At 57.5% G+C, this 57299-nt stretch carries 56 protein-coding genes, 1 tRNA gene and 1 pseudogene (1 of these 58 running past the window's edge); 17 read left to right on the top strand and 41 right to left on the bottom strand.

Going from position 1 to position 57299, the window contains the following annotated elements; translation table 11 throughout:
* Nucleotides 1-541: the 3' portion of a tRNA 5-methoxyuridine(34)/uridine 5-oxyacetic acid(34) synthase CmoB gene (gene cmoB / locus ACZYSM_RS11725; RefSeq protein ID WP_489071651.1), read on the top strand. It extends 416 nt beyond the left edge of the window; the window shows 541 of its 957 coding nt (coding positions 417-957); its start codon lies off the left edge, out of view; the stop codon is at nucleotides 539-541.
* Nucleotides 542-676: 135 nt separating this feature from the next.
* Here cmoB and tadA read toward each other — a convergent pair whose 3' ends face one another.
* The 7 genes from tadA to treP all read right to left on the bottom strand — a co-directional run bounded on the left by tadA (nucleotide 677) and on the right by treP (nucleotide 10250).
* Nucleotides 677-1174: a tRNA adenosine(34) deaminase TadA gene (gene tadA / locus ACZYSM_RS11720; protein ID WP_489071650.1), complete on the bottom strand. Its 498-nt coding sequence runs from the start codon at nucleotides 1172-1174 to the stop codon at nucleotides 677-679.
* A complete protein-coding gene (locus ACZYSM_RS11715; protein WP_489071649.1) occupies nucleotides 1174-2550 on the bottom strand; it encodes a multicopper oxidase family protein in 1377 nt (458 codons plus the stop codon). The genes tadA and ACZYSM_RS11715 overlap by 1 nt, the downstream gene beginning before the upstream one ends.
* Before the next feature lie 268 nt (nucleotides 2551-2818).
* The gene (locus ACZYSM_RS11710; protein WP_489071648.1) at nucleotides 2819-3121 is read right to left on the bottom strand and encodes a PTS sugar transporter subunit IIB; all 303 of its coding nucleotides are present in this window, start codon (nucleotides 3119-3121) and stop codon (nucleotides 2819-2821) included.
* Nucleotides 3122-3123: 2 nt separating this feature from the next.
* The gene (gene ptsP, locus ACZYSM_RS11705; RefSeq protein ID WP_489071647.1) at nucleotides 3124-5661 is read right to left on the bottom strand and encodes a phosphoenolpyruvate--protein phosphotransferase; all 2538 of its coding nucleotides are present in this window, start codon (nucleotides 5659-5661) and stop codon (nucleotides 3124-3126) included.
* A gap of 61 nt (nucleotides 5662-5722) precedes the next feature.
* The gene (locus ACZYSM_RS11700; RefSeq protein WP_489071646.1) at nucleotides 5723-6946 is read right to left on the bottom strand and encodes a maltoporin; all 1224 of its coding nucleotides are present in this window, start codon (nucleotides 6944-6946) and stop codon (nucleotides 5723-5725) included.
* Nucleotides 6947-7040: 94 nt separating this feature from the next.
* The gene (gene treC, locus ACZYSM_RS11695; protein ID WP_489071645.1) at nucleotides 7041-8690 is read right to left on the bottom strand and encodes an alpha,alpha-phosphotrehalase; all 1650 of its coding nucleotides are present in this window, start codon (nucleotides 8688-8690) and stop codon (nucleotides 7041-7043) included.
* Between the two features lie 117 nt (nucleotides 8691-8807).
* A complete protein-coding gene (treP, locus tag ACZYSM_RS11690) occupies nucleotides 8808-10250 on the bottom strand; it encodes a PTS system trehalose-specific EIIBC component (RefSeq protein WP_489071644.1) in 1443 nt (480 codons plus the stop codon).
* A 267-nt stretch (nucleotides 10251-10517) separates the two neighbouring features.
* On the opposite strand from treP, the gene treR reads away from it, so the two are divergent.
* Nucleotides 10518-11222: a trehalose operon repressor gene (treR, locus tag ACZYSM_RS11685; protein ID WP_489071643.1), complete on the top strand. Its 705-nt coding sequence runs from the start codon at nucleotides 10518-10520 to the stop codon at nucleotides 11220-11222.
* A gap of 161 nt (nucleotides 11223-11383) precedes the next feature.
* Here the strand turns inward: treR and guaA are convergent, their stop codons facing one another.
* The 4 genes from guaA to ACZYSM_RS11665 form a co-directional block, all read right to left on the bottom strand.
* Nucleotides 11384-12961: a glutamine-hydrolyzing GMP synthase gene (gene guaA, locus ACZYSM_RS11680; RefSeq protein ID WP_489071642.1), complete on the bottom strand. Its 1578-nt coding sequence runs from the start codon at nucleotides 12959-12961 to the stop codon at nucleotides 11384-11386.
* 105 nt (nucleotides 12962-13066) lie between these two features.
* Nucleotides 13067-14536, bottom strand: a complete 1470-nt coding sequence (guaB, locus tag ACZYSM_RS11675; protein WP_489071641.1) for an IMP dehydrogenase — start codon at nucleotides 14534-14536, stop codon at nucleotides 13067-13069.
* Nucleotides 14537-14757: 221 nt separating this feature from the next.
* Entirely contained in the window at nucleotides 14758-15306 is a 549-nt protein-coding gene (locus ACZYSM_RS11670) for a sugar ABC transporter ATPase (RefSeq protein WP_489071640.1), read from the bottom strand.
* A 60-nt stretch (nucleotides 15307-15366) separates the two neighbouring features.
* Nucleotides 15367-16134: a sulfite exporter TauE/SafE family protein gene (locus ACZYSM_RS11665; RefSeq protein ID WP_489071639.1), complete on the bottom strand. Its 768-nt coding sequence runs from the start codon at nucleotides 16132-16134 to the stop codon at nucleotides 15367-15369.
* A 101-nt stretch (nucleotides 16135-16235) separates the two neighbouring features.
* Between ACZYSM_RS11665 and ACZYSM_RS11660 the strand changes: the two genes are divergently transcribed.
* The 5 genes from ACZYSM_RS11660 to leuA all read left to right on the top strand — a co-directional run bounded on the left by ACZYSM_RS11660 (nucleotide 16236) and on the right by leuA (nucleotide 21481).
* Nucleotides 16236-17138: a LysR family transcriptional regulator gene (locus ACZYSM_RS11660; protein WP_489071638.1), complete on the top strand. Its 903-nt coding sequence runs from the start codon at nucleotides 16236-16238 to the stop codon at nucleotides 17136-17138.
* 34 nt (nucleotides 17139-17172) lie between these two features.
* Complete coding sequence (xseA, locus tag ACZYSM_RS11655; RefSeq protein ID WP_489071637.1) at nucleotides 17173-18552, top strand: exodeoxyribonuclease VII large subunit; 1380 nt, start codon at nucleotides 17173-17175, stop codon at nucleotides 18550-18552.
* A 3-nt stretch (nucleotides 18553-18555) separates the two neighbouring features.
* Entirely contained in the window at nucleotides 18556-19377 is an 822-nt protein-coding gene (locus tag ACZYSM_RS11650; protein WP_489071636.1) for a peptidoglycan DD-metalloendopeptidase family protein, read from the top strand.
* A 33-nt stretch (nucleotides 19378-19410) separates the two neighbouring features.
* A complete protein-coding gene (locus tag ACZYSM_RS11645; protein WP_489071635.1) occupies nucleotides 19411-19629 on the top strand; it encodes a hypothetical protein in 219 nt (72 codons plus the stop codon).
* A 178-nt stretch (nucleotides 19630-19807) separates the two neighbouring features.
* Nucleotides 19808-21481 (top strand): 2-isopropylmalate synthase, encoded by a 1674-nt coding sequence (gene leuA / locus ACZYSM_RS11640; RefSeq protein ID WP_489071634.1) that lies wholly within the window; start codon nucleotides 19808-19810, stop codon nucleotides 21479-21481.
* 206 nt (nucleotides 21482-21687) lie between these two features.
* Here leuA and ACZYSM_RS11635 read toward each other — a convergent pair whose 3' ends face one another.
* The 21 genes from ACZYSM_RS11635 to trmJ form a co-directional block, all read right to left on the bottom strand.
* Nucleotides 21688-22479: an amidohydrolase gene (locus tag ACZYSM_RS11635; protein WP_489071633.1), complete on the bottom strand. Its 792-nt coding sequence runs from the start codon at nucleotides 22477-22479 to the stop codon at nucleotides 21688-21690.
* Nucleotides 22467-23615 (bottom strand): pyridoxal phosphate-dependent aminotransferase, encoded by a 1149-nt coding sequence (locus ACZYSM_RS11630; protein WP_489071632.1) that lies wholly within the window; start codon nucleotides 23613-23615, stop codon nucleotides 22467-22469. The genes ACZYSM_RS11635 and ACZYSM_RS11630 overlap by 13 nt, the downstream gene beginning before the upstream one ends.
* A gap of 122 nt (nucleotides 23616-23737) precedes the next feature.
* Complete coding sequence (gene der, locus ACZYSM_RS11625) at nucleotides 23738-25207, bottom strand: ribosome biogenesis GTPase Der (RefSeq protein WP_489071631.1); 1470 nt, start codon at nucleotides 25205-25207, stop codon at nucleotides 23738-23740.
* 232 nt (nucleotides 25208-25439) lie between these two features.
* Nucleotides 25440-26591 carry an outer membrane protein assembly factor BamB gene (gene bamB / locus ACZYSM_RS11620; RefSeq protein ID WP_489071630.1) on the bottom strand — a complete coding sequence of 384 codons (1152 nt, stop codon included), beginning with the start codon at nucleotides 26589-26591 and terminating at the stop codon, nucleotides 25440-25442.
* On the bottom strand, nucleotides 26584-27225 hold the full coding sequence (locus tag ACZYSM_RS11615; protein ID WP_489071629.1) for a tetratricopeptide repeat protein: 642 nt from the start codon (nucleotides 27223-27225) through the stop codon (nucleotides 26584-26586). Before ACZYSM_RS11615 ends, bamB begins: the two co-directional genes overlap by 8 nt.
* A gap of 40 nt (nucleotides 27226-27265) precedes the next feature.
* Entirely contained in the window at nucleotides 27266-28555 is a 1290-nt protein-coding gene (gene hisS, locus ACZYSM_RS11610) for a histidine--tRNA ligase (RefSeq protein ID WP_489071628.1), read from the bottom strand.
* 22 nt (nucleotides 28556-28577) lie between these two features.
* Nucleotides 28578-29687: a flavodoxin-dependent (E)-4-hydroxy-3-methylbut-2-enyl-diphosphate synthase gene (gene ispG, locus ACZYSM_RS11605; protein ID WP_419118416.1), complete on the bottom strand. Its 1110-nt coding sequence runs from the start codon at nucleotides 29685-29687 to the stop codon at nucleotides 28578-28580.
* 3 nt (nucleotides 29688-29690) lie between these two features.
* Nucleotides 29691-30707 (bottom strand): RodZ domain-containing protein, encoded by a 1017-nt coding sequence (locus ACZYSM_RS11600; RefSeq protein ID WP_489071627.1) that lies wholly within the window; start codon nucleotides 30705-30707, stop codon nucleotides 29691-29693.
* Complete coding sequence (gene pilW, locus ACZYSM_RS11595; RefSeq protein WP_489071626.1) at nucleotides 30707-31465, bottom strand: type IV pilus biogenesis/stability protein PilW; 759 nt, start codon at nucleotides 31463-31465, stop codon at nucleotides 30707-30709. Before pilW ends, ACZYSM_RS11600 begins: the two co-directional genes overlap by 1 nt.
* A gap of 12 nt (nucleotides 31466-31477) precedes the next feature.
* Nucleotides 31478-32626, bottom strand: coding sequence for a dual-specificity RNA methyltransferase RlmN (rlmN, locus tag ACZYSM_RS11590; protein ID WP_489071625.1), 1149 nt, complete (start codon nucleotides 32624-32626; stop codon nucleotides 31478-31480).
* A 23-nt stretch (nucleotides 32627-32649) separates the two neighbouring features.
* Entirely contained in the window at nucleotides 32650-33081 is a 432-nt protein-coding gene (gene ndk, locus ACZYSM_RS11585) for a nucleoside-diphosphate kinase (protein ID WP_299828106.1), read from the bottom strand.
* 92 nt (nucleotides 33082-33173) lie between these two features.
* Nucleotides 33174-33374, bottom strand: a complete 201-nt coding sequence (gene iscX, locus ACZYSM_RS11580; protein ID WP_489071624.1) for a Fe-S cluster assembly protein IscX — start codon at nucleotides 33372-33374, stop codon at nucleotides 33174-33176.
* Between the two features lie 14 nt (nucleotides 33375-33388).
* Nucleotides 33389-33730 carry an ISC system 2Fe-2S type ferredoxin gene (gene fdx, locus ACZYSM_RS11575; RefSeq protein ID WP_489071623.1) on the bottom strand — a complete coding sequence of 114 codons (342 nt, stop codon included), beginning with the start codon at nucleotides 33728-33730 and terminating at the stop codon, nucleotides 33389-33391.
* Nucleotides 33731-33733: 3 nt separating this feature from the next.
* The gene (hscA, locus tag ACZYSM_RS11570) at nucleotides 33734-35596 is read right to left on the bottom strand and encodes a Fe-S protein assembly chaperone HscA (RefSeq protein ID WP_489071622.1); all 1863 of its coding nucleotides are present in this window, start codon (nucleotides 35594-35596) and stop codon (nucleotides 33734-33736) included.
* Between the two features lie 51 nt (nucleotides 35597-35647).
* Nucleotides 35648-36169 (bottom strand): co-chaperone HscB, encoded by a 522-nt coding sequence (gene hscB / locus ACZYSM_RS11565; RefSeq protein WP_489071621.1) that lies wholly within the window; start codon nucleotides 36167-36169, stop codon nucleotides 35648-35650.
* A gap of 8 nt (nucleotides 36170-36177) precedes the next feature.
* Nucleotides 36178-36501, bottom strand: coding sequence for an iron-sulfur cluster assembly protein IscA (iscA, locus tag ACZYSM_RS11560; protein WP_145015127.1), 324 nt, complete (start codon nucleotides 36499-36501; stop codon nucleotides 36178-36180).
* 34 nt (nucleotides 36502-36535) lie between these two features.
* Nucleotides 36536-36922 carry a Fe-S cluster assembly scaffold IscU gene (gene iscU, locus ACZYSM_RS11555; RefSeq protein ID WP_261741057.1) on the bottom strand — a complete coding sequence of 129 codons (387 nt, stop codon included), beginning with the start codon at nucleotides 36920-36922 and terminating at the stop codon, nucleotides 36536-36538.
* Nucleotides 36923-37000: 78 nt separating this feature from the next.
* A complete protein-coding gene (locus ACZYSM_RS11550) occupies nucleotides 37001-38215 on the bottom strand; it encodes an IscS subfamily cysteine desulfurase (protein WP_489071620.1) in 1215 nt (404 codons plus the stop codon).
* Between the two features lie 50 nt (nucleotides 38216-38265).
* A complete protein-coding gene (gene iscR, locus ACZYSM_RS11545) occupies nucleotides 38266-38757 on the bottom strand; it encodes a Fe-S cluster assembly transcriptional regulator IscR (protein WP_489071619.1) in 492 nt (163 codons plus the stop codon).
* A 285-nt stretch (nucleotides 38758-39042) separates the two neighbouring features.
* A complete protein-coding gene (gene cysE, locus ACZYSM_RS11540; RefSeq protein ID WP_489071618.1) occupies nucleotides 39043-39819 on the bottom strand; it encodes a serine O-acetyltransferase in 777 nt (258 codons plus the stop codon).
* 2 nt (nucleotides 39820-39821) lie between these two features.
* Complete coding sequence (gene trmJ / locus ACZYSM_RS11535) at nucleotides 39822-40592, bottom strand: tRNA (cytosine(32)/uridine(32)-2'-O)-methyltransferase TrmJ (protein WP_489071617.1); 771 nt, start codon at nucleotides 40590-40592, stop codon at nucleotides 39822-39824.
* A gap of 145 nt (nucleotides 40593-40737) precedes the next feature.
* Between trmJ and suhB the strand changes: the two genes are divergently transcribed.
* Nucleotides 40738-41553, top strand: coding sequence for a type III secretion system regulator SuhB (suhB, locus tag ACZYSM_RS11530; protein WP_489071616.1), 816 nt, complete (start codon nucleotides 40738-40740; stop codon nucleotides 41551-41553).
* Between the two features lie 217 nt (nucleotides 41554-41770).
* Here suhB and ACZYSM_RS11525 read toward each other — a convergent pair whose 3' ends face one another.
* From ACZYSM_RS11525 to queA, 6 genes are all read right to left on the bottom strand, one after another.
* Nucleotides 41771-42319 (bottom strand): glycine zipper 2TM domain-containing protein, encoded by a 549-nt coding sequence (locus ACZYSM_RS11525; protein ID WP_489071615.1) that lies wholly within the window; start codon nucleotides 42317-42319, stop codon nucleotides 41771-41773.
* 122 nt (nucleotides 42320-42441) lie between these two features.
* Entirely contained in the window at nucleotides 42442-43356 is a 915-nt protein-coding gene (secF, locus tag ACZYSM_RS11520; protein WP_489071614.1) for a protein translocase subunit SecF, read from the bottom strand.
* A gap of 9 nt (nucleotides 43357-43365) precedes the next feature.
* A complete protein-coding gene (gene secD / locus ACZYSM_RS11515) occupies nucleotides 43366-45234 on the bottom strand; it encodes a protein translocase subunit SecD (RefSeq protein ID WP_489071613.1) in 1869 nt (622 codons plus the stop codon).
* A gap of 62 nt (nucleotides 45235-45296) precedes the next feature.
* Nucleotides 45297-45635 carry a preprotein translocase subunit YajC gene (gene yajC / locus ACZYSM_RS11510; RefSeq protein WP_419118400.1) on the bottom strand — a complete coding sequence of 113 codons (339 nt, stop codon included), beginning with the start codon at nucleotides 45633-45635 and terminating at the stop codon, nucleotides 45297-45299.
* Nucleotides 45636-45678: 43 nt separating this feature from the next.
* A complete protein-coding gene (tgt, locus tag ACZYSM_RS11505; RefSeq protein ID WP_489071735.1) occupies nucleotides 45679-46794 on the bottom strand; it encodes a tRNA guanosine(34) transglycosylase Tgt in 1116 nt (371 codons plus the stop codon).
* A 5-nt stretch (nucleotides 46795-46799) separates the two neighbouring features.
* Nucleotides 46800-47849: a tRNA preQ1(34) S-adenosylmethionine ribosyltransferase-isomerase QueA gene (queA, locus tag ACZYSM_RS11500; protein WP_489071612.1), complete on the bottom strand. Its 1050-nt coding sequence runs from the start codon at nucleotides 47847-47849 to the stop codon at nucleotides 46800-46802.
* A 108-nt stretch (nucleotides 47850-47957) separates the two neighbouring features.
* Here queA and ACZYSM_RS11495 point away from each other — a divergent pair.
* From ACZYSM_RS11495 to ACZYSM_RS11460, 8 genes are all read left to right on the top strand, one after another.
* Nucleotides 47958-48042, top strand: a tRNA-Leu gene (locus ACZYSM_RS11495).
* Between the two features lie 162 nt (nucleotides 48043-48204).
* Complete coding sequence (locus ACZYSM_RS11490; RefSeq protein WP_489071611.1) at nucleotides 48205-48534, top strand: hypothetical protein; 330 nt, start codon at nucleotides 48205-48207, stop codon at nucleotides 48532-48534.
* A gap of 127 nt (nucleotides 48535-48661) precedes the next feature.
* Entirely contained in the window at nucleotides 48662-48997 is a 336-nt protein-coding gene (locus ACZYSM_RS11485) for a hypothetical protein (protein WP_489071610.1), read from the top strand.
* 317 nt (nucleotides 48998-49314) lie between these two features.
* Complete coding sequence (locus tag ACZYSM_RS11480) at nucleotides 49315-50787, top strand: c-type cytochrome (RefSeq protein ID WP_489071609.1); 1473 nt, start codon at nucleotides 49315-49317, stop codon at nucleotides 50785-50787.
* A 49-nt stretch (nucleotides 50788-50836) separates the two neighbouring features.
* Nucleotides 50837-52612, top strand: coding sequence for a cytochrome c oxidase subunit I (gene ctaD, locus ACZYSM_RS11475; RefSeq protein WP_489071734.1), 1776 nt, complete (start codon nucleotides 50837-50839; stop codon nucleotides 52610-52612).
* Nucleotides 52609-53301, top strand: a complete 693-nt coding sequence (locus ACZYSM_RS11470) for a cytochrome c oxidase subunit 3 (protein ID WP_489071608.1) — start codon at nucleotides 52609-52611, stop codon at nucleotides 53299-53301. Before ctaD ends, ACZYSM_RS11470 begins: the two co-directional genes overlap by 4 nt.
* Nucleotides 53302-53307: 6 nt before the next feature.
* Nucleotides 53308-54021, top strand: coding sequence for a heme-copper oxidase subunit III family protein (locus ACZYSM_RS11465; RefSeq protein WP_489071607.1), 714 nt, complete (start codon nucleotides 53308-53310; stop codon nucleotides 54019-54021).
* An 81-nt stretch (nucleotides 54022-54102) separates the two neighbouring features.
* Nucleotides 54103-54420, top strand: coding sequence for a cytochrome C oxidase subunit IV family protein (locus ACZYSM_RS11460; RefSeq protein WP_489071733.1), 318 nt, complete (start codon nucleotides 54103-54105; stop codon nucleotides 54418-54420).
* A gap of 39 nt (nucleotides 54421-54459) precedes the next feature.
* Here the strand turns inward: ACZYSM_RS11460 and ACZYSM_RS11455 are convergent, their stop codons facing one another.
* Together ACZYSM_RS11455 and ACZYSM_RS11450 are read right to left on the bottom strand one after the other, a co-directional pair.
* Nucleotides 54460-55020, bottom strand: coding sequence for a magnesium transporter (locus ACZYSM_RS11455; protein WP_489071606.1), 561 nt, complete (start codon nucleotides 55018-55020; stop codon nucleotides 54460-54462).
* 607 nt (nucleotides 55021-55627) lie between these two features.
* On the bottom strand, nucleotides 55628-56473 hold the full coding sequence (locus tag ACZYSM_RS11450) for an AraC family transcriptional regulator (RefSeq protein WP_489071605.1): 846 nt from the start codon (nucleotides 56471-56473) through the stop codon (nucleotides 55628-55630).
* 83 nt (nucleotides 56474-56556) lie between these two features.
* On the opposite strand from ACZYSM_RS11450, the gene ACZYSM_RS11445 reads away from it, so the two are divergent.
* Entirely contained in the window at nucleotides 56557-57180 is a 624-nt protein-coding gene (locus tag ACZYSM_RS11445; RefSeq protein WP_489071604.1) for a glutathione S-transferase family protein, read from the top strand.
* Here ACZYSM_RS11445 and ACZYSM_RS11440 read toward each other — a convergent pair.
* A pseudogene (locus ACZYSM_RS11440) lies at nucleotides 57177-57299 on the bottom strand (IS630 family transposase); the annotation flags it as partial. The gene ACZYSM_RS11445 and the pseudogene ACZYSM_RS11440 sit on opposite strands and share 4 nt — an antisense overlap.

Raw genomic sequence — 57299 nt, 5'->3', positions numbered from 1 at the left:
CGGTGCCGACAGCGTGATCGGTGTCGATCCGAACTGGCTGTTCTTCTGTCAATTCCAGGCGGTGCAGCGTTACTTGTCGGAACCGTCGGCGTGGCATCTGCCCTTTCCCTTCGAAGACCTGCCGCCGAACCTGGAAGGCTTCGACATGGTGTTTTCCATGGGCGTGTTCTACCACCGTCGCTCGCCAATCGAGCATTTGCTGGCGCTCAAAGACTGCCTGGTGAAGGGCGGCGAACTGGTGCTGGAGACGTTGGTGGTGGAAGGCGACGTGCATCACGTGCTGGTGCCGGAAGACCGCTACGCACAGATGCGCAACGTCTGGTTCCTGCCGTCGGTGCCGGCACTGATGCTATGGCTGCGCCGCGCCGGGTTCAGCGATGTGCGGTGCGTGGATGTCAGCGTGACCAGCGTCGAGGAACAACGCGCAACTGAGTGGATGAAGTTTCAGTCGCTGAGCGATTACCTTGATCCCGACGATCACAGCAAGACCATTGAAGGTCTGCCAGCGCCGATGCGCGCGGTGATTGTGGCCCGCAAATAACCCCCCGATCCCACACTACCAATAGAGATCCCCTGTGGGAGCGAGCCTGCTCGCGAAAGCGGACTGACATTCAACATCGATGTTGGATGTTATGGCCTCTTCGCGAGCAGGCTCGCTCCCACATTTGTTTGGTGTTTACTCAGTAGGTTTCGCCCTACGCGCCTTGAAAAACTCGCTCAACACCGTTCCACATTCTTCGGCCAGGACTCCGCCTTCGAACAACACCCGGTGGTTGAGAAAGCCCTGACTGAAGAACTGGCCCTGGCTTTGCACGATCCCGGCTTTGGGCTCCAGCGCGCCATACACCACCCGTGCAATCCGCGAATGCACGATCAAACCGGCGCACATGCTGCACGGTTCAAGCGTCACGTACAGCGTGCTGCCCGGCAGACGGTAATTGCTCGCAGCCTGCGCCGCAGCGCGGATCGCGACCATCTCGGCGTGTGCGCTGGGGTCGCTGCCACTGATCGGGCAGTTGAAGCCGCGACCGATGATTTCACCGTCCTGCACCAGCACCGCGCCCACCGGCACTTCGCCCAGAGCGGCGCCTTGGGCGGCCAGGGCCAGGGCTTCGCGCATGAAGTCCTGGTCGCGGCTGCGGTCAATGATGTGCGGTTGACGCATCTGGCGCATCAGGAAACCTCGATGGCGGCCATCAGGCCGGTTTCCATATGGTCGATCACATGGCAGTGGAACATCCACACCCCCGGATTATCCGCCACCAACGCGACGCGAGCGCGCTCGTTTTTACCCAGCAGGTAGGTGTCGGTGAAGTACGGGATGATCTTCTTGCGGTTCGAGGCGATGACCTTGAAGCTCATGCCGTGCAAGTGAACCGGATGCTGGTACTGAGTCATGTTCTTCAATTCGAAAATGTAGCTTTTGCCCTTTTTGAGTGTGGCAATCGGGCGGTCGGCGCAGGTTTTGTCGGTGATATCCCAAGCCTTGCCATTGATCTGCCACAGGCTTGGCGGTTTGCCATTGTCCACGTTCACCGAGACCGAGCCAACCCATTCAAAGTTGAAGTTGAGTTTCTCGGCGTTGGCGATGTCCGGTTCGGAGATCGGGTTGGCCGGCAGCGCCGGTGGCCACTCGGTCGGCGCATCGGTGTTGACCACCGAACGGAAAGTGCCGAGACGTACCGGGCCGTTGCGCAGGGACAGTTCTTCACCGGCTGGCGGTGCCTTGATCGCCAGGCAGATGCGCATGCCAGGACCCAGCCAATATTCCTTGCCCAGTGGACGCGGCGCGATGGGGTTGCCGTCCAACGCGTAGATCTGTGCTTCGACGCCGGGGATGTTGATCCGATAGGTCAGGGTGTTGTCGAGGTTGAGCAAACGCACCCGGGTGATCTGCCCGGCTGGCAGGTCGACCACCGCTTGCGATACGCCGTTGATGGTCGACAGTCGCCCGGCCGTGCCACCGCGAGCGGCTTCACGAGGAATGCTGAACGCCACGAAGGCGCCTTCTTCATCGACGTGCCAACTCTTCAGGCTCAGGGTTTGCTCGTACTTGAAACCAGTGGGCTCGCGTTCTTCGATGATCAGCGGCCCGACCAGCCCGCGACCCAACTCCTCGCTGCTGTTCACATGAGGGTGATACCAGTAGCTGCCGGCGTCCGGCACACGGAATTTGTAGTCAAAATATTCGCCGGGCAAGACCGGCAGTTGCGAAACGTAGGGTACGCCGTCCATTTCCAGCGGCAGGCGAATGCCGTGCCAATGGATGGTGGTGGCGACCGGCAGATGGTTGATGAAGCGCACCCGCAGCCACTCTCCCTGACGCACCCGTAATTCGGTGCCTGGTGCCGAGGGACCAAAAGCCCAGGCCTCGGTTTTGTGCCCGGCTACCAGCTCGACATCCAGGGGGGCGGCAATCAGCTCGTAATCGTGACCTGCGTCAGCGTCGGCCATCTTCCCCAGCCAGTAGCGCGACGCGCCACCCACCCCGACTCCAACCACCACAAGACCGGCCAAACCACCGAGTATTTGTCGACGGGTAAAGGACATTGACTCAACTACCTCACGTATCAGCAGCAGGCCTTGGCCCGCAAAAGGCGAATACGATACACCCGCAGTTGAGAAACAGTAAGCGTGACGCGGCGACTGGCCGCAGAGGGCCCCGTAGCAGCTGCCGAGCCCGCGAGGCTGCGTTCGGCTGCGCAGCAGTCGTAATCCGGCACATGCGGCGCATATGAAAGATCGCAGTGGATGGTCTTGCGACCGCTTCGCGCTCGAACGCAGCCTCGCGGGCTCGGCAGCTGCTGCAGGAGCTTGGTCAATTCGACTGCGGGTTTAGCCCGATCAAATGCACCACCCCACCCGCCAACATCATCACCCCCGGCACACCGGCCGCACGCAAGGCCACCGGGTCCAACTGCGCATCATCGTGCAGTTCCACCCGCACCCGCGTCAGGGCGATGCATTGTTGGGACTTGAGGTTATTCGCACCGCCCAATGCGTCCAGCACTGCTGGCTCCAACGATGAAACACCTTGCGGTTGAACAACCGTTTTGGGCTGATCCACCACCAGATCCGGCGTCAGGGCTTTCCAGAACGCCCGCTGCAATTTCTCGAACATGTTCAGTTCTCCAAAACCAATGAGGCGACGACCGCCGACTGTTGATGCTGGTGCAAGGCTTCACGCACCTGCTCAGCACTTTCCAGGCTCAGAACATGTTGTGCGATGACCTGGCAATCCCTCAGATCCACCTCGCGGATCGTCGCTTTGATCGCCGGAATCAACGGCACGCTGACCGACAGTTCATCCACCCCCAGTCCCAGCAATAGCGGCACCGCCAGGGTCTCGGAAGCCAACGCCCCGCACACGCCGACCCACTTGCCATGGGCATGGGCGGCTTTCACGGTGCTGGCGATCAAACGCAGCACTGCCGGATGGAGGCTGTCAGCCTGGCTGGCTAACCGCGGATGATCACGGTCCATGGCCAGGGTGTATTGGGTCAGGTCGTTGGTGCCAATGGAGAAGAAATCCACTTCGGGGGCGAACAGATCAGCCATCAACGCCGCCGCCGGAACCTCGATCATGATGCCCAGCTTCGGCAATGCCTTGAGTCCCTGTGTCAGCGCTTCCTCTTCGAGCATCTGCCGCGCCTGACGCAGTTCGGACAGCTGCGTGACCATCGGCAGCATGATGTGCAAACGGGTTAACCCGGCGCAGGTCAGAATCGCCCGGAACTGCTCACGCAACAGCTCAGGACGCTCCAGGCACAGGCGAATCCCGCGCATGCCCAGGAATGGATTGGCCTCGCTGTCCATCGGCACATAGGCCAGCGGTTTGTCGCCACCGACGTCCAGGGTGCGCACCACCAGATTGCGCTCAGGCCCCAACACGCGGGCAATGGCACTGTAGGTGGCCGCTTGCTCGTCATGGCTCGGTGCGCTGTTACGCTCCAGATAGAGAAACTCCGAACGCAGCAGACCGACGCCCTCACCACCCAATGTCATCGCCTGCTCGACCTCAGGCAGCGAGGCGACGTTGGCCGTCACCTCGAAGTGATGGCCGTCACGGGTACACGCCGCCAGCGAAGCGTGCTCAAGTTCGCGCTGATGCCGTAGCCGTTGCTGCTGACGTTTGGTCTGCAACTGCTTGATAGCCGACAGGTCCGGGTCGAGGTGTAACTCGCCTTTGTCGGCGTCGAGCAAGACTTGAGTCCCGCTGACCAGTGACAGCACCTGCGCTGGCAGCCCGCACAGCGCCGGCAAGCCAAAGGCCCGGGCGAGAATCGCAACATGACTGGTTGCCCCGCCACCTACTGTGGCAAACCCTACAACTTTGCTCAGGTCCAGGGCGGCCGTTTGTGAAGGAGTGAGTTGATCAGCAATCAGGATCGCTTGCTCCGGCAAGACCCAGGCGCTGTCCTGCACGCCAAGGATCAACTTGAGTACCCGCTGGCCGACGTCTGCCAGGTCCAGCGCACGCTCTGCCAGCAAAGTGCTTCCCAGGTTCTTGATCAGGTCCGAAGTCGCCTCGGTCGAACTGCGCCAGGCGAACGCGGCGCTTTTCCCTTCGGCGATCAAAACCTGAGCCTGTTCCAGCAAGCTCGGGTCTTCCAGCAACTCCTGATGCGCCTTGAAGATCTCGGCCTGTGCATCACCTGTCGCGCTATCACGCAAGCGTTGCAGCGCTAACGCAGCCTGAACCAACGCATGCTCCAGGTGCTTGCGTTCAACCGCTTGATCCGAGCCGAACTCAACCACTTCAAGGGTCTGTTCCGCCACCTGAACTACTTGCCCGAACGCCGAGCCCGGCGAGGCACAGACACCCCGCAACAGTTTCGCCGAAGACAGTTCGACCCGCGCAACCGGCTCACTCACTGCCTCCTTAGCGACGGTTTCACCGCAGCCCGCGGCCAGCAATTCAGTCAGGGTCTTGATCGCCAGCTCGGCGTCCTCGCCCGCCGCGCTGACCTGCAAGGCATCGCCCTGCGCGGTCTGCAATGCCATGATTGCCACCAAGGATTTGGCGTTGGCACTGGCCTGTTGTTTATGCAGACAAATGCTCGCCACAAACCCCTTCGCCGCCTGAGCAAATACCGCCGCAGGACGGGCGTGCAAACCGTTCGGGTTGGGCAAGGTCACCGGTTTGGAAAACAGCGTCTCGCCCTGTTCTTCTACCGCAGCACTTGAAACCTGATCCCCCAGACTCAAACGCAACAACGGCTGGCCGCTTTCCACCAGAGCGCAATCAGGCGTCAGCAGGGTAAAGGGCTCAGCGCTGACCACCAGCATCAAGGTCAACAGGCTGCGGGCATGCAAGGCGATGTAATCGGCGTCGAATTCGATCAGTGCCTGCCCGGCCTCAACCCGCTGGCCCTCTTCCACCAGCCGCTTGAAGCCCTTCCCTGCCAGGTTCACGGTATCCAGCCCAATGTGCATCAACACCTGCACACCGCTGTCGTCGGTGATGCTGACCGCATGGCCACTGTGCTGCAGATTGCTGATCACCCCGGCCAGCGGCGCGCAGAGGGTTTGCGACGTCGGGTCGATGCACAGGCCGTCACCGATCAGACGGCTGGAAAATACCGGATCCGGCACTTGATCAAGCGGCATCAGCACCCCGGACAGGGGCGCTAGCAGTTGCAAATGTTGGGTTGTGGCCATGACGTCACCTGCTGTTTTGTTCTTTGAAGTACTGATGGAGCGCGAGCTCCGACAGCATCGCTTATTTCCACCAATACTCGACCTGCAAACCGACGTTCGAACCATGCAGCGCCGTACCGAAAGCACCGGTATCGGACAACGCCGAACCCGCCGCCAACTCATTCGCCGCACGTTTGGCCGCCTCGTTCCAGCTGGCATAGGTGTAGTACAAACGCACTTCCGGGCGCGCCCAGAAATCCGGGCCCTTGGGCGACCAGGTCGGGGCGAAGGTGAACTTGCTCAGCTTACGCGTGCCACCCGGGGCTTCGACCTGATCGTGACCCAGCTCGGTAACCAGTTTGAATTGTTCAGTGATGGCATACGCCGGACGAATGCCGAGGGAAATCCAGTTCTGATCGTTGCCGTCCGGACGAATGTCTTTCTGATAGACCGCCTCGACCTGGCCACCAAAGCGCGGCGTCACTTGCCAGTCGAAGAACTCCACCAAACGGTAACTTTTGTTGCTGTCGTCGAGGCCGACATCGCCGGTGTAACCCAACCCGGTGCCCGGGCCTTCGCCGTATTGAAAAGCCAGTTTGTTCTTGCCACCCAAAAAGTCTTTTTGCACGTGCTGGGTGGTAATCGCCCAGCCACGATGCGCGTCGCGACTGTCCGGCTTGTCGATGTAGCTCAGGCCGAACTCCAGCTCACCGCCGGGGTTGGTCTTGAACCCGGCGACGTTGAAGTCGTGCCGGGTGATGTAGTCCTTCTGGTACAGATTGTCCTTGCGCGAGAAGGCGTAGCTGTACTTCAGATCACCGATCAGCACGTCTTCGACACCACCGCCAGTAGCGCTCTGGTTCCAGTAGTAGAAGTCGGAAATATGGATGTCGTTACGTTTGTAGTAACGCCGACCGGCCCACAACGAGCCGCCATTGAGGCTCGGCATTTTCGACCACTGCGCGTACAGCTGCGGCATCCGCACAGAGCCGTTGTCGCCCTGGAAGGTCAGGTTGCGGTCGTATTGGTTATACAGCGATGCCATACCGTCGACGCTGAGTACCGAGCCGTCGTCGAGGGTGAACAAGTCCTGACGCAACTCCAGCTCCGCGTACTGCTCACATTCGTTGCCCAAGCGGTATTTCGACTGCGCGCCAGGCAATTGAAAACACGACTGCGAGTTGCTGTTGACCGAGGTCCCCACGCCGCTGCGCATGTAACCGGCGAACTCCAGGGCTTGGGCCGAAAACGGCAATGCCAGGCACACGCACGATGCTGCAAGGCTGCGATTTATTGTTGTTCTCAAGAGCCACCCCATTATTTTTATAGCGTTTACTCTGCAAAAGTGGCGCGCAAAACTCCCCCGCGCAGCACTCTGCGAGTTGTTTTAAACAGTATGTTTAGTGGTCGGTTAGATGCAGAACGAACGACTCGTAAGGCCGCAGGAATAGCTGCTGATTACGGGTTGGACAGTCCCCGTAGTTGCTGATAACCAAGCGTTGCCTCATCGCGTCAGTGATCACCCCTTCTGGCAATTCAACTTCGCAGGCCGCGGCGTAGAAGTTGTTCACCACCAGCAAACACTCACCTTTACCTTCGCGCAGGTAAGCCCAGACTTGCGGGTGTTCGGGCAAAAGCTGGCGATAGACACCGTCCTGAATCAGTGGCTCGCTGCGACGCAAGGCGATCAGTTGGCGGTAGTGATGCAGCACCGAAGCCGGATCGTTGAACTGCTGTTCGACGTTGATCTGCACCGCGTTTTCCGGCACGCCGATCCAGGGTTCGGTGCTACTGAAACCGGCGTGTGCTTGAGCGTTCCATTGCATGGGTGTGCGACCGTTGTCCCGGGACTTCTGCATGATCGCCGCCATGCTTTGAGCCTCGGATTCACCGGCCTCGCGCTTGAGGCGATGGATGTTCAGCGTCTCGACATCGCGGTACTGGTCGATGTGATCGAAGCCCGGATTGGTCATGCCCAGCTCTTCACCCTGGTACACAAAAGGCGTGCCCTGAAGGAAGTGCAGCGCGGTACCGAGCATCTTCGCCGAGACCACTCGGTATTCGCCCTCATCACCGAAGCGCGAAACCACTCGCGGCTGATCGTGGTTACACCAAAACAGCGCATTCCAACCACCGCCAGCCTGCATGCCGGTCTGCCAATCGGAAAGGATGCGCTTGAGGTCGAGGAAGTCGAAATCGGCGCGAATCCATTTCTGCAGGTTTGGGTAATCGACTTTCAGGTGATGAAAGTTGAAGGTCATCGACAACTCTTTCGACTCTGGACGCGAGTAACGAATGCAGTGCTCGAGACGGGTGGAGGACATCTCGCCGACATTGATCAAGTCGTGACCTTCGAAGACTTCGCGGTGCATTTGTTGCAAGTAGTCGTGGACGTTCGGGCCATCGGTATAGAAGCGCCGACCGTCGCTGTTGTCCTCAGGGAAGTCTGCCGGCTTCGAGATCAGGTTGATCACGTCCAGACGGAACCCGCCGACGCCCTTGTCACGCCAGAAGCGCATCATCTTGAAGACTTCGGCGCGCACCTGAGGGTTGTCCCAGTTCAGGTCGGCCTGAGTGTGGTCGAACAAGTGCAGAAAATACTGCCCGGTTTGCGCCTCGTATTCCCAGGCCGATCCGCCGAACTTGGACTCCCAGTTGTTCGGTTGATCGCGCCAGATGTAAAAGTCGCGGTACGGGTTATCAAGACTGCTGCGGGCTTGCTGGAACCACGGGTGTTCGATAGACGTGTGGTTGACCACGATATCGAGCATCAACTTGATACCGCGTTTGCCCGCCTCGGCAATCAACAGTTCGCAGTCGGCCATGGTTCCGTAGCTCGGGTCGATGGCGTAGTAGTCGCTGATGTCGTAACCGTTGTCGCGCTGCGGCGAACGCAGGAACGGCGTGATCCACAGGCAGTCGACGCCCAGCCAGTGCAGGTAATCGAGCTTGGCCACGACACCGAGCAAGTCACCCGTGGCTTTACCTGCATGGCTGTGAAAACTCTTCGGGTAGATCTGGTAGATCACCGAACGCTGCCAGTCTTGCATGACTGAGTTCCTTCAATTGGTTTGGTACTGGCCTAGAGGGCCTCTTCGCGAGCAGGCTCGCTCCTACATTGGAATGCGATCAACTGTGGGAGCGAGCCTGCTCGCGAATGCGATCTGTCAGGCAACTCGATACCCCGGCCGAACAATCTTCATGCTCAACCCACAAGTCAGCACGAACGGCACCACCATCGCGATCACCATGCCGATCACAAACATCGGGATGAATTGCGGAATAATCGAGATGAAACCCGGTAGCCCGCCCACGCCAATCGCCGAGGCCTGGACCTTGTTCAGGGAAAGGAAGATGCAACCCAGCGCCGAACCGATCAGGGCGGCGTAGAACGGAAATTTGTAGCGCAGGTTGACCCCGAACATCGCCGGCTCGGTGATACCGAAGTAGGCGGAAATCGCCGAGGTCGAGGCCATGCTGCGGTCCCGGGCATTGCGACTCATGGTGAACACCGCCAGCGCCGCACTGCCTTGAGCGAGGTTGGACATGACGATCATCGGCCAGATGAAAGTGCCGCCCTGAGTCGAGATCAGCTGCAGGTCCACGGCGAGGAACATGTGGTGCATGCCGGTGATGACCAGCGGCGCGTAGAGCAAACCGAAAATTGCCCCGCCAACCATCGGCGCCAGGTCGAACAGCGTGACCACGCCTTCGGTGATGAGAATCCCCAAATGCCGCGTCACCGGCCCAATCACTGCCAACGCCAACACACCTGTGACCACAATGGTGGTGATCGGCACGACCAGCAGCTGAATAGCGTTCGGCACACGCGCTCGCAGCCATTTTTCGAGGGTGCTCATGACCCAGGCCGCCAGCAGGATCGGCAGGATTTGTCCCTGATAACCGACTTTTTCGATCTGGAACAAACCGAGGATGTCGAAGTACGGCAGGCTCTGGCCATCGAGGCCAGCGACCGCTTTGCCGTAGTTCCAGGCGTTGAGCAAATCAGGGTGAACCAGCATCAGGCCGAGGACAATGCCGAGGATTTCGCTGCCGCCAAAACGCTTGGCCGCCGACCAGCCCACCAGCGCTGGAAGGAACACGAACGAGGTGTTGGCCATCAAATTGATCAGGCTCCACACCCCGTCGAGCGTCGGGTAGGCCTCCAGCAGTGTCTTGTCGGCAATGAACATGCCCTTGGCGCCGATCAGGTTGTTAATGCCCATCAGCAGGCCGGCAATGATCAGCGCTGGCAGGATGGGCATGAACACATCGGAAAACACCCGTACCAAGCGCTGCATGGCGTTGGTTTTGTCAGCACCTTTCTTTTTCACGTCGGCAATGGTCGCCGCGGCCAGGCCTGTCTGTTGGCGCAACGCGGCGTAAACCTTCTCCACTTCACCGGGGCCGATGACGATTTGGAACAGGCCGCCGGTAAAGAACGTCCCTTTGACCAGATCGATCTGGTTCAGCTTCGCGCTGTTGACCAGGCTTGGGTCTCTGAGCGCCAGTCGCAGTCGGGTGACGCAATGGGCCGCTTGCTCGAGGTTGTCTGCACCACCGAGGTTTTGAATAATCTCGCTGGCGATATTCGGATAGTCGTGGCTCATGCTTTTTCTTCCGCTTAAGTTTTTTGTTATTGGCAGCACGCCGAAGCGAAAAGTACTCGTCTGTACGAGTTAAAGCAACAACTCGTACAGACGAGTTACAATTTGTTTATCCTGAACCTGACCAATGGCGCGATTCCCGGCAAAAACCGTCCCCCGCAGCATCTGCCGCCAGGCTGCTACAGGAATGTATTTCAGCGCTAAATGGACAAACCCCACCTCTGCCCTTAAGGTTCCAGACCTTGAGCGCAGCGGCACAGAGCCATCCCCATGAGTAAATACAACCAGATCTACACCGATCTGCTTGCCAGCATCACCACCGAGCGCCTGGAACGTGGCGCCCGGTTGCCTTCCGAAACCGAATTGATGGACAGCTACCAGGCCAGTCGCGGCACCGTGCGCAAAGCCATCGAGCAACTTCAGGAGCGCGGCTTCGCCCAGAAAATCCATGGCAAAGGCACCTTTGTCTTGTCGCCCAACCCGATCGAATTCCAATTAGGCGGGATCGTCAGTTTTCAGGAAACCTACCCGCGGTTGGGCAATGACGTCAGCACCGAAGTGGTCGAATTCAGTCAGTTCCCCCTCGAAGGCGCCCTACTCGAACACATCCAGGCGCAAGAAGGCAGCCTGATCACCCGCATCAAGCGCGTGCGGCGGATCGACGGCAAGCGGGTGATTCTCGACATCAACCATTTCGTCGCAGAGCTGATTCCGGGACTGGATCGCGAAATCGCCGAACACTCGATCTACGCCTTTATCGAGCAGACCCTGCAACTGCAGATCAGCTATGCGCAGCGGACCATCGAAGCCGTACCGCGAAGCAAGGATGACCAGCAACACCTGGACCTTGAAGGCCAGAGTCATGTGATCGTGGTCAGCAACCAGACCTTTCTGCAGGACGGCCGCCAGTTCGAGTACACCGAGTCGCGGCATACGCTGGACAAGTTCTATTTCTCCGATGTGGCGCGGCGCTGACTCAAGGAAAGAGCGCTTTCGCATCACAGACCAGAAAAATGCCGTCCAGCCGGGTCTGTGCGGGAAGGCTTTTATCCGAAACGCAAAAGGCCGTGTGAACTCACGTTCACACGGCCTCTCTTGGTGCTACCGGCGGTCAAGCCATCAAGGCTTGCGCAGGATCACTCCCACTCAATGGTCGCTGGCGGCTTGCTCGACACGTCGTAGGTGACGCGGGAGATACCTTCGATTTCATTGATGATCCGGCCGCTGACGGTTTCCAGCAGCTCGTAAGGCAGGTGTGCCCAACGGGCGGTCATGAAGTCAACGGTTTCCACTGCACGCAGGGCAACAACCCATGCGTAGCGACGGGCATCACCGACCACGCCTACCGATTTCACCGGCTGGAACACCACGAAAGCCTGGCTGACTTTGTGGTACCAATCGGCTTTGCGCAGCTCTTCGATGAAGATATGGTCTGCGCGACGCAGCAGGTCGGCGTATTCCTTCTTCACTTCACCGAGGATCCGCACGCCCAGACCTGGGCCCGGGAACGGGTGACGGTAGACCATGTCGTACGGCAGGCCGAGTTCCAGGCCCAGACGACGGACTTCGTCTTTGAACAGCTCGCGCAGGGGTTCAACCAGCTTGAGGTTCATTTCTTCCGGCAGGCCACCCACGTTGTGGTGGGACTTGATCACGTGAGCCTTGCCGCTTTTGGCGCCAGCCGACTCGATCACATCCGGGTAAATAGTGCCCTGGGCCAGGTACTTGATGTTGTCGAGCTTGCAGGATTCGGCATCGAACACATCGATGAAGGTGCGGCCGATGATCTTGCGCTTCTTCTCAGGGTCCGACTCGCCCGCCAGGTTATCGAGGAACTGGTCGGCAGCGTTGGCGCGAATCACTTTGACGCCCATGTTCTCGGCGAACATGGCCATCACTTGCTCGCCTTCATGCAGACGCAGCAGACCGTTGTCGACGAAGACGCAAGTCAGTTGGTCGCCGATAGCCTTGTGCAGCAGCGCAGCCACTACCGAAGAGTCAACACCGCCGGACAGGCCGAGCAGTACGTTGTCGGTACCCACCTGGGCGCGGACTTGCGCGATGGCGTCTTCAGCGATGTGCGACGGGGTCCACAGGGCTTCGCAGCCGCAGATGTCGAGGATAAAGCGCGAAAGGATGCGACCGCCCTGCTTGGTGTGGGTCACTTCCGGGTGGAACTGCACGCCGTAGTAGCCACGGGTGTCGTCAGCCATGCCGGCAATCGGGCAGCTCGGGGTGCTGGCCAGAATGTGGAAGCCTTTCGGGATTTCGGTGACTTTGTCGCCGTGGCTCATCCACACATCAAGACCGAAGACGCCGTCGGCATCGACATGGTCTTCGATGCCATCGAGTACGCGGCTCTTGCCGACGACGTCGACACGGGCGTAACCGAATTCACGCAGTTCGGAACCCTGGACGCGACCGCCCAGCTGTTCAGCCATGGTCTGCATGCCGTAGCAGATACCGAAGACCGGTACGCCCAGGTCCCAGACTGCTTGCGGAGCGCGTGGGCTGTTGGCTTCGTGCACGGACTCGGGGCCGCCGGCGAGGATGATCCCGCGCGGTGCGAATTCGCGAATCGCTTCGTCGTCCATGTCAAACGGATGCAGTTCGCAGTAGACACCGATTTCACGCACGCGGCGGGCGATCAGCTGGGTGTACTGGGAACCGAAGTCGAGGATCAGGATGCGGTGAGCGTGAATGTCGAGGGCCATGACTCATTCTCGTCTAAATTCAAAAACGACGCGGGGCTGAAGAAAACAGCCCCGGTTACTTGATTCATCAATCACCTTCAGGCCTGAACCTGAAGGTGATCACTATCAACCTACGCGATAGTTTGGAGCTTCTTTGGTGATCTGCACGTCGTGGACGTGAGATTCAGCCATACCGGCGCCAGTGATGCGCACGAATTCAGGCTTGGTGCGCATTTCTTCGATGTCGGCACTGCCGGTGTAACCCATCGAAGAGCGCAAGCCGCCCATCAACTGGTGGATGATGGCGCTCAGGCTGCCCTTGTACGGAACACGACCTTCGATACCTTCCGGCACCAGCTTCTCGGCACCCGCGGAGGAGTCCTGGAAGTAGCGGTCGGAGGAACCTTGAGCCTGGGACATAGCGCCCAGCGAACCCATGCCACGGTAAGCCTTGTACGAACGACCCTGGAACAGTTCGATCTCGCCTGGTGCTTCTTCAGTACCGGCGAACATCGAGCCCATCATCACGCAGGAAGCACCGGCTACGATGGCCTTGGACAGGTCACCGGAGAAACGGATGCCGCCGTCGGCGATCAATGGAACGCCAGTGCCTTCAAGGGCCGCGGCGACGTTGGCGATGGCGCTGATTTGCGGCACACCAACACCGGCAACGATGCGCGTGGTGCAAATCGAGCCAGGACCGATACCGACCTTGACTGCGTCAGCGCCGGCGTCAGCCAGGGCTTTTGCCGCAGCGCCGGTGGCGATGTTGCCGCCGATGACCTGCACTTGCGGGAAGTTCTCTTTGACCCAGCGAACGCGGTCGATCACGCCTTTGGAGTGGCCGTGGGCGGTGTCGACTACAACAACGTCAACGCCGGCAGCAACCAGTGCTGCAACACGATCGCCAGTGTCTTTACCGGTACCGACGGCAGCACCAACGCGCAGACGACCTTGATCATCCTTGCTGGCCAGCGGGTAAGCCTTGGCTTTCTCGATGTCGTTGACGGTCATCATGCCTTTGAGGGCGAACTTGTCGTCGACGATCAACACACGTTCGATGCGGTGTTTGTGCAACAGCTCGCGGACGTCGTTCTTGTCGGCGCCTTCCTTGACCGTGACCAGGCGCTCTTTAGGCGTCATCACTTCACGGACGGTGGCATCCAGCCGATTTTCGAAACGCACATCGCGGGAGGTGACGATGCCGACCAGGTCGCCATCGTGCAGTACCGGAACGCCGGAGATATTGTGCATGCGGGTCAATTCGAACAGTTCACGAACCGTGGCGTCAGCCTCGATGGTGATCGGGTCCTTGACCACGCCAGCCTCATAACGCTTGACCTTACGCACTTCGGCAGCTTGCTGCTCGATGGTCATGTTCTTGTGGATAATGCCGATGCCGCCTTCCTGAGCCATGGCAATTGCCAAACGGGCTTCAGTGACGGTGTCCATGGCAGCGGAAACCAGAGGAATATTCAGCTCGATGCCACGGGTTAGGCGGGTCTTGAGACTGACTTCGTTAGGAAGCACCTCGGAATAACCGGGCACTAGGAGAATGTCGTCGAATGTCAGAGCTTCTTGGCTGATACGCAGCATCGCGGGGGCTCCCGAGCGGGAAAATGGAAGCGCGCCATTATACTCAGACACCCCCTTGGGCTCAATGTAAAACTCTGCCTATTATTGGCGAGGTGATGGGAGGGTAATTTGATAGACCGCAGCGTCTGCATCGCGAGCAAGCTCGCTCCTACAAGAACACAGTCGATCCTGTAGGAACGAAGCTTGCTCGCGATGAACGATAACGCGGTAATCGGGATTATTTAAAGTTCGACCTTGACCCAACTCACCGGCTGATCGAGCCAGTCGGCGAATTCGTCGATAAAGCTCTGTTTGAATCCCGCCTCGAGCCAGTTATTAAAAATAAAACCGAGGTTGGAAAAGCCGCACTCCTGCAAAAACAGAAAGCCGTTGATGTCATCTTCATGGCCGCATTCCGGGCAGATGAAGTTGTCGGTGCGCCCAGGCATCCAGTCTTCCAGGCTGTCAAACAGGGTTTCGCCTACTTCTTTACGGCATTCAGCGCAGCCCGCTTCCTGGAGAAAGCCCTTGGCTGGCGTATAGATACAGCGTTTGGTGATGATCTCCAGACCATTCACCGATTCACCGAAAGGCAACGCCTCAGGGTGCAGCACCACGCTGCGAGCCCCTGGCGCAATGGCATGGGCCATGCGATTGCCCGTACGACCGCAGGTGGTCAGTTCTTCTTCAATGATGTTCTTGCGCACCAACCAACGCACAACCGCCCGCGCCCGGGGTTCGTGCACCGGCAGTGTGGAAATTTTCGGGACGATGATGCTTTGGGAGTTCATGTTGCTGCCTACTGCGACGCTTTAAAGAAGCCCGGCAGCTTAAGCACCCAGCTTCACAGGTCAAGTACTCAGATAACGGGTGATCAAGGCAATACCACTGGCCAGTACCAGCCAGGTTACCAGCCGCACAAAGGCTTCTCGGGACAGCTTCATGGTCAATCGGCGGCCGACCCACAGTCCCAGTGCCATTGCTGGCAGTAAACACAGGGACAGTAACAATAAGGGTAGCTCGGCATACACGCCCGCGAGCGTAAACAGACTCAAACGCACCACCGTGCTGCAACTGATCAGCGCGCTCTGGGTTGCCCGGGCCGCATCTTTCGGCAACCGGCTGTTCAAATAGATTGCATATAAAAAGCCGCCGCTTCCAAACAACGCACCGAACAACCCGCCCACCGTACCCATCGGAATCGCCCAACCCGCCGCTAACTGAGTGGGCCGAACCTTCACCGCCAGGCTGTAGATCGCATAAGCGCTGATAAACAGCCCCATTAATAACAACAGCACATCGGATTTGAGGTTGAGCAGAAAAATCACCCCCAACGTGCAGCCCACCGCCATACACGGCAGCAGCCTCAATAACTCCGGTTTAACCACATCCCGCCGCGATGGCAGCAAATTGCCGAATGCCGCGAGGAAATCCAGCAGCACCAGCAGCGGCACGATCTTCGACAGCGGCATGAACAGAATCAAAATCGGCCCCGCCACCAGCGCCGTGCCAAAGCCAGCGATGCCGAACACGATATAGGCCAGGGCTATGCCCAGCTCGATCACCAGCCAATCCACCGCGCCGAACGGCCATTGGTTTAACAGTGCGACAACACTCATCGGTATGACTTCCTTGATCCTTTCAGAATGACTTTAGTCAGTGACGAGCCTTGCGACTAATATCTTAAAAGCCATCAACCCATCTCGAAAAGGCATGACTCGTGATTTCAACCCGTCAACTGCGTTATTTCGTCGAAATCGCCGAATGTGGCAGCTTCAGTGCCGCTGCCGAGCGTTTGTTCATTGCTCAATCGGCCTTGAGTCGACAAATCAAGGAACTGGAAGTCCAGCTGCAAACCCCGTTGTTCGAACGTACCGCTCGCCATCCACGCCTGACGGCTGCGGGTGAGGCTTTCTATCAGCGAGCCAGAAACCTTTTAAGCGAACTGAACAAGGCCAGTGAAATAGCGACCCAGATAGGCAATGGTCAACTCGGCACCTTGCGTCTGAGCCACTCCAGCACGGTGCCGATGAGCGGCCGCCTGCTGCAAGGTATCAGCAGCTATCTGGAACACTGCCCCGGCGTGTCCATGGACATCGTCAAACTCTCGTCCGACGCGCAACTCGAAGAACTGGCGGAGGGTCGGTTGGACATCGGTCTGTTGCGTCTGCCGGTATTACGCCAGCGAGAAGGGGTGCAGATTGCACCGCTCTATAGCGAGCGCCTGTTGCTCGCCGTACCACCCGACCATCCTTTGGCGATGAATACACCTGAGCACGGCATCGATCTGTCTCAACTCAAGGATCAGGATTTTATCTCCATCCCCCATCCGCAACGTGGCGGGCTCAGCTATTTATCCGCTGAACTGTGCATGCGCCAGGGCTTTTTTCCCAAGGCCGCCCGCGTGGTGTCGCGCAAAACCACGCAGCTGCAATTGATCCAGGCCGGTTTCGGTATTGCCCTGCTACCTGAGTCGATGCAAGACATCGCACCGGCGAATATTCACTTCCTGCCCCTGGCCGACCCGGATTGCCAAAGCACCGTCGCCCTCGCCTATCGACAGAATCCGACGCCGTTGGTAAAACAATTCGTCCAGCACTTCAGCAACGCCTTAGATTCGTAGAGATTGTCGGCCGAATGCCTTTAAACTGCGCCCCATGATTAAAGATCCCTTTGCAAGACTCGGCCTCGACCGCGAAGTCCTGACCGTCAGCCAGCTCAACGGCCGTGCACGGGTGTTGCTGGAAGATGTGTTCAGCAACATTTGGGTCGAAGGCGAAATCTCCAACCTCGCCCGCCCAGCCTCCGGCCATGTGTACTTCACCCTCAAGGACAGCGGCGCCCAAGTGCGTTGCGCACTGTTCCGGCAGAATGCCGCGCGGGTTCGTCAGGCGTTGAAGGACGGCCTTGCAGTGAAAGTGCGCGGCAAGGTGTCGTTGTTCGAAGGCCGTGGCGACTACCAACTGATTCTCGACACCGTAGAGCCTGCCGGTGACGGCGCCCTGCGTCTGGCCTTCGACGCGCTGAAGGAAAAACTCAGCGCCGAAGGTCTGTTCAGCGCCGAACGCAAAGTGCCGCTGCCTGCGCATCCGCAGCGCATCGGTATCATCAGCTCGCCGACCGGCGCGGTGATACGCGACATCATCAGCGTATTCCGCCGCCGAGCCCCCCAAGTCCAACTGACCCTGATCCCGACTGCCGTACAGGGCCGTGAAGCCACCGCGCAGATCGTCCGCGCCCTGAAGCTGGCTGACGCGCGCGGCTTCGATGCGCTGATCCTGGCGCGCGGCGGTGGCTCGCTGGAAGATCTCTGGTGTTTCAACGAAGAAGCCGTCGCCCGTGCGGTGGATGCTTGCGTGACACCGATCGTCAGCGCGGTCGGCCATGAAACCGATGTGTCGATCAGCGACTTCGTGGCCGACGTCCGTGCACCGACGCCCTCCGCAGCCGCCGAATTGCTGGCGCCGGACTCCAGCGATCTGCAACGCCGGATCGAAAGCCTGCACCGTCGTTTGGTGATGCGCATTCGCGACCGCCTGATGCGTGACCGCCTGCGTCTGGAAGGCATGGCTCGTCGCTTGCGTCATCCAGGGGAACGTCTGCGCCAGCAAGCGCAACGCCTGGATGATCTGGACATGCGGATGCGCCGCGCTTTCGAGCGCAGCCTCAATACCCGTCGTGAGCGGTTGATCCGCCTGGAGACCCGACTCGCCGGGCAGCATCCTGGTCGGCAGTTGGCCATGCTGCGTCAACGCCTCGACAGCCTCGCCGAACGCTTGCCACGTGCAATGCGCGAAGGTTTGAAGGCCCGTCGCCTGCAACTGCAAAGCCAGATGCAAACGCTACATGTGGTCAGCCCGCTGGCGACCCTCGGCCGTGGTTACAGCATTCTGCTGGACGAACGCGGCCAGGCCATTCGCAGCGCCGGACAAACCCACACCGGCCAGCGCCTGAAGGCCAAACTCGGCGAAGGCGAATTACAGGTGCGCGTCGAAGACAACCATCTGACGCCTGTCACCCTTTCTTTACTGGATTAATCCATGCCCCGTTTTCTTAGCTCCCTGCTGTTGCTTTGCCTGGCCTTCAACGCCCACGCCGACAGCTACATCACCCGTTTGCTGAACAAACCGGTCCCCGGCGGCGTTGCGGTGGTCGATCTCGGCTCTTCGGCTCAAGCACCCAAGGCCAGCTATCAGGGCAAACCGGTGCTGGTGGTCAAGGAACAGAGCAACTGGCTGGCGATTGTTGGCGTGCCATTGACGGTCAAACCGGGCACCCAGCAGATCAGTGCCGGCGGCCGCAACCTGAGTTTCACCGTCGGCAACAAGCAATACCCGGAACAGCGCATCACCCTGAAAAACCAACGGCAGGTCAACCCGAACCCGGCCGACCTGAAACGCATCGATGGCGAATTGGCCGAACAGATTCGCGCCTACCGCAGCTTCAGTCCAAACACACCGAGCAACCTGCTGCTGGACAAACCGGTCAACGGCCCGCTTTCCAGCAAGTTTGGTGTGCGCCGGTTCTTCAACGGCGAAGAGCGCAACCCTCACGCTGGGCTGGACTTTGCCGTGCCTGCTGGCACACCGATCAAAACCCCGGCCGCCGGCAAAGTAATCCTGATCGGCAACTACTTCTTTAATGGAAATACGGTGTTCGTTGACCACGGCCAGGGATTTATCAGCATGTTCTGCCATATGTCGAAAATCGACGTGAAGGTAGGCCAGCAACTGGCCCGCAGTGATGTGGTCGGCAAAGTCGGCTCCACCGGCCGCGCGACCGGACCGCATATGCACTGGAACGTGAGTTTGAATGACGCCCGCGTTGATCCGGCGATCTTTATCGGCGCCTTCCAGCCCTGAGCGTGGAAACGATCAATTCTGTAGGAGCGAGGCTTGCCCGCGATGAACGAACACTCGGTGTATCTGATGCACCGCGTCACGGCGATCGCGGGCAAGCCTCGCCCCTACAAGGGATTGCGAAGACTCAAAGGTATGCGCAATAAATTCTGCTTTAAACCAACAATCAAAGAATCAAATCTCGATAAGCTGACCTTTTCGAGTATTTATCTCAATTTTTTTCACCTGCTTGCCATCCTTCATCCCAATGGTTAGGGTTGAAGGCATGAAAACCTCTCACACCCTCATTCAGCGTCGCCAACACCGCAGCCTCTGCCTCGTCAGTGCACGACTGCCAGGGTGAATCGCGGTGCCTCGTCCCCTGCTTCACCCCTATAAAATTTGATTCAACGGCAGGCCGCCTCTTTTCGGCCAACACCATAAGGATTTCCTGATGACCATGCTCAAAGACCCGTCGTCGAAGTACCGCGCGTTTCCGACCATCAATTTGCCAGACCGTACCTGGCCGTCGAAAACCATCACTGCCGCGCCGATCTGGTGCAGCTCGGACTTGCGCGACGGCAATCAGTCGCTGATCGAGCCGATGGACGCGGTCAAGAAACTGCGTTTCTGGAAAACCCTGGTCGCCGTTGGCGTGAAGGAAATCGAAGCCTCCTTCCCTGCCGCTTCGCAAACCGATTTCGACTTCGTCCGTACCCTGATCGAAGGTAACCATATCCCGGACGACACCACCATTCAGGTGCTGACCCAGGGCCGTGAAGACTTGATCGAACGCACCTTCGAATCCCTGCGAGGTGCGAAAAAAGCCATCGTTCACTTGTACAACGCCACCAGCCCATCCTTCCGCAAGATTGTTTTCAATCAGGACAAGGCCGGGGTCAAGGCGATTGCCGTGGACGCCGCCAAGCTGTTCGTCAAATTCGCAGCCCAGCAGCCGAATACCGAATGGACATTCGAATACTCGCCTGAGACCTTCAGCGCCACTGAAATGGAATTCGCCAAGGAAGTCTGTGACGCGGTGATCGAGGTCTGGAACCCGACGCCTGAGCACAAGATGATCCTCAACCTCCCGGCCACCGTCGAATGCGCGACGCCGAACATCTATGCCGACCAGATCGAGTGGTTCGGCCGTCACATCAATCGTCGTGACAGCGTGTTGATCAGCCTGCACACCCACAACGACCGTGGCACTGGCGTCGCCGCTACTGAATTGGGTCTGATGGCCGGTGCCGATCGTGTTGAAGGTTGCCTGTTCGGCAACGGTGAGCGCACCGGTAACGTCGACCTGGTGACCGTGGCGTTGAACCTTTACACCCAGGGCGTCGACCCTGAGCTGGACTTCTCCGATATCGACGGCGTGCGCAAGGTCGTTGAAGAGTGCAACCAGATTCCGGTACACCCACGTCACCCGTACGTCGGCGACCTGGTTCACACCGCGTTCTCCGGCTCGCACCAGGACGCCATCCGCAAAGGCTTCGCTCAACAGAAACCAGACGCCTTGTGGGAAGTGCCGTACTTGCCGATCGACCCGGCCGACATCGGTCGCAGCTACGAGGCGGTGATCCGCGTCAACAGCCAGTCGGGCAAAGGCGGTATCGCTTACCTGCTGGAACAGGAATACGGCATCAACTTGCCGCGTCGCATGCAGATCGAGTTCAGCCAGGTGGTACAGCGTGAAACCGACCGCCTGGGCCTGGAAATGACTGCCCAGCAGATCCACGCCTTGCTCCACACCGAGTACTTGCAGGCCAATCTGCCTTACGCGTTGGTCAGCCATCGCTTGCAGGAAGAGAACGGCCACAGCGCGGTCGACGTCGAGGTTCACTGCGACGGCGAAACCCAGCACTGGCGCGGCAAGGGCAATGGCGCCCTGGAAGCCCTGGTGGCCGGTCTGCCGATCGCCGTGGAGATCATGGACTACAACGAACACGCCATCGGCGCGGGCACCAATGCCAAGGCTGCGGCCTACATTGAACTGCGCGTGAACGGCGAACGTGCGGTACACGGCGTAGGTATCGATGAAAACATCACCACCGCCAGCTTCAAGGCGCTGTTCAGTGCGCTGAACCGCTCCCTAAGCCAGACACAAGCCCAAGAAGCGGCGTAACCAGCAGCTGAAATACAAAAGGCCCCGGGGTTAACACCTCGGGGCCTTTTTGTTTGTCTGCGAGTTTTTGTGTTGCCTGTCATGACCTCATCGCGAGCAGGCTCGCTCCCACAATGTATTACCGGTGTACACAAAATCTGTATTCACGCCTAACCACTGTGGGAGCGAGCCTGCTCGTGATAGCGGCCGGCCAGGCAGCAAAGATCTCAGGTGAGCTCGAAGGTATCGGCATCCAGATTAGCCGGGAACCGCGTCCGGTAGGCCGCCAGCTCGGCAGCGTTCAGGCAGACCTGAAACACCCCATCCGCCTCACCGGCGCTCAGCAGGGTTTCGCCCTGGAAATCCAGCACCTGGCTGTCGCCGGTATAGGCAAAGCCCTTGCCATCGGTGCCAACCCGATTCACCGCAGCCACATAGCAGAGGTTTTCGATGGCACGCGCCGGTAGCAGGCGGTTCCAGTGCTGACGTCGTGCGCCAGGCCAGTTGGCGGTATAGAGCAGTAAATCGGTGTCCTGAGCATCGCGGCTCCACACCGGAAAACGCAGGTCGTAGCAAATCAACGGACGAACCCGCCAACCTTTGAGCTCGAACTGCACCTGACGCTCACCCGGCGTGTAGTGGTTATGTTCACCGGCCATGCGAAACAAATGACGCTTGTCGTAATGCCAGACTTCACCGTCGGGTCGTGCCCACAACAGGCGATTGCGATGGCTGCCATCGGCGGCCTGGATGATCACACTGCCGGTGATCACCGCATCCATTTTTTTCGCCTGGCTACGCAGCCACTTGCTGGTGGGGCCATTTTCCACCTCGGCCAGGGTTTCGGACTCCATGGAGAAACCGGTGGTGAACATCTCAGGCAGGATGATCAGGTCCGCGCCTTGAGCTTGTTCGAGCAGTTGCTCGAAATGCTCAAGGTTGGCTTGACGGTCATGCCAGGCCAGCGTCGTCTGAATCAACGCGACGTTCAGATTCGGTAAAGCACTCAGATCACGCATAATTTTTCCGCAGCTTGGCGCAGCGTCTCCTCGCGCTTGGCAAAACACAGTCGTACCAGACGCTGCTCTTGCGGTGGATTCTGGTAGAACACCGAGACCGGAATCGTTGCCACGCCGTGCTCACGCGTCATCCATAGCGCCATGTCGACGTCATTGAGGTCAGGGCGGATCTGCGAATAGTCCACCAACTGAAAATAAGTCCCGGCGACCCGAGTGAAACTGAACCGCGAAGGTGTCAGCAAGTCGCAGAACAGATCACGCTTGGCCTGATAGAAATCCGGCAGTTCTTCAACATGCTCAGGGTGATCGGCCATGTAGTCGGCCAAGGCATATTGCAGCGGCGTAACGCCGCAGAAACTGACGTACTGGTGAACCTTGCGCAACTCAGCAGTCAACGCTGGCGGCGCAACCACGTAGCCGGTTTTCCAGCCTGTGACGTGGTAAGTCTTGCCAAACGAACTGACCACGAAGGCCCGTTGATACAGTTCTTCATGGGCCAGCACGCTGACGTGAGGAACACCATCGAACACCAGGTGCTCATAGACCTCGTCGCTGATCAGGTAGATGTCACGATCGCGGATCAACGTCGCCAGTTGATCCAGCTCGGCGCGAGTAATCAGCGCGCCGCTTGGGTTGTGCGGAGAATTGAGGATGATCATCCGCGTACGCGGGCTCAGCGCTTCGCTGAACTTCTGCCAATCGATGGCGAAGTCATTCAGACCGAGCTGAACATGCACACAGCGACCGCCGGCCAGTTCCACCGACGGTTCATAGCTGTCGTAGCACGGGTCGAAAACGATGACTTCGTCGCCACTGCGGATCACCGCTTGAATGGCACAGAAAATCGCCTGAGTCGCGCCAGGAGTGATGGTCACTTCACTGTCAGCGTCCACCGTGCAGCCATAGCTGCGGGCGATCTTCGCCGCGACTTGCTGGCGCAGCGCTGGCAGACCCGTCATCGGCGAGTATTGGTTGTGGCCGCTGGCGATATGCCGGCCAACAGCATCACGCAGGGCCTGCGGGCCGTCAAAGTCGGGAAAACCCTGGGACAGATTGAGCGCGCCGGTTTCTACCGCGAGCTGTGACATACGAGTGAAGATGGTGGTGCCGACATTCGGCAGCTTACTGGTGATCATGGGTGATTCCCTGCTGAACACCCGGCTCTACGGCGGCACGGGAGAACCCGAGGATAGCCCAAACGGCAAGCATGAAAAAGGGCGCCATTGGCGCCCTCTTCTTTCCACCGAAAAATCGCGAATCAGCGTTTATCTCTACGCTTCTTCTCGGCTTTCTTGTGGTGAGTCATCATACGGCGCTTCTTGTTGACCTGACGGTCGGTAAGCGTGTTCTTGTTACCTTCGTACGGGTTCTCACCACCTTTGAACTCGATCCGAATCGGGGTACCGACCAGTTTCAAGACGCGGCGATAAGTGTTTTCCAGGTAACGGACGTAAGACTTCGGAACCTTCTCGACCTGGTTACCGTGGATCACGATGATCGGCGGGTTGGCACCACCCAAGTGGGCATAACGCAGTTTGATCCGGCGGTTGTTGACCATCGGCGGCGCATGCTCACCGACCGCATCCTCAAGAATCTGGGTCAGGCGGTTGGTCGGCCAGCGAGTCACGGCAGACTTGAACGAGTTCTGCACCGACTGGTAGAGGTTACCCACACCCGTGCCGTGCAAGGCCGAGATGAAGTGGATGTCGGCGAAGTCGACGAAGAACAAACGACGCTGCAGTTCGACCTTCACGTACTCGCGTTCGCTCGGATCCATGCCATCCCACTTGTTCAGTGCGATAACCAAAGCACGACCGGCTTCCAGGACGAAGCCCAGCAGGTTGAGGTCGTGATCGACCACGCCTTCGCGGGCGTCCATGACGAAGACCACCACGTTAGCGTCTTTGATCGCCTGCAGGGTTTTCACCACCGAGAACTTTTCAACTTCCTCGTGGATCTTGCCGCGTTTGCGCACACCTGCGGTGTCGATCAGCGTGTACTTCTCGTCGTTACGCTCGAAGGGAATATAAATGCTGTCGCGCGTAGTGCCGGGTTCGTCATACACGATAACCCGGTCTTCACCGAGCATACGGTTGACCAGGGTCGACTTGCCAACGTTCGGACGACCGATGATGGCGATCTTGATACCGTCTTTTTCGCTCGGACCTGGAATGCGCTTGGCTTCCTGACCTTCGGCGACGATTTCTTCTTCGCCCTCTTCCGGCTCTTCCTCATCTTTCGGGAAATCGCGCAGGCAGATTTCCAGCATCTGAGTGATGCCGCGACCGTGAGCACCAGCGATCGGGATCGCATCGCCCATGCCCAACGGGCTGAACTCGGCGCGGGCCAGCTCAGGGTCGATGTTGTCGACCTTGTTGGCAACCACGTAGGAGCGCTTATTACGTTTGCGCAGGTGCTCGCCAATCATTTGGTCGGCAGCAGTGAAACCTGCACGGGCGTCTACCAGGAACAGAACGACATCGGCTTCTTCAATGGCCAGCAGCGACTGCTCGGCCATTTTTTCGTCCATGCCATGCTCGTCACCGGAAATACCACCAGTGTCGACAAGAATGTAGGAACGCCCTTGCCACTTTGCCTCACCGTATTGGCGATCACGGGTCAGACCGGACAGATCGCCGACAATGGCGTCACGGGTCCTGGTCAGGCGGTTGAACAAGGTGGACTTGCCGACGTTCGGTCGGCCCACCAGGGCGATTACGGGAACCATGCGGCTCTCCACTTCGTTATTTCAGAAAATACAAAAGCCGCTGCTAGGCAGCGGCTGGTGCTCGGGTAGCCCTGTAGGAGCAGCCGGTCGACGTTCGATTGCTCGCGATAAACCGAAAGGCGCCGCGTTCATCCAGCAAGCACGCGTCATCGTTAACGTTCATCGCGAGCAAGCTCGCTCCTACAATTGAGGCAATACGGCTTGGGGGTTCACCCCAAGCATAGTCAAAGCATTACTTGATGGTCAGGGCTTCCAGCTTGCCACTGTTGCCAAACACATAAATCGTGTCACCCACCACCAACGGACGAGCACGCAGGCCGTCGCTGTCGATACGTTTACGACCGACAAAACGGCCATCCACCTGGCTCAACAGGTGCAGGTAGCCTTCCATGTCACCCACTGCAACGTAGCTGGAGAACACTTCCGGTGCCGACAGTTCACGGCGAGCCAGCGAGTCGTTGCTCCACAATGCAGTGGTGGAACGCTCGTCGACGCTTTCAACGGTGCCCGAAGACTGGCTCACGTAAACGCTGCCAAAGCCTTGAGCGACGCCTGCATAGCTGGAAGCATCCCGCTGCCAGAGCGGACGACCGCTTTCCAGATCCAGGGCCGCAACGCGACCTTGATAGCTGGCCACATACAGGGTGCCACCAGACAACAGCAGGCCACCGTCGATGTCGACTACGCGTTCAAGCTCCGAGCGACCTTGGGGGATCGCTATCCGTTGCTCCCAGACCGGCACGCCGTTGCGAGTATCAAGAGCGACGACTTTACCCGTCGACAAGCCAGCTATCGCCAAGCGATTGGTGACGATCGGCGCACTGGTGCCGCGCAGGGTCAGGACCGCAGGGGTACTGTCGTAGAGCCAGCGTTGATTACCGGTAGCAGCGTCGAGGCCAATCAGACGGTCATCCTGAGTCTGGACCACAACCACGTCACCGTTGGTGGCTGGCGGTGCGAGGACTTCACTGGTCACGCGAGCGCGCCATTTCTCTTCACCGGTGCTGGAATCCAGCGCTACCACTTCGCCTTTCAGCGTACCGATCATGACCAGACCGTAACCAACGCCAACGGCGCCGGAAACACGCAACTCAAGATCTTTCTTCCATTTGACGTCGCCATTGCTGCGATCCAGCGCCATTACCACGCCAGTTACATCGCCCGCATAGATGGTGTCGCCGTCGATAGCCGGCACCAACATATTGTAGGTGTCGCCTTGCCCATCACCGATCGAACGGCTCCACTGCTTTTGCAGAACGACTTCTTCTTTGAAGTCGACCAGCTCAGCCGGTGGCAGTTCTTTTTTGCTGTTGCTGCTGCAACCCGCGGCCAGAATGGCCAGAGTCAGCAATGCTGCATGTTTCCAACGGATCACGTCACGCATCCCCTTTGGCCAGGTCGTCCAGCTTGATTTGTAAGCCACCGACCGCTGCTTCATCAGACAGCGCAGCCTTAGCCTTTTGATACGCAGCATGGGCTTCGTCGGTACGACCCAATTGGACCAGCAGGTCACCCTTGAGCTCTTCACGAGTGGCCAGGAATGCCTTGTCAGCATCGCCTTCGAGCAGCTTCAGCGCTTCGTCGGGCTTGTTCTGTGCTGCCAGCACCTGAGCCAGACGCTGACGCGCGACTTCACCCAGGGTTGGGTTGACCGGTTTGTCGGCGACTGCTTTGAGCTCGCTCGCAGCGTCGTCCAGCTTGCCGGTATCAACCGCAACTTTGGCGACGAACAGGCTGCCGTATTGTGCGTAGGCACTACCGCCGAACTCGCTGTTGAGCTTGCTGGCCAGATCCGCAACGCGAGCCGCATCCGGCTTGCCATCAGGGGTCAGCGTGGTTTCCAGCAATTGCTGATAGAGCATCGAGGCGCCTTGCGACTGGTTGCTCTGATACTTGTGCCAGGCCTGCCAGCCAAACACGATGACCAGCGCCAACAAGCCGCCAGTGACCAAGGGTTTGCCGTTACGCTGCCACCAGTCTTTCAACTCAGACAGCTGTTCATCATCAGTACTCGACACCCCAATACTCCTTATTCGCTAAATCGGCTGTTTGACAGCTTCAACCCTGCACGACGCAGGTGGCCAAGTGCGCAGCAAGCGCATCCCAGGCAATGCTTTGTTGTTCGCCCTGGCCACGCAGGGGTTTGAAACCTACCACTTGCTGGGCCATCTCGTCGTCACCGAGGATCAGTGCATACAGCGCACCGCTCTTGTCGGCTTTTTTGAACTGGCTTTTGAAGCTACCGGCGCCTGCGTTGATCTGCAGGCGCAGGTTTGGCAATTGATCGCGTACCCGCTCGCTCAAGGTCAGGGCAGCGAGTTCGGCAGCTTCACCGAAAGCGCAAAGGTAGACATCAACCTGACGGGAGATTTCTTCCGGGATCTGTTCCAGCGTTTCCAGCAGCAGCACCAGACGTTCGATACCCATGGCGAAACCAACGCCTGGGGTCGGCTTGCCACCCATCTGCTCGACCAGACCGTCGTAACGCCCGCCCGCACATACCGTGCCCTGAGCGCCCAACTTATCGGTGACCCATTCGAAAACGGTCTTGCTGTAGTAATCCAGCCCGCGTACCAGCTTCGGGTTGATCACATAGGGAATACCGGCAGCATCCAGACGAGCCTTGAGGCCTTCGAAGTGCACACGGGATTCTTCGTCCAGGTAATCGGCCATTTTCGGCGCGTCTACCAGTGCGGCTTGTGTATCGGCGTTCTTGGTATCGAGCACGCGCAACGGGTTGGTTTTCAGACGGCGCTGGCTGTCTTCATCCAGTTGGTCCAGGCGAGCCGAAAGGTATTCCACCAGCGCCTCGCGATAACGACCGCGGGACTCGCTGGTGCCCAGGCTGTTGAGCTCGAGCTTGACCGCATCGCGGATGCCCAGCTCGCCCCAGAGGCGCCAGGTCAGCACGATCAGCTCGGCATCGATGTCCGGACCGTCGAGGTTGAAGACTTCGCAACCGATCTGGTGGAACTGGCGATAACGGCCTTTCTGCGGGCGCTCGTGGCGGAACATCGGGCCGATGTACCAGAGTTTCTGCACCTGGCCACCGCCAGTGATGCCGTGCTCGAGGACTGCGCGCACGCAGGCCGCGGTGCCCTCGGGCCGCAAGGTCAGGGAATCGCCGTTACGGTCGTCGAAGGTGTACATCTCTTTTTCGACAATGTCGGTCACTTCACCGATGGAGCGTTTGAACAGCTCGGTGAATTCAACGATCGGCATGCGAATCTGCTTGTAACCGTAGTTATCCAGCAGGCGCGAGACGGTGCCCTCGAAATGACGCCACAGGGGAGTCTGCTCGGGCAGGATGTCGTTCATGCCACGAATGGCTTGCAGAGACTTGCTCACAAAAAATCCTTAATACGTTCGATTAGCCGCGGGCGATCAGCGCCGCGTCGGCTTCGACCTTTTCGGCCGCCTTCTGCCGGATCAGCCTTTCCAGCTCATCCACCAGATTGTCATTCGTCAATTTCTGTGCCGGCTTGCCGTCGATATAAATCAGGTTGGGCGTACCACCAGTCAGCCCGATATGAGCCTCTTTGGCTTCACCCGGGCCGTTCACCACACAACCGATGACCGCGACATCCAGCGGTACCAGCAAATCCTCAAGACGCACTTCCAGCTCATTCATGGTTTTAACCACATCGAAGTTCTGCCGCGAACAGCTTGGGCAGGCGATGAAGTTGATTCCACGGGAACGCAGATGCAGGGATTTGAGAATGTCGTAGCCGACTTTCACTTCCTCTACCGGGTCGGCTGCCAACGAGATGCGAATAGTATCGCCAATCCCGTCGGCCAGCAGCATACCGAGGCCCACGGCAGATTTCACTGTACCTGAACGCAAACCACCTGCTTCGGTGATGCCCAAGTGCAGGGGTTGAATGATTTCCTTGGCCAGCAGGCGATAAGCTTCGACGGCCATGAACACATCGGAAGCTTTTACGCTGACTTTGAAGTCCTTGAAATTCAAGCGTTCAAGGTGCTCGACATGGCGCAATGCAGACTCGACCAACGCGGCTGGGGTCGGTTCGCCGTATTTCTTTTGCAGGTCTTTTTCCAGCGAACCGGCGTTGACGCCGATACGGATCGGGATCCCGCGATCACGGGCGGCATCGACCACGGCACGCACGCGGTCTTCACGACCGATGTTGCCCGGATTGATCCGCAGGCAGTCGACACCCAGTTCGGCTACGCGCAGTGCAATCTTGTAGTCGAAGTGGATATCGGCGACCAAAGGAACTTTGACCAGTTGCTTGATCCGGCCGAAGGCTTCGGCAGCGTCCATGTCCGGCACAGAGATGCGCACGATATCGACGCCGGCGGCTTCAAGGCGATTGATTTGGGCTACGGTCGCTGCGACATCATTGGTATCGCTGTTGGTCATGCTCTGCACCGCAATGGGTGCATCGCCACCCACGGGTACCGAGCCGACCCAGATCTTGCGGGACTCGCGACGTTTGATTGGAGATTCGCCGTGCATGACTTATTGACCTAACTTCAGGCGAGCAGTCTCGCCACTGGTGAACGGAGCGATATCGACCGCCTGGCCGTTGTAGCTGATCTGCGCGCCACGGGCATAACCCAAACGCACAGCAAACGGTGGTTTGCCGCTGACGTCGATGGTCTCCCCTTTGCGCTTGAGACCGCTTAAGAGCACTTTGCCATTGCCATCGGTAACTTGAGCCCAGCAATTGGCAATAAATTGCAGCCGAACCTGACCGGCACCAGCGACTGGCGCCGTCGCGGCTACAGCAGACGCCGTAGGTGCTACCGGAGCAGTCGCAGACGCGGCGGGAGCTGGCGTCGCCACAACCGGAGCCGGGGCGGCGCGAGTTGCAGCGGCAGGTGCGGTTGGCACGACTACTGGTAATGGCACTGGAGCGGTCGGAGCCGGCGCAGCCACATTGGCTTGGGTTTCAGCCGCAGGCTGGCCCTCAGGCAGAGCAAGACTGGTTCCACCTGCGGCTTGGCCTTCAACAACGGCTTGATCTTCCGGCTCGTCGAGCGGGTGAATCTGCGTGGTGCCATCGGCACCTTCGACTTCGACGTGCTCTGGGTTGATTCCGATCAGGTCCTTGGTGCGCAAGGAGGTCTGATCCTTCCACCAGATAAAGCCACCGCCGATCACCGCTATCAGCAACAGCAGGCTGACGATACGCAAAATGGTGTGGGAAACCCGTACAGGTTCTTCGATACGACCCAGGCTATGCACGCTGCTGCCTTGGGAGTCGGTACCGGTGTATTGGTCAAACCCCTGGACCAGCAGGGTCTGGTCCATGCCGAGCAATTTGGCATAGGCACGAATATAGCCGCGGGCAAAGGTGTGCCCAGGCAGCTTGTCGAAAGCGCCAGTTTCCAGGTTGCCCAAAGAACCCACGGTGAGGTTGAGCTTCAGAGCCACTTCCGCCAGCGACCAACCATTGCTTTCGCGGGCCTGACGCAAGGTCTCACCAGGGTTTACGCGAGTCGCTGCTACAACTTCGGGATGCGCCGCTTTCATCATTGCTCCGACAGGTATTGCTGATATTCCGGCGTACCGGGATAGAGTCGTTTTAATTGCAGGCCTGCACTTGCGGCCTTGTCGCGATCTTCGAACACTTTTGCCAGTCGAACGCCGAGCAATAGACTACGTGCATTTTGCTCGGTCAGCAGGCTAAAACGATCGTAATAGTCACGTGCGGGCACATAATGCCTGTCTTCGAAGGACAACTCAGCCATTTCCAGCAACGCGCGGGGTTGTTGACGGTTCAGTCGCAGAGCCTTTTCCAGTTGCTGCTGGGCCAGATCGCGCTGGCCGAGCATCGAAGCGGTCATGCCCAGATTCTCAAAAACCCGCGAGCGCTCAGGATAAAGCGTATCGGCAGCCGCTTGTTCAAAGCGCTGGTAAGCGTCCTGGTAACGTTTTTCTTCGAAGAGAAAACTGCCGTAGTTATTCAAAATACGTGCATCGCCGGGACGCGAGGACAATGCCTTGCGAAAATGCTGGTCAGCGAGCTCAGGCTCCATCTCGGCCTGAAACACCAGCCCCAGGGCCGCATTCGCATCAGGGTCCGAGTTATCCAGATCAAGGGCTTTCTTCAACGGGGCTTTCGCCCGCTCAGTCATCCCCTGCTGCAGATACCCAAGACCCAGCTGCACATAGGCCGCACGCGCCTCGTCCCGCCCCTTGCTCGTTTTCATTGGGTTGAAATCACCCGATAAAACACAGCCAGCCGAGAGGCTGGCGAAAAGCAGAAGCAGCGCGACGCGCAGGGACATAGAGATCCTCTCTTAAGTACGATTCGCAGCGCTTTGCGGTACATCGGACTCGGCGCTCAACTCGCGCACGGCGATATAACGTTCGCTGCGACGGGTGCGATCCAGCACCTGTCCTACTAATTGGCCACACGCAGCATCAATATCTTCACCGCGGGTGGTGCGTACGGTGACATTGAAGCCTGCATGATGCAGCTGATCCTGGAAACGGCGAATGGCATTGTTGCTAGGGCGCTCGTAACCGGAATGGGGGAACGGATTGAACGGGATCAGGTTGATCTTGCAAGGAGTGTCCTTGAGCAACTCAATCATCTCTACTGCGTGCTCGACCTTGTCATTAATGTCTTTGAGCAAGGTGTACTCGATGGTCAACACGCGCTTTTCACCCAAGGACGACATGTAGCGCTGACAGGACTCAAGGAGCATCTTAAGCGGATACTTCTTGTTGATCGGCACCAATTGGTTACGCAATGCGTCATTCGGTGCGTGCAGGGACAACGCCAGGGAGACGTCAATGTGCTTGGACAGCTCATCGATCATCGGCACCACGCCAGAGGTAGACAACGTCACCCGGCGCTTGGAGATACCGTAACCCAGATCATCCATCATCAGATGCATGGCGGCGACGACGTTGTCGAAGTTCAGCAGCGGCTCACCCATGCCCATCATCACCACGTTGGTGATGGCACGGTCGGCGGTTGCCGGGATGCTGCCAAACGATTTATTGGCAATCCACACCTGACCGATGACTTCGGCGGCGGTGAGGTTGCTATTGAAGCCTTGCTTGCCAGTGGAGCAGAAACTGCAATCCAGGGCACAGCCTGCCTGGGACGAAACGCACAGAGTGCCGCGTTTGCCCTGGGGAATGTAAACGGTCTCGACGCAGCTGCCGGACTCCACGCGCACCACCCATTTACGGGTGCCATCGGTGGAGATGTCCTCGCTGACCACTTCCGGACCACGAATTTCAGCAACGACCTTGAGCTTTTCGCGCAAGGCCTTGCTGACGTTCGTCATGGCATCGAAATCATCGACGCCAAGGTGGTGAATCCACTTCATTACCTGACCGGCACGGAAACGCTTCTCCCCGATTGAGTCGAAGAATTTTTCCATTTCCAGCTGAGTAAGACCCAACAGGTTTGTTTTGCCAGTCGATGTAGTCATGGATTCATCCTCACTCGGTGGCCTTAGGCCTTACGAGCGGTTACTTCAGTAGCGGCGAAAAAGTATGCGATTTCACGTGCAGCAGCAGCTTCCGAATCGGAACCGTGTACAGCGTTGGCGTCGATGGAGTCAGCGAAGTCAGCACGGATGGTGCCGGCAGCAGCTTCTTTAGGGTTGGTAGCGCCCATCAGCTCGCGGTTCAGAGCGATGGCGTTTTCGCCTTCCAGAACCTGAACAACAACCGGACCGGAGATCATGAAAGCAACCAGGTCGCCGAAGAAACCACGGGCGCTGTGCTCAGCGTAGAAGCCTTCAGCTTCGGCTTTGGACAGTTGCTTCATTTTCGAAGCTACGACCTGCAGGCCAGCTTTTTCGAAACGAGTAACGATCTCGCCGATAACGTTTTTAGCAACGGCGTCAGGCTTGATGATGGAGAAAGTACGTTGAACAGCCATGGTGTAACTCCAGAAACGGTGATTAATACGAAAAATTAAACCCGCGAATTATACGCGGGTTTAAGGGGATTGCCTAACTGCGTAGGGGGCGTTCAGTCGGCTTCTTCGATCCAGGCAGACTGAATGGCCTCGAGAACTTTCTCACCGCCACGCTGAGGATCGTCGCTGAAATCTGGCAACTCCAGAACCCAGCGGTGCAGATCGACGAAATTAACCGAAAGCGGATCCACATCCGGCTTGCTTTCAGCCAGCTGGATCGCGATTTCCAGCACATCAACCCATTTCAGACTCATAACAGTTCCTTGAATCAGTGCGCCGCTTCGGCCGCATGGTTGAGCGAGTATTTCGGAATTTCGATGGTCAGGTCTTCAGTCCCGACGATGGCCTGACAGGTCAGCCGCGACTGAGCTTCCAGACCCCAGGCCCGATCAAGATAGTCTTCTTCCAGCTCATCGGCCTCATTCAGCGAGTCGAAACCTTCGCGAATGATGCAGTGACACGTGGTGCAGGCGCAGACTCCGCCGCAAGCGCTCTCGATCTCGATATGGTTGTCATGCGCCACGTCGAGAATGGATTGACCGGTCTCAGCCTCTACAACCATACCGTCCGGGCAATGCTCGGCGTGAGGCAGGAAAATGATCTGCGGCATCAGCTATTCCTCAATTTCATTCAGGTTGCGCCCCGCCAGAGCGGCTTTCACCGTCGAGTCCAGGCGGCGGGCTGCAAAGGCATCGGTCACTTGCGACAGACGCTTGGTCTGCTGCTCGATGGCGTAACCATCGGTGCCTTTCATCAATTCGGTCAGTTCCTGCATCTGCAACTCGATGACCATGCGCTCTTCGGCATCGAGCAAACGCTCGCCGTCGACATCCAGAGCACCCTGCACCGCTTCGATCAGGCGCTGGGCATCGACCTGCTGCTCACGCAGCACCCGGGCGACCTTGTCGTCGTTGGCGTGCTGGAACGAATCCTTGAGCATCCGGGCGATTTCGCCATCGGTCAGACCGTAGGACGGCTTGACCTGAATGCTGGCTTCAACGCCCGAACCCAGTTCGCGGGCCGCAACGCTGAGCAGACCATCGGCATCGACCTGGAAGGTCACACGAATTTTCGCCGCACCCGCGACCATGGCCGGGATACCACGCAATTCGAAACGCGCCAGGGAGCGGCAATCGCTAATCAGCTCGCGCTCACCCTGCAGCACGTGAATCATCATGGCCGACTGGCCATCTTTGTAGGTCGTGAAGTCCTGAGCCCGCGCGACAGGGATGGTGGTGTTGCGTGGAATCACCTTCTCCATCAACCCGCCCATGGTTTCCAGCCCCAGGGACAGCGGAATCACGTCAAGCAACAACAGTTCGTCGCCGTCACGCTTGTTGCCGGCCAGAGTATCGGCCTGGATCGCAGCGCCAATGGCCACTACTTGATCCGGATCGATCTCGGTCAACGGCTGACGACCGAACATTTCGGCCACCGCGTCACGAACCCGTGGAACGCGGGTCGAACCACCGACCATGACCACGGCCTGAACATCGTCCAACTCAATACCTGAATCGCGAACAGCGCGCCGGCAAGCCTTCAGACTCTGCGCAACCATCGACTCAATCAGCGCATCGAATACCAAACGACTCAGTTCGGCACGCCAGCTGCCGTAGACAACCTCAACCGAATCGGTTTGCGTCAGCGCTTCTTTAGCAGCACAAGCGGTTTGCAACAGATTGCGCTGAGCACCCGGATCAAGGTCGGCGGACAAACCAGCCTGCTCGATAATCCAGCTGGCAATCGCATGATCGAAGTCATCACCACCCAAGGCGCTATCGCCGCCAGTGGCCAGAACCTCGAAAACACCGCCCGTCAGACGCAAAATCGAAATATCGAAGGTGCCGCCGCCCAGGTCATAGATAGCAACGACGCCTTCGGCATGCTGATCCAGACCATAAGCCACCGCCGCAGCGGTCGGCTCGTTGAGCAAACGCAGGACGTTAAGGCCGGCCAGCTTGGCCGCATCCTTGGTTGCCTGACGCTGAGAGTCATCGAAATAGGCCGGAACGGTAATCACCGCACCCACCAATTCGCCGCCCAGGGCCTCTTCGGCACGCTGACGCAGCACCTTGAGGATATCGGCGGAGACTTCGACCGGGCTTTTCGGCCCCTGCACGGTGTCGATGAACGGCATGTGCGATTCGCCGTCGACAAAGCGGTACGGCAACTGTTCACCGAGCTGCTTGACGTCGGAAAGACCACGCCCCATCAAGCGCTTGACCGACAACACGGTATTGAACGGGTCGCTTGCAGCCGCCAGCTTGGCCGACATGCCCACTTCGATGCGATCAGCGTGATAGCGCACGGCAGACGGCATAATGACCTGCCCGTCAGCGTCGGCCAGAGGCTCGGAAAGACCACTGCGCAATGCAGCGACCAGCGAATTGGTAGTGCCCAAGTCGATACCGACCGCCAGACGACGCTGGTGCGGTTGGGGACTTTGGCCGGGTTCGGCGATCTGCAGTAGGGCCATCGTTATCAGGACTTATCTGTATATCAGGCGTGCGACCGAGGCGGCACTGGGTTAATCGTCGAGGCGCTCTTCTAACTGGCGCACTTCGTAGGTGAGCTTGTCGAGGAACTGCATGCGCCGCATCAGGCGCTCGGCCTGTTCACGTTGCGCTGCATCATCCCAGCAAGCTGCGAAGCTTTCGTTCAGCTCATCCTGAGCGACCTTCAAGCGGCGCTTGAATACCACAATCCCGGCCAGATCGGCACTGTCTTGCAGATCCTCAAGCTCTTCGCGCCATTGCATCTGCTGCAGAAGAAACTCAGGATCTTGCACCGTGACTTCCAGCGGCAGCTCACGACCACCCATGGCGAGCAGGTATCGCGCGCGTTTCGGGGGATTCTTGAGCGTCTGGTAAGCCTCGTTGAGGCTCGCGGAGTGCTCTAGCGCCAGCCGTTGCTCACGCTCGGAAGCGTCAGCAAAGCGGTCTGGATGAACACCGCGCGCCAACTCTCGATAGCGCGTGGCCAACTGCTCGAGATCCAGACGGAAACTCGGCCGCAGTTCAAATAAAGCGAAATGACAAGGAGTACCCACGAGCAGCCTCAGATGTTGAAGCTTTCGCCGCAGCCACATTCACCGCGCACGTTGGGGTTGTTGAACTTGAAGCCTTCGTTCAACCCTTCCTTGACGAAATCGAGCTCGGTACCGTCCAGGTAAGCCAGGCTTTTCGGGTCGATGATCACTTTTTCGCCGTGACTTTCGAACACCTGATCGTCCGCAACCACCTCGTCGACAAACTCCAGCACGTAGGCAAGGCCGGAACAGCCTGTGGTGCGAACACCCAGACGAATCCCTTCACCTTTGCCGCGCCCGTTGAGGGAGCGTCGCACGTGTTGAGCAGCCGCTTCTGTCATGCTGATAGCCATCGGTGACTCCTTACTCGTCGCCAAATCTTGAAATTCAGATCAAGCCTTTCTTCTGCTTGTAATCGCGAACGGCCGCTTTGATAGCGTCTTCAGCGAGTACCGAGCAGTGAATTTTTACCGGCGGCAAAGCCAGTTCTTCAGCCAGCTGAGTGTTTTTGATGGTCTCTGCCTCATCCAGAGTCTTACCTTTCATCCACTCGGTCGCCAGGGAGCTGGAGGCGATAGCCGAACCGCAACCATAAGTCTTGAACTTGGCGTCTTCGATGATGCCTTGATCGTTGACCTTGATCTGCAGACGCATAACGTCGCCGCAGGCCGGAGCGCCGACCATGCCGGTACCGACATCAGGATCTTCCGCATCCATCTTGCCGACGTTGCGCGGGTTCTCGTAGTGGTCGATGACCTTTTCGCTGTAAGCCATGATTCTCAATCCTCACTCATCAGAGAGTCGCTCTAGAAGCCCTGCAACCTCACAGGGCCCGTTTTCGGCGACTTAAATTCAGTGTGCCGCCCACTCGATTTTCGAAATGTCGACGCCGTCTTTATACATGTCCCACAGCGGCGACAGAGTGCGCAGCTTGGTAACAGCCTCGCAAACTTTCTGCGCGGCGTAGTCGATTTCTTCTTCGGTGGTGAAACGGCCGAAAGTGAAACGGATCGAGCTGTGTGCCAGTTCGTCGTTGCGGCCCAGGGCGCGCAGAACGTACGAAGGCTCCAGGGAAGCCGAGGTGCACGCCGAACCAGACGAAACCGCCAGATCCTTGAGTGCCATGATCAGCGACTCGCCTTCAACGTAGTTGAAGCTCAGGTTCAGGTTGTGCGGTACGCGGGAAGTCATGCTGCCGTTGATGTACAGCTCTTCCAGGCTTTCGACCTGCTTGAAGAAACGGTCGCTCAGGGCTTTGATGCGCACGTTTTCGCTAGCCATGTCTTCCTTGGCTACACGGAATGCTTCGCCCATGCCGACGATCTGGTGAGTCGCCAGGGTGCCGGAGCGCATGCCACGCTCGTGACCGCCGCCGTGCATGGTCGCTTCAATACGAACACGCGGCTTGCGGCTCACGTACAGCGCGCCTATGCCTTTAGGGCCATAGGTCTTGTGGGCAGAGAAGGACATCAGGTCGACTTTCAGCTTCGACAGATCGATCTCGACCTTGCCGGTGGACTGCGCACCGTCGACGTGGAACAACACGCCTTTGGAACGAGTCAGCTCGCCGATGGCGGCGATGTCGTTGATGGTGCCGATTTCGTTGTTCACGTGCATGATCGAAACCAGGATGGTGTCGTCGCGCATCGCGGCTTCGACCATGGCTGGAGTGATCAGACCGTCTTCACCCGGCTCGATGTAGGTGACTTCGAAACCTTCACGCTCCAGTTGGCGCATGGTATCGAGGACAGCCTTATGTTCGATCTTGGAGGTGATCAGGTGCTTGCCTTTAGTGGCATAGAAATGCGCGACACCCTTGATTGCCAGGTTGTCGGACTCGGTGGCACCGGAGGTCCAGACGATTTCACGCGGGTCGGCGTTGACCAGGTCAGCGACCTGCCGACGAGCGTTTTCCACGGACTCTTCAGCTTTCCAGCCAAACACGTGGGAACGGGACGCCGGGTTACCGAAGTTTCCGTCGACCAGCAGGCACTCACTCATCTTTTGCGCGACACGCGGATCAACCGGGGTGGTCGCAGAGTAATCAAGGTAAATCGGCAATTTCATGGACTATCTCCTAAATCAGGCTGGCTGGCGTGCCGCTAGCTCTATGGCTGTCATTCGACGGCGGACGCTTCTATCTTATCCAAACGCGGCGCCTTGCTATTGCTGCGGCGCAGGTCCTGACGCTGGGCTACTTCTTGCACCTCACGGCGGGTCACAAGGTCAGCCAAGCTGATACTGCTCAGAAATTCATGGATCTGCAGGCTGAGATCGCACCACAAGTGGTGGGTCAGGCAAGTGTCGCCGGCATGGCAATCGCCAAGACCCTGGCAACGGGTTGCATCGACTGACTCATTCACCGCATCGATCACCTGAGCGACCTGGATTCCCTGCATGTCGCGCGACAGCTGATAGCCGCCACCAGGACCACGAACACTGGACACCAGATTGCTGCGGCGCAATTTGGCGAAGAGTTGCTCGAGGTAGGACAGGGAAATGCCTTGGCGTTCAGAGATATCGGCCAGGGACACCGGCCCATTTTGCGCGTGCAACGCCAGGTCAAGCATGGCGGTTACAGCGTATCGGCCTTTTGTAGTCAGTCTCATGGACGGGCACCACGGGGTTTCGGAATGGGAGCGAGTATGCAATTCCCGAGTATTTAAGTCAACTATAAGACCTAGTGATTTACTCGGGTTTACCAGCAAAAAGAGCGCGCGAATGATAGCAGGATCCACGGCGTAATGGCACGCTCGCAACACGGACCCGGAATGCAAACCCTATCCGTAGGAGCTGCCGCAGGCTGCGATCTTTTCAGGATCGGCTGCGATCATTTAAAGATCAAAAGATCGCAGCCTGACGGCAGCTCCTACGGGAGATGTGAGGCGCGCAGGTCAGCTGGCCTGACTCTCATCTTTGCCTTTTACACAGGCAAAATCTTCTTCGCGCAGTTCGGGCAGGTCCTTCGCGCAGTAGGTACTGCCCAGATCCTTGAGCGCGCCGCACATACCTTCGAGACGACCGTCCACAGCCTGCAGGTGGTCGAGCAACTGACCAATGGCCCGTGCGACCGGGTCCGGCATGTCTTCGCCGACACCGTAGGCATCGAATCCGATCTTCTCCGCCATCGCCTTGCGCTTGGCGTGCAGCTCGTCATCGGACTTCATGATGATCCGCCCCGGAATGCCGACCACCGTAGCACCCGCCGGTACAGCCTTGGTTACCACCGCATTGGAGCCAACCTTGGCACCGGCACCGACCGTGAACGGCCCCAAAACCTTGGCGCCCGCCCCTACCACTACGCCATCTTCCAGCGTCGGGTGGCGCTTGCCTTTGTTCCAGCTGGTTCCGCCGAGAGTCACACCCTGGTAAAGAGTGACGTCATCGCCGATCTCGGCGGTCTCGCCAATCACAATGCCCATGCCATGGTCGATAAAGAAGCGCCGACCGACCTTGGCCCCCGGATGGATCTCGATCCCGGTCAACCAGCGACCGAAGTTCGACACAACCCGCGCCAGCCACTTCCAGCCCATACCCCACAAAGCCGACGCCAAGCGATGAATCCAGATCGCATGCATACCGGGATAGCAGGTCAAAACCTCAAAGGCATTACGCGCCGCCGGATCACGATGAAAAACACTCTGAATATCTTCACGCAAACGCTCGAACATCATTAATCCTTCCGTTTAAGAAGCTCGCCACGGGCCGCTTTCTGGGTTTCCGTGAGGATGCCACGCAAAATATTCATTTCCGCCCGACTGACCGAGCTGCGTCCGTACAACCGGCGCAGGCGCGCCATCAAATGCCGCGGCTTTTCAGGATCGAGAAACTCGATAGCCACCAGAGTCTGCTCCAGGTGCTCATAGAATCGCTCCAGCTCATCCATGGTCGCCAGCTCGCCACTCTTGGTCGATGCCACTTCATCCTTCTCAACCTTGCTCGGCTGACCTTCGGCCGCCAACCAGGACATGCGCACTTCATAGCTCAGCACCTGCACCGCCGCCCCAAGGTTCAGCGAGCTGAATTCAGGGTCCGACGGGATATGCACGTGATAATGACATCGCTGCAACTCTTCATTGGTCAGGCCGGAATCTTCACGGCCAAACACCAGAGCGATCTCGGCGCCTTGCGCGGCCTCCTCGACCACCTTCACCCCGCACTCACGCGGATCGAGCAGCGGCCAAGGGATGCGACGGTCACGAGCACTGGTGCCCAACACTAGATTGCAGCCGACCAAGGCTTCTTCCAGAGTGGCGACGACTTGTGCATTTTCAAGGATGTCCCCGGCACCCGAGGCGCGTGCGTCGGCCTCATGGTTCGGGAAAATGCGCGGCTCGACCAGCACCAGCCGCGTCAGCCCCATATTCTTCATGGCACGCGCAGCCCCGCCGATGTTTCCGGGATGGCTGGTATTGACCAGGACGACACGAATGTTTTGCAGCAAGGGAGGCGCTCTCGAACACGGGAAAGGGGAGCAAATCTTACAGACCATCCTAGAGTTAAGCTATGAAAGCGAACGTCGGCCTTCATCTGTAGAAAGTTTCTGCTAGAATGCTCGGCTTTCTTTAACAACCTTAGGTGACACATCCATGCAGCCCATGCTGAATATCGCGCTGCGCGCCGCCCGCAGCGCCAGTGAATTGATTTTCCGCTCCATCGAGCGCCTGGATACCATCAAGGTCGACGAAAAAGACGCCAAGGACTACGTGTCCGAAGTTGATCGTGCTGCCGAGCAGAAAATCATCGATGCCTTGCGCAAGGCTTACCCGACTCACGGCATCCTCGGCGAAGAAACCGGCATGCACGCTGGTAGCGGCGACGGTGAAGACTACCTGTGGATCATCGACCCACTGGACGGCACCACCAACTTCTTGCGCGGCGTTCCGCACTTCGCTGTCAGCATCGCCTGCAAATATCGCGGTCGCCTGGAACACGCAGTGGTTCTGGACCCTGTTCGCCAGGAAGAATTCACCGCTAGCCGTGGTCGCGGCGCTCAGCTCAATGGTCGTCGTCTGCGTGTCAGCGGTCGCACCAGCCTTGAAGGCGCTTTGCTGGGTACGGGCTTCCCGTTCCGCGATGATCAGATGGACAACCTCGAGAACTATCTGGGCATGTTCCGCAGCCTGGTTGGCCAAACCGCCGGCATCCGCCGCGCCGGTGCCGCCAGCCTCGATCTGGCCTACGTTGCGGCCGGTCGCTACGACGCATTCTGGGAGTCGGGCCTGTCCGAGTGGGACATGGCTGCAGGCGCCCTGCTGATCCAGGAAGCTGGCGGCCTGGTGAGCGACTTCACCGGCGGTCACGACTTCCTTGAGAAAGGCCACGTTGTTGCCGGTAACACCAAGTGCTTCAAGGCTGTACTGACGGCTATCCAGCCGCACCTGCCGGCTTCGCTGAAACGCTAAGCATCAGGCACAAAAAAAGCACCCTTCGGGGTGCTTTTTTTATGGCCAGGATTTGGGTATTAAACTTGCAAACCACAACCCCTGTAGGAGCAGCCGGTCGACGCTCGATTGCTCGCGATGGACTCAAAGGCGACGCGCTTATTCAGAAAACGCGCGTTATCGGTAACGTCCATCGCGAGCAAGCTCGCTCCTACATTATTAGATCCGGAGCATTCGCTTACTGGGCAGGCTGGTTCTGACCGAGAATCAGCTGACCTTCTTTGTTGACCGGAATCTGGTTGCCTGGATCACGATCCATGCGCACCTTGCCTTCCTTACCATTCAACGAATATCTCACGTCATAACCCACAACCTTGTCGCTGATGTCATTGACCGTGTTGCAGCGGGTCTGGGTCGTGGAGTAGGTATCTTTGTTCTGCATGTTTTCCTGGACCTTGTTGCCGGCGTAACCGCCGCCAACTGCGCCCGCAACGGTGGCGAGCTTTTTGCCATTACCGCCACCCACCATGTTGCCCAACAAACCACCGCCAACAGCACCGATCACCGTACCCATGATCTGGTGCTGATCCTTCACCGGCGCCTGCCGGGTCACGGTGACGTCCTTGCAAACCTCACGTGGTGTTTTGATCTGTGTCTTGACCGGCTCCACCGCCAGCACTTGCGCATACTCAGGGCCGCTTTTTACCAGGTTATAGGTGGCAACAGCACCCCCGGCAGTCACACCGACAGCACCCAATACAGCACCAACCAGCAACGACTTGTTCATCATGAATCTCCTGACTATCACAGGCGGGACGTACCCGCGCTTCTCCCAGCCTTGGAGCACAAAAAAAGGCGCGAGTTCAATACTCGCGCCTTTTTGGCTGAAACCAGAAGAGACAATTACCGTTATGGGCGGTCGTCGACTTCCTTTTCAGTGCTGACAGAAGGAATCAAATCCTCACTGCTCAGATTCAACCAGATCAGCACCACGTTGGCGATGTAGATCGACGAGTAAGTACCCGCCAACACACCGATAAACAGCGCGATGGAGAAGCCGAACAGGTTGTCGCCACCAAAGAACAGCAGCGCAGTGATCGCCAGCAAGGTGGAGATCGACGTGGCCATGGTCCGCAGCAGGGTTTGCGTGGTCGAGATGTTGATGTTCTCGATCAGGGTTGCCTTGCGCAGGACACGGAAGTTCTCACGAACCCGGTCGAATACCACGATGGTGTCGTTCAGCGAGTAACCGATGATCGCCAATACTGCCGCCAGCACCGTCAGGTCGAAGGTGATCTGGAAGAACGACAGGATACCCACGGTCACGATCACGTCGTGGATTAGCGAAACGATGGCACCGACCGCGAACTTCCACTGAAAGCGGAAAGCCAGGTAGATCAGGATGCCACCCAGCGCCATCAGCATGCCGAGGCCGCCTTGGTCGCGCAGCTCTTCACCCACCTGCGGGCCGACGAACTCGACGCGCTTGACCTTGGCAGGGTTGTCGCCGCCAACCTTCTGCAGCGCTTCAGCCACCTGATGACCCAGTTGCGGATCTTCACCTGGCATACGCACCAGCAGGTCAGTGGTCGCACCAAAGCTCTGAACGATAGCTTCGTGATACCCGGCCTCTGTCAGCTGGGTACGAACCTTGGTGACATCGGCCGGACGCTCGTAGGTCAGCTCGATGAGCGTACCGCCGGTGAAGTCCAGACCGTAGTTGAGGCCCTTATGAAACCAGCTGAACAGAGCCAGGCAGGTAAGGAGCAATGTGACGCCGAACGCAAAGTTGCGAACGCCCATGAAGTTGATTGTACGTAACATGGCAGCCCCTTAAATCCACAACTTCTTGAAGTCACGACCGCCGAAGATCAGGTTGACCATCGCGCGGGTCACCATGATGGCCGTGAACATCGAGGTAAAGATCCCGAGGGACATGGTCACCGCAAAGCCTTTGACGGGACCTGTGCCCATGGCAAAGAGAATCCCGCCGACCAACAGAGTTGTCAGGTTGGCGTCGAGAATCGCGGTGAATGCCCGGCCGAAGCCTTCGTTGATTGCCCGCTGCACCGTCATGCCGGCAGCGATCTCTTCACGTATCCGCGAGAAGATCAGTACGTTGGCGTCGACCGCCATGCCCATGGTCAAGACGATACCGGCGATACCTGGCAGGGTCAGCGTTGCACCCAGCAAGGACATCAAGGCCAGCAGCAACACCATGTTCACCGCCAGTGCAACCGTGGCGATCAGACCGAAGAAACGGTAGATAGCCATGATGAACAGCGAAACGAACAGCATGCCCCACAGGGATGCATCGATACCTTTGGTGATGTTGTCAGCACCCAGGCTCGGACCAATGGTGCGTTCTTCAGCGAAGTACATCGGCGCCGCCAGACCACCGGCACGCAGCAGCAGGGCCAGCTCGGAAGACTCACCCTGACCGTTCAGGCCAGTGATACGGAACTGCGCACCCAGCGGCGACTGAATGGTCGCCAGGCTGATGATCTTCTTCTCTTCCTTGAAGGTTTGAACCGGCACATCTTTCTCGACACCGTCGACCACTTGCTTGACGTAAGTGGTGACTGGCCGCTGCTCGATGAAGATCACCGCCATGCTGCGACCGACGTTGCTGCGAGTCGCACGGCTCATCAGTTCGCCGCCGTGACCGTCGAGACGGATATTCACTTCCGGAGTACCGTGCTCGCCGAAACCAGCCTTGGCGTCAGTCACCTGGTCACCCGTGATGATCAGACCACGCTCGATTTGCGCTGGAGGACGCTTGCCTTCGCGGAATTCGAAAGTCTCGGAAGTGGCTTTCGAAGCGCCTGGCTCTGCGGCCAGACGGAACTCAAGGTTGGCCGTCTTGCCGAGGATCCGCTTGGCTTCAGCAGTGTCCTGCACGCCCGGCAGCTCAACCACGATACGGTTGGCACCCTGACGCTGAACGATAGGTTCGGCAACACCCAGCTCGTTGACGCGGTTACGTACCGTGGTCAAGTTCTGCTTGATGGAGTATTCACGGATTTCCGCCAGCTTGGCCGGGGTCATCGCCAGACGCAGCACCGCCTGACCATTGAGGTCGGCCGGAACAATGTCGAAATCTTTGAAGTTCTTGCGGATCAGAGCACGGGCCTGTTCGCGGGAAGCGTCATCACTGAAGCCCAGCTGAATGGCACCACCCAGTTGCGGCAGGCTGCGATAGCGCAGGCGCTCTTTACGCAACAGGCTCTTGACGTCGCCTTCGTAGACTTTCAGGCGTGCATCGAGGGCTTTTTCCATGTCCACTTCCAGCAGGAAGTGCACACCACCGGACAAGTCCAGACCCAGCTTCATCGGGTGCGCGCCAAGGCTGCGCAGCCATTTTGGAGTGGTCTGTGCCAGGTTCAGTGCGACGACATAGTCATCACCCAATGCCTTGCGCACTACGTCTTTGGCTGGAAGCTGATCTTCCTGCTTGGTCAGACGCAACAAACCGCCCTTGCCATTGGCAGCCAGAGAAGAGGCTTTTACAGCGATCCCGGCATCGACAAGCGCTTTGCTCACACGATCCAGATCGGCCTGATTGACCTGCAGCGCGGTACTTGCGCCACTGATCTGAATAGCCGGATCGTCAGGATATAAATTGGGAGCGGAATAAATAAATCCGATCGCCAGCACCGCCAGGATCAGTATGTATTTCCACAGAGGGTATTTGTTCAGCATCACGCCGCCCGCTTATGACGCGGGGCGCCTTGCGCGCCCCGTCGATTGGTAGAAGTTGGAACTTAGATCGCTTTCAGCGTGCCTTTTGGCAGCGTGGCGGCGATAGCGCCTTTCTGGAACTTCAACTCTACCGAGTCGGAAACTTCAAGAACCACGAAATCGTCAGCCACTTTAGTGATCTTGCCGGCGATACCACCGGAGGTCACAACTTCGTCACCTTTTTGCAAGTTGCCCAGCAGGTTTTTCTGCTCTTTGGCGCGCTTGGCCTGTGGACGCCAGATCATCAGATAGAAGATGACCAGGAAGCCGACCAGGAAAATCCATTCAAAACCGCCGCCCATTGGGCCAGCAGCGGCAGGTGCAGCAGCGTCCGCGAAAGCGGCAGGGATCAAAAAGCTCATTTAGCACTCCAGTTGCAAATATTGAATCTTAGGGTCAGAAAACTTAGTCCAAAGGCGGAACAGGCAACCCGCGTTTGGCATAGAAGGTATCGACAAAGGCGGCCAATGTACCCTGTTGAATAGACTCGCGCAAACCAGCCATAAGCACCTGGTAATGGCGCAAATTGTGGATGGTATTCAACATGCTACCCAGCATTTCGCCGCACTTGTCCAGATGATGCAGATAAGCGCGGGAGAAGTTCTGGCAGGTATAGCAATCGCAGGTCGGATCCAGCGGGGAATCATCATGGCGATGGAACGCGTTGCGGATCTTCAGCACGCCAGTATCAATGAACAGATGCCCATTGCGGGCATTGCGGGTTGGCATCACGCAATCGAACATGTCCACACCGCGGCGCACACCCTCAACCAGATCTTCTGGTTTGCCAACGCCCATAAGGTAACGAGGTTTGTCAGCCGGCATCAGGCCCGGCAAGTAGTCCAGCACCTTGATCATCTCGTGCTTGGGCTCGCCCACCGACAAACCGCCGATAGCCAGGCCGTCAAAGCCAATCTTGTCCAGGCCTTCCAGGGAGCGCATGCGCAGGTCCTGGTGCATACCGCCCTGAACGATACCGAACAGTGCAGCAGTGTTGTCGCCATGGGCATTCTTCGAACGCTGAGCCCAGCGCAACGACAGCTCCATGGACACCCGTGCAACGTCTTCATCGGCCGGGTACGGCGTGCATTCGTCGAAAATCATCACGATGTCCGAACCGAGGTCGCGCTGAACCTGCATCGACTCTTCCGGGCCCATGAAGACTTTCGCGCCATCGACCGGCGAGGCGAAGGTCACACCCTCCTCCTTGATCTTGCGCATGGCACCCAGGCTGAACACCTGGAAACCACCGGAGTCGGTCAGAATCGGGCCTTTCCACTGCATGAAGTCATGCAGGTCGCCGTGCTTCTTGATCACTTCAGTGCCAGGACGCAGCCACAAGTGAAAGGTGTTGCCGAGAATGATTTCAGCGCCCGTGGCGGTGATATCCCGCGGCAGCATGCCCTTGACCGTGCCGTACGTGCCGACCGGCATGAACGCTGGCGTCTCGACAGTACCGCGGGGGAAGGTCAGACGACCACGACGAGCCTTGCCATCAGTGGCGAGCAACTCAAAAGACATACGACTCATGCTTGATCCTCAGGGCCGCGTGGCGCGGGATTACGGGTGATGAACATCGCATCACCGTAGCTGAAAAAGCGGTATCCATGCTCAACGGCCGCTGCATAAGCAGCCATGGCTTCGGGATAACCGGCGAACGCCGAAACCAGCATCAACAATGTGGATTCGGGCAAATGGAAGTTGGTCACCAAGGCATCGACCACATGGAACGGCCGACCCGGGTAGATAAAGATATCGGTGTCGCCACTGAATGGCTTGAGCACACCATCGCGGGCCGCGCTTTCCAGCGAACGCACGCTGGTGGTGCCGACTGCAATCACCCGCCCACCACGGGCACGGCAAGCAGCGACCGCATCCACCACCTCCTGGCTGACTTCGAGCCATTCATTGTGCATGTGGTGATCTTCGATACGCTTCACGCGCACCGGCTGAAACGTCCCCGCGCCGACGTGCAGTGTCACGAACGCAGTCTCGACGCCCTTGGCGGCAATCGCCTCCAGCAGCGGCTGATCGAAATGCAGCCCCGCGGTCGGCGCGGCCACCGCGCCCAGACGCTCGGCGTAGACGGTTTGATAACGCTCGCGGTCCGAGCCTTCATCCGGGCGGTCTATATAAGGAGGCAACGGCATGTGCCCGACGCGATCGAGCAGCGGCAGCACTTCCTCGGCAAACCCCAGCTCGAACAACGTGTCATGGCGCGCCAGCATTTCGGCTTCGCCCCCACCGTCGATAAGGATCTTCGAACCCGGCTTCGGCGACTTGCTGGAGCGCACATGGGCCAGCACGCGATGACTGTCGAGCACCCGCTCAACCAGAATTTCCAGCTTGCCGCCGGAAGCCTTCTGGCCAAAAAGCCGCGCCGGAATCACCCGGGTATTGTTGAACACCATCAAGTCGCCCGGGCGCAAATGCTCAAGCAAATCAGTGAATTGACGGTGTGCCAGGGCGCCGCTGACCCCATCCAGGGTCAACAGGCGACTGCCTCGACGCTCGGCCAAAGGATGGCGAGCGATCAAGGAATCAGGGAGCTCGAAGGTAAAGTCAGCAACGCGCATGATGGAGTTCGTCTAGCAGGGCCGCAAAGTTTAGCGGAAATAGTAAAAATTCTCCATGAAACGTGATTGACCAACGGTAATCTCATCTCTATACTTCGCCGCCATTGAGCCCTGATGGCGGAATTGGTAGACGCGGCGGATTCAAAATCCGTTTTCGAAAGGAGTGGGAGTTCGAGTCTCCCTCGGGGCACCAAAATTAAGAAAGGCCTTGCTTTGCAAGGCCTTTTTTTTCGCCTATAGAAAAGAGATTCCACCGCACCACCGTCCCGTAGGAGCTGCCGAAGGCTGCGATCTTTTGATCCTTCTGCTCTTCCACACCTCCTGCACCGGTAAGACATTTCACAAGGATTCCCCCATGGAATTGCCACTGGAAACAGTCGCCCTTTTCTCCCTCAAGCTGGCTTATGAGACGGAAGGTCAAAGTCCGATTTTGCGCGACGATCTGATAATGAGCGACTATCAGAAGGACGTATTTGGCTTGCTGGTGCGCAGAGGTGATGTCGAGGCTATCCAGCTTAAAGTGGATCAATGCCTGGGTTTGGCGCTGAAAGCTATAGGCGGTGTTAATACACCGCTAGGTCGCGAGCTGAATAGGTTGTCAGCTGATTTCGGCGGTGCTCAGACCATGGCGCAGCTTGATACCCCGCTGATCGCGCTCAAGGACTACCTCAAAGACATTCAGTGAATGAGGGAGAACGGTCAGAAGCGGCCCCAAAAGACGAACCCTGCCCTTGCGTAATGGTCAGATAAGTGATGGCATTGGGAAGAGACAAGAGCTACAGAGTCCTGCGGTCCACAATGGAGGTTTCGTCATGAGTAACCTGACGATCGAAGGCTGGTGCAAAATCAGCGGAGACCAAAAGTCCACCCCGGTGGGGGACATCCATTTTTACGTCGATGGCCCCCTCCATCTGCGTCTAGAGGAAGCTGAAGAGCGCCTACAGAAGACCCATGAGCGTGAAGCCATGGTCGATGTCGACATGGACTCAATGGATTTGATCATGCCAGAGGGATACAGCCCCTTGTCCGACTGCCAAATGCGCGTCTATTTGCACAACGAGCGCGGTCAGTTCCATTTGGTCGGGCATCGAGCGAGCGATGGTAGCTTGATCTATTCCAACGCGGTTTTGATTGATCAGCTGCTTTAGAAGCTACTACGCGATTCCAGGCATCGGCTTATCGCTGCGGGGGTAGTGCGGTGCTGAAAACTCAACTTATCTCTTAATTCCCCCCCTTTCCTCTTCAAACGATTAACTCAACGTTGGATTTGGTATATCCGGGCATCAGTTTTTTCAGAAAAAGCGCTTGTTCCGTCCATGCACTATACTTCTTGCTGACTTTACCACCCGTATGGGTGGTACTTGTCTACCCTGCTTGGGCGTCAGATTAATATTAATTTGACGATGCTGTTTAGTGGCGATGCTTTTGCATAACCAATGAGCAACAGGAATAGGATGAAGAGAAAATGGCAATAGCAATTATCTTAATTCTAATCGTTGTTGCATCAGTGCTGTTCAACATACTAGCGCCTTGGCATGCGACACCAGCAGCTTCCAACTGGGGATCAATAGACACCACCCAGTTCATCACCCTGATCATGAGTGGAATATTTTTCATCGCTGTCACGGTATTTATGGCGGTAGCCGTGATGCGTTATCGTCACAAGGAGGGCACCAAGGCGGCCTACCAGCCGGGAAATAAAAAGTTGGAAGTATGGTTAATTATCGTTACTTCGGTTGGTATTGCCTTGATGTTGGCGCCAGGCCTGATTGTTTACAGTGATTTCGTCCGGGTACCGAAAAAAGCTTATGAACTTGAAGTGGTCGCCCAGCAGTGGCAGTGGGCCTTTCGTTTTCCCGGGCAGGACGGGAAGCTGGGCAGATCGGATATCAAGTTTGTTGATTCCACCAACCCCTTCGGCCTTGATCCCAAGGATCCTGCCGGGCAGGACGATGTGCTTGTACTAAACAGTGAAGTTCACCTTCCACTCAATCAACCGGTAAAAGTTTTACTGCGTTCTAAAGATGTACTGCACGATTTCGATGTACCGCAAATGCGCGGCAAGATGGACATGGTGCCAGGGATGGTGTCGTACTTTTGGTTTACGCCAACTAAAACCGGGAAATATGAAATTATCTGCGCTGAATATTGTGGCGTGGGGCATTACAACATGCGCGACCATATGATCGTGGACGAACAGGACGCTTTCGATCAATGGCTGAGCAGCCAACCAACTTTTGCGCAAACATTAACGGCAGCTGCCAAGCCCAGTCGGGACAGCGTGCTGGAAAAAGGCCGCCTGTTGGTCGAAAAACTCGGCTGCGGTGCCTGCCATAGCCAGGATGGCAGTGCCAGTCTCGGCCCGGGATGGAAGGGGCTGTACGGCCGCACCGAACAGCTTGCCGATGGCTCCAGTGTGCTGGTCGATGAGGCCTACCTGAAAGCGGCGATCCTCGATCCGAAGGCCCGACGGGTACAGGGCTACCCGCCAGTCATGGTGGCCTATACTCTCAATGAAGATGAACTGGGTGCTCTCGTCGCCCTGATCAAATCACTGGGTACTGCGCGCCAAGGCGATGAACTTTCTACCGGCGAAGCGTCGGGCTCAGGTGACGACTTGGTGGCGCAGGGACAGCGGCTGGCCAAGTCGTTCGGCTGTCTGGCCTGCCACAGTGTCGATGGCAGTAAGGGCGTCGGTCCCAGCTGGCAGGGCCTGTATGGCAAGACAGAAACCCTTGACGACGATACGAGGATAAAGGTCGATGAGGACTATATAAAAGAATCGGTTCTTAAGCCTAACGCCAAAATCGTCAAGGGCTATGCAGCCATCATGCCTACCTTTGCGCCGAGTGATCAGGAGTTGAACGCACTGATCGCGTTTATCAAATCCAAAGCGAATGCCGGCGCTGATGCGAGCAAGGCGGAGCCAGGGAAGTAGCCGTTAAGAAGCCAGAAATACACCGAAACTTCAGCTGGAGGATGACGTGATGGCCTATGCGGAGCAAGCCGAAACAGAAGCACTGCACGAACCTAAAAGTTTCCTGACCAAATACATCTGGAGTCAGGACCACAAGGTCATCGCCATTCAATATTCCTTGACGGCTATATTCGTGGGTCTTATTGCCGTGGTGTTGTCCGATTTGATGCGCTTGCAGATTGGCTTCCCCGGTAGTTTGGGGTTCATGGACGCCAGTACTTACTATCAGGCGATGACCATGCACGGCATGATCATGGTCGTTTATTTGCTGACGGCCTTGTTTCTGGGTGGCTTCGGCAACTATCTGATCCCACTGATGGTGGGCGCCCGCGACATGGTCTTCCCCTATGTCAACATGCTGAGTTACTGGACCTACCTGCTAGCGGTACTGGTGTTGCTCGCCAGTTTTTTTGTCCCTGGCGGCCCCACCGGTGCGGGCTGGACGCTCTATCCACCACAGTCCATTACTAAGGGGACACCGGGGACCGAGTGGGGCATCGTGCTGATGCTCGTCTCACTGGCGATTTTTATTGTCGCAACCACCATGGGTGGGTTGAACTACGTCACCACGGTGTTGCAGGCGCGCACGCACGGCATGACATTGTTTCGCATGCCGCTCTCCGTATGGGGAATCTTCATGGCCTCGATTATGGCTTTGCTGGCTTTCCCGGCGTTGTTTGTCAGTGCGATCATGACGCTGTTTGACAAACTGTTGGGCACCAGCTTCTTTATGCCCGCGATCATCTCGCTGGGGCAGCAGCTCGATCACCAAGGTGGCAGCCCAATATTATTCCAGCATCTGTTCTGGTTCTTCGGCCACCCGGAAGTCTATATCGTTGCTCTCCCCGCGTTTGGTCTGGTCTCCGACTTGATCAGCACACATGCGCGTAAAAGTATCTTCGGCTACCGAATGATGGTGTGGGCCATTATTGCAATTGGCGTACTCAGCTTTGTGGTCTGGGCACACCATATGTATGTCAGCGGAATGAACCCCTACTTTGGCTTTTTCTTCGCCACCACCACCTTGATCATCGCGGTGCCGACCGCACTGAAAGTCTACAACTGGGTGCTGACCCTGTGGCGGGGCGACATCCATCTGACCGTGCCGATGTTGTTTGCCCTGGCCTTTATCGTCACCTTCCTGGTCGGCGGTCTGACCGGGTTGTTTCTCGGCAATGTGATCGTGGATATTCCGCTCTCGGACACCTATTTCGTCGTAGCCCATTTTCATATGGTCATGGGGGTCGCACCGGTACTGGTGGTGTTCGGCGGCATTTATCATTGGTTCCCGAAAGTAACCGGGCGGATGACGAACGACACCCTGGGCAAGCTGCATTTCTGGATTACCTTTCTGGGCACCTACGCCATCTTCTTCCCCATGCACTACCTGGGTTTTCAGGGCATGCCACGCCGCTATTACGCCTATGACAACTACGCGTTCATCCCGCAGTCGGCGCAAGAATTGAATGCCTTCATTACGGTGGTCGCATTGACCGTCGGCGTTTCCCAACTGCTGTTCCTGTTCAACCTGGCCTGGAGCGTATTTAAAGGCAAGCCCGCAGGCAGTAATCCCTGGGGCGCGGCCAGTCTGGAATGGCAAACGCCGGACACCCCGCCGATACACGGTAACTGGGGAGCGAAGCTGCCGGTCGTGCATCGCTGGGCCTATGACTACAGCGTGCCGGGAATAGAACAGGATTTCGTTCCGCAAACGGTCTCCGACGAGGAGCTGGAGCAGATGCGGCAACTCAGTGCCGGAACCAAAATAGCGGACGTTAAAACATGAACAGACTGCTATTGAGAAACGCCGACGGTGCTGACCCCGGCGGCAGTTGGAGGGGTGATCCTGAGGGTATTCAGGCCGCCGAAGGTGCCGATAGAATCCAAAACGCAAGAATAGGCCTGCGCTTGTTTCTGGCCGTGGTGAGCTCGTTATTCTTTCTCTTCCTGGTCGCCTTTATCGAGCGCTCACAAATGGCCGACTGGCTACCCCTGACAGAGCCCTTGGCGCCTTTAGCCAATCTATGGCAGCTGTGGCTAAATTCGGCTTTTCTGGTACTCAGTTGCATCGCACTGCAGTGGTCGCGTATGGCCGCCCGACAGGCTCGACTGGGCGCAACTGTCATTGGCTTTGCATTGGGGGGCGTATTTGCAATTGCCTTTCTGACGGGACAACTCTTGGTCTGGCAGCAATTTGTCGCCTGGGGCTACTTTGTCGCCAGCAATCCGGCCAACAGTTTCTTCTACTTGTTGACCGGCCTGCATGGGGTCCACCTGCTGGGTGGGCTGATCGCCTGGAGCAGAACCGTCGCTAAATTCCTGCATCGCGTTCCGTTGTCGCAACTCAGTGCCAGCGTAGAGCTCTGTGCCATCTATTGGCATTACTTACTGGGTCTTTGGTTCGTGCTATTCGCCCTGTTGACCAGCACGCCGGAAACCTATGACGCCATCGCCAGATTCTGCGGCCTGAGGTGAAAAGCCATGGCATCGCACCCACCAGCCCCAGTCGAATCCAGTTCATCCAATCCACCAAGCTCGCCACCTGCACCGGGATGGCAGGGCATCGCCAGCGACTGGTCCTCGGATAGAGAGGCTTTCAAGCAGGTCCCTTGGGGCAAGGCGATGATGTGGATATTCCTGCTCAGCGATACTTTTGTATTCACCTGTTTTTTAACCGGCTACATGTCGGTACGCATGACCATCACCGCCGCTTGGCCGAACCCCAGTGAAGTGTTCGCATTGACGATCGGCGGTAGAGAAATCCCGCTTATTCTGATCGCCATCATGACCTTTGTGCTGATCAGTAGCAGCGGCACCATGGCCATGGCAGTCAATTTCGCCTATCGCCATGATCGCGCGAAAACCGCTGCCCTGATGCTGGCGACCGCAGCCTTCGGTGTGACCTTCGTCAGCATGCAGGCATTTGAATGGAGCAAGCTCATCGCAGAAGGGGTGCGTCCCTGGGGGAACCCTATGGGGGCGGCACAATTTGGTGCCAGCTTTTTCATGATTACCGGTTTTCACGGACTGCATGTGTCAGTCGGTGTCATCTACCTCAGCATTGTGGCGCTGAAAGTATTGCGGGGAGATTATGAGCGCTCCGGAAACTATCAGATCGTCGAGATAGCCGGGCTTTACTGGCACTTCGTCGACTTGGTGTGGGTGTTTATTTTTGCGTTCTTCTATTTATGGTAGGTCTAAGAGACTGTTCATGATCGTCACAAGCATGGCCGAGCGCAGTAGATCGTGAACAGGTTCTGAAGAGGAGCACTGATGATGGCGCATACTCAGGGTCAGCAACATCCAATTAGTTTGTACCTTAAAATTTGGGGGCTGTTATTCGTCCTCAGTACACTGTCGTATCTTGTCGACTATTTTCACTTCCATGGCTACCTCAGGTGGTCCCTGATTATCACGCTCATGTTGTTGAAGGCAGGTTTAATTGTCTCCATCTTCATGCATATGGCCTGGGAACGGTTGGCCATGGTCTACGCCATATTGGTGCCGCCTTTGTGTTTACTGGTGCTCGTTGGACTGATGGCCACCGAGGCAGACTATGTTTTCCTCAGCCGGGTAATTTTCTTCGGCCAATAAGCGACTTCCGACTTCCGGATGGCCTTAAGCCTCCAGGGGCTAACCCGATATCACTCGTTTGAACTGATGCCATTTGTGCAGCCAGGCTACTGTCCAGTGGGGGGCTGCCGTTCCCGTGCCGGCGATTTTCAGCCTTGGATGATGTTCGATTACCCGGTCCAATACCGATTCCTGATCCGGCTCAACATCCACGAAGAAGATATGTTTGCCCTCTTCTACCACCTGTTTAAAACTGCGGAAGTGAGTGTTCGGCACCTGGATACCAAAAAAACCGCCTTCCCAGATACAGAAGCCCACTATAACAATGGCAAGGAAGATAAAAGGCACCCAGCCTGCGGCGGATTCGGTCCAACCCAGCCAATAGGCGCCGCCAAGGACCAGCGCCGCGAGTGGCACACCGACCACCGCACCAATCTCGCCAGAGTGAACAGCATCTTGTTGCATTAACGAGTTAACCTCGTGGAGGTGATGTTGTTCAACATCAGCAACTTTTTCACTGAGCACATGAATTTGTTCGGTATTGATGCCGTTGGCTTCCAATTCATTTTCAACGGTTTCAAGATCGTCGAGATTGTCACTGATGTAATAGTGTCGATTCATGCCACACCTCCCATCTCGTGTTTGCTGTAGACCTCCTCTGTCCTGCAGCCGTTAACCGAGATTTGCAGTCGGTATCTGTACCCGTGGGGAACGCTGCACACTTCATGCAATTTGATAGAAGTATAGCACCCCTAGCATGCAGGCCAGGCAGCGTCAAGACCTAAAAACAGCATTAGGGCCTGACGCAACCCCCTGCACTTGAAATGGTGGCTGTGCTCAGGTCGCCCTCGGGCGCGTCGGCTTCTTGAATCCCCCCTCCACTTCTACCTCTACCCCTACCTCTACCTCTAACTGCGCTCAGGATCTTGCACGCAGTGGATTTACTCATGTGCCCGGGTTCACCACGCTGGCCGCACGCAGTCGCGCGGACTCGCCGCGTATTCCTGCCGTGGCTTACTGCCAAGGTACACCTCTTCGCAACGAAATCGAGGCGCGCGGCCCTCCACTCTTGCTCAAGGCCACCGACATCGTGACAGCGCCGATCACAACTCTGTCCGGCTCTGGCGCTGTGGGCGGCAAGATTCAAGCTCACATCGTTACCGTCGAACGGCAGTGCCTTCAGCAATTCGCCCTCACCACTTTCATCGAAACGCCAAAAAATCCAATGCTAACGACTATTTCGGAAACTGCCAGGCGTCACCCCGACGACCTTCTTGAAGGCTCTTGCCATATGGCTCTGATCAAAAAATCCGCAGCAAAAAGAGGCGTCCGCAATACTCGCGCCCTTGCGTAGAAGGTTTTGTACGTGGGCGATTCGTTTCTGGATTTGATAGCTGTGGGGAGAGATGCCGACGTTCTTTTTGAACACCCGGATCATGTACAGAGGATCGAGATCAACAAGCTTGGCGAGGTCTTCCAGCGGTATGTTTTTATCGAAATCATCCTCCAGCTTCTTCTTGATGCGTTTTACCGCATCACGCTCAGCGGCATCCGAAGACTTTATGTTCACCCCATGCCTCTGAAAGAGCTGTGTGACCAGCTCCAGCAGGATGGTCTCGCGCTCAAGGCTTGGGTTGGACGTCTCAATGACCTGATGGTGATACAAGAACGATTGGGCAAAAACGTCGTCTTGAGTCAGCGCTTGTTGAAAAAGATGAATGTGCCCGGAAGAAACCCCGTCCTGAAAGACCACTTTATTAAGCCATGCCGGGTCAATGTAGAGCATCCGATACATCCAGCCTTCGTCGCTTCCGGGAAGTCCGTCATGTATCTCTCCGGGGCTGATGGTGACCACGCTCCCCGCAGCTCCCAAGTGATGGGCGCCACGATAGAAGAGCTTTTCAACGCCGCTGCTGATGACGCCGATCGCGTAGCGGTCATGTGAATGCCTGCCAAATGACTGGGTACTGTAGCGAGCGGACAACAATTCACAATCGCCCTCAGGTATCCGCCAGAAGCGAGAGAAATCCTCATTGATTGTTGGGGAGTTTTTGCGGCGCCGACGCTCTTCCATGACCTGTCCAGTTTTGTGCAATACGTTCGAAAAATGGCCAGATAAACTTAGCACCCATTCCATAATGCAAGCTAGGGGAAATAATGCCGACAACACTAGTTATCGGGGACTTCAGTAAGTCCTCCTGGTCATTTCGGGCGTGGCTGGTTCTTGTGACAGCTGATGTTTCGTTTGAAACCATTCAAATAAAACTGGAAGAACAAGATACTCGCGAACGTATTCTAAAGTACTCTCCTTCAGGAAAGGTACCCGCGCTGCTTCAGGACGACATTGTTATCAACGACAGCCTGGCCATCTCTGAATATATTGCCAGCCTCTACCCTGAAGCACACTTGTGGCCGCAAGAACAACGCATCAAAGCGTTGGCTCGGGCCGCGGCGGCAGAAATGCATTCTGGCTTTACTAATGTACGTACGCAGATGTCATTTGGTATGAACACCGGTGACACCCCAGAAATGTTGACGCCTGAAACGAAAGATGAAATTCAGCGCATCTTCGACATCTGGAGCCACTTAAGAAAGGTGAGCAGCTCCACGACGTTCCTCTGCGGTGATTTCGGGATTGTGGATGCCATGTTTGTCCCTGTCGTTTTCCGCTTTCGTCGCTACGGGATTGCCGTTCCAGCGCCGCTGCAAGCCTACGTCGATGCGGTGCTGGCTTACTCGCCGGTGCAGCAATGGCTGCAGCGGGCCGCCGAAGAGAGCTAGTGTGCTGTCTCAGAAAAAACGTTCTCTTTGGACTGTGATGCCATCGCCTCTCGCGCACGCTGGATCTTGCGCAAGATGTCTTCACCTTTTGCATTCCAGACGTATAGGCTTGGCTGAGC

Source organism: Pseudomonas sp. F220 (genome assembly GCF_057813935.1).
Note: the sequence above shows the minus strand (reverse complement) of the source record. Positions and strands in the feature narration are given on the sequence as shown.

Coding starts and splice junctions, on each gene's coding strand:
- tadA (WP_489071650.1), bottom strand. CDS start 1,174: ATGCGCCAGATGCGTCAACCGCACATCATTGACCGCAGCCGCGACCAG.
- ACZYSM_RS11715 (WP_489071649.1), bottom strand. CDS start 2,550: ATGTCCTTTACCCGTCGACAAATACTCGGTGGTTTGGCCGGTCTTGTG.
- ACZYSM_RS11710 (WP_489071648.1), bottom strand. CDS start 3,121: ATGTTCGAGAAATTGCAGCGGGCGTTCTGGAAAGCCCTGACGCCGGAT.
- ptsP (WP_489071647.1), bottom strand. CDS start 5,661: ATGGCCACAACCCAACATTTGCAACTGCTAGCGCCCCTGTCCGGGGTG.
- treC (WP_489071645.1), bottom strand. CDS start 8,690: ATGCAAGACTGGCAGCGTTCGGTGATCTACCAGATCTACCCGAAGAGT.
- treP (WP_489071644.1), bottom strand. CDS start 10,250: ATGAGCCACGACTATCCGAATATCGCCAGCGAGATTATTCAAAACCTC.
- treR (WP_489071643.1), top strand. CDS start 10,518: ATGAGTAAATACAACCAGATCTACACCGATCTGCTTGCCAGCATCACC.
- guaA (WP_489071642.1), bottom strand. CDS start 12,961: ATGGCCCTCGACATTCACGCTCACCGCATCCTGATCCTCGACTTCGGT.
- guaB (WP_489071641.1), bottom strand. CDS start 14,536: ATGCTGCGTATCAGCCAAGAAGCTCTGACATTCGACGACATTCTCCTA.
- ACZYSM_RS11670 (WP_489071640.1), bottom strand. CDS start 15,306: ATGAACTCCCAAAGCATCATCGTCCCGAAAATTTCCACACTGCCGGTG.
- ACZYSM_RS11665 (WP_489071639.1), bottom strand. CDS start 16,134: ATGAGTGTTGTCGCACTGTTAAACCAATGGCCGTTCGGCGCGGTGGAT.
- xseA (WP_489071637.1), top strand. CDS start 17,173: ATGATTAAAGATCCCTTTGCAAGACTCGGCCTCGACCGCGAAGTCCTG.
- ACZYSM_RS11650 (WP_489071636.1), top strand. CDS start 18,556: ATGCCCCGTTTTCTTAGCTCCCTGCTGTTGCTTTGCCTGGCCTTCAAC.
- leuA (WP_489071634.1), top strand. CDS start 19,808: ATGACCATGCTCAAAGACCCGTCGTCGAAGTACCGCGCGTTTCCGACC.
- ACZYSM_RS11635 (WP_489071633.1), bottom strand. CDS start 22,479: ATGCGTGATCTGAGTGCTTTACCGAATCTGAACGTCGCGTTGATTCAG.
- ACZYSM_RS11630 (WP_489071632.1), bottom strand. CDS start 23,615: ATGATCACCAGTAAGCTGCCGAATGTCGGCACCACCATCTTCACTCGT.
- der (WP_489071631.1), bottom strand. CDS start 25,207: ATGGTTCCCGTAATCGCCCTGGTGGGCCGACCGAACGTCGGCAAGTCC.
- bamB (WP_489071630.1), bottom strand. CDS start 26,591: ATGCGTGACGTGATCCGTTGGAAACATGCAGCATTGCTGACTCTGGCC.
- ispG (WP_419118416.1), bottom strand. CDS start 29,687: ATGCACGGCGAATCTCCAATCAAACGTCGCGAGTCCCGCAAGATCTGG.
- ACZYSM_RS11600 (WP_489071627.1), bottom strand. CDS start 30,707: ATGAAAGCGGCGCATCCCGAAGTTGTAGCAGCGACTCGCGTAAACCCT.
- pilW (WP_489071626.1), bottom strand. CDS start 31,465: ATGTCCCTGCGCGTCGCGCTGCTTCTGCTTTTCGCCAGCCTCTCGGCT.
- rlmN (WP_489071625.1), bottom strand. CDS start 32,626: ATGACTACATCGACTGGCAAAACAAACCTGTTGGGTCTTACTCAGCTG.
- ndk (WP_299828106.1), bottom strand. CDS start 33,081: ATGGCTGTTCAACGTACTTTCTCCATCATCAAGCCTGACGCCGTTGCT.
- iscX (WP_489071624.1), bottom strand. CDS start 33,374: ATGAGTCTGAAATGGGTTGATGTGCTGGAAATCGCGATCCAGCTGGCT.
- fdx (WP_489071623.1), bottom strand. CDS start 33,730: ATGCCGCAGATCATTTTCCTGCCTCACGCCGAGCATTGCCCGGACGGT.
- hscA (WP_489071622.1), bottom strand. CDS start 35,596: ATGGCCCTACTGCAGATCGCCGAACCCGGCCAAAGTCCCCAACCGCAC.
- iscA (WP_145015127.1), bottom strand. CDS start 36,501: ATGGCTATCAGCATGACAGAAGCGGCTGCTCAACACGTGCGACGCTCC.
- iscU (WP_261741057.1), bottom strand. CDS start 36,922: ATGGCTTACAGCGAAAAGGTCATCGACCACTACGAGAACCCGCGCAAC.
- ACZYSM_RS11550 (WP_489071620.1), bottom strand. CDS start 38,215: ATGAAATTGCCGATTTACCTTGATTACTCTGCGACCACCCCGGTTGAT.
- iscR (WP_489071619.1), bottom strand. CDS start 38,757: ATGAGACTGACTACAAAAGGCCGATACGCTGTAACCGCCATGCTTGAC.
- cysE (WP_489071618.1), bottom strand. CDS start 39,819: ATGTTCGAGCGTTTGCGTGAAGATATTCAGAGTGTTTTTCATCGTGAT.
- suhB (WP_489071616.1), top strand. CDS start 40,738: ATGCAGCCCATGCTGAATATCGCGCTGCGCGCCGCCCGCAGCGCCAGT.
- ACZYSM_RS11525 (WP_489071615.1), bottom strand. CDS start 42,319: ATGAACAAGTCGTTGCTGGTTGGTGCTGTATTGGGTGCTGTCGGTGTG.
- secF (WP_489071614.1), bottom strand. CDS start 43,356: ATGTTACGTACAATCAACTTCATGGGCGTTCGCAACTTTGCGTTCGGC.
- secD (WP_489071613.1), bottom strand. CDS start 45,234: ATGCTGAACAAATACCCTCTGTGGAAATACATACTGATCCTGGCGGTG.
- yajC (WP_419118400.1), bottom strand. CDS start 45,635: ATGAGCTTTTTGATCCCTGCCGCTTTCGCGGACGCTGCTGCACCTGCC.
- tgt (WP_489071735.1), bottom strand. CDS start 46,794: ATGTCTTTTGAGTTGCTCGCCACTGATGGCAAGGCTCGTCGTGGTCGT.
- queA (WP_489071612.1), bottom strand. CDS start 47,849: ATGCGCGTTGCTGACTTTACCTTCGAGCTCCCTGATTCCTTGATCGCT.
- ACZYSM_RS11490 (WP_489071611.1), top strand. CDS start 48,205: ATGGAATTGCCACTGGAAACAGTCGCCCTTTTCTCCCTCAAGCTGGCT.
- ACZYSM_RS11485 (WP_489071610.1), top strand. CDS start 48,662: ATGAGTAACCTGACGATCGAAGGCTGGTGCAAAATCAGCGGAGACCAA.
- ACZYSM_RS11480 (WP_489071609.1), top strand. CDS start 49,315: ATGGCAATAGCAATTATCTTAATTCTAATCGTTGTTGCATCAGTGCTG.
- ctaD (WP_489071734.1), top strand. CDS start 50,837: ATGGCCTATGCGGAGCAAGCCGAAACAGAAGCACTGCACGAACCTAAA.
- ACZYSM_RS11470 (WP_489071608.1), top strand. CDS start 52,609: ATGAACAGACTGCTATTGAGAAACGCCGACGGTGCTGACCCCGGCGGC.
- ACZYSM_RS11465 (WP_489071607.1), top strand. CDS start 53,308: ATGGCATCGCACCCACCAGCCCCAGTCGAATCCAGTTCATCCAATCCA.
- ACZYSM_RS11460 (WP_489071733.1), top strand. CDS start 54,103: ATGGCGCATACTCAGGGTCAGCAACATCCAATTAGTTTGTACCTTAAA.
- ACZYSM_RS11455 (WP_489071606.1), bottom strand. CDS start 55,020: ATGAATCGACACTATTACATCAGTGACAATCTCGACGATCTTGAAACC.
- ACZYSM_RS11450 (WP_489071605.1), bottom strand. CDS start 56,473: ATGGAAGAGCGTCGGCGCCGCAAAAACTCCCCAACAATCAATGAGGAT.
- ACZYSM_RS11445 (WP_489071604.1), top strand. CDS start 56,557: ATGCCGACAACACTAGTTATCGGGGACTTCAGTAAGTCCTCCTGGTCA.